This is a genomic window from Algoriphagus sp. UBA3586 (assembly GCF_002376385.1).
Lineage (GTDB): Bacteria > Bacteroidota > Bacteroidia > Cytophagales > Cyclobacteriaceae > Algoriphagus > Algoriphagus ornithinivorans.
In genome coordinates, this window is record NZ_DFMT01000033.1 from 1 (window position 1) to 57,671 (window position 57,671).

A 57,671-nucleotide genomic window follows, 5' to 3' on the forward strand; every position below is an offset into this window, starting at 1 on the left:
GCATTTATGAATTGAACACGGCTAATCAGATAACAGATTATTTTTCTCTTAAATTCAGCAAAATGCCTATTAATACCAATCCCATTCCAACATAGGACATTATTCCGAAGGTTTCTCCAAATAGAACGAACCCAAAGAACAATGCATATAAAATTCCTAAATAACTCAGACTGGAAATTTTTGAGACGTTGGCATTTTGATAAGCAACTGTCATAAAATATTGTGCTGCCTGAGTACAAATACCTATCCAAAGTAAAATCAACCAATCCCAGCCTATCGGTTGAACCCAAGTAAAATAACTAATCAGCGAAGCAACTGGAAGAGTTACCAAAGGAAAATAAAATATGATCACCAGCGGGTGCTCTGTGTTTTTGAGCTTTCGAATCACATTGTAAGCCAAACCAGAAAAAAGTGCGGCGATGATTCCGATTCCGGCATAAAAGAAATCAATTCGAGGATCAAAACCCTGTATCACTAAAACGCCAGCGAAGGATATAAAGAAATAAAGAAACTGTATGGGTTTGACTTTTTCTTTAACTAGAAAAATACCAAGAATGGTTGTAAAGATTGGGGATAGATATTGTATAGTTACGGCACTGGCCAATGGAATTTTTTGAAGCGTATAAAAGAACCCTATCAGGCCCACTGAACCTACAATTCCACGGATAACCAACAGTTTCTTATTATTCCCAAAGACCGGTATTTTTTGATTTTTCAAAAAAACATAGCTGAAAATCAAGGAGAAAATAGACCTAAACAGAATAATCTCTATGGCAGGGATATGAGGAATGAACTTGACTGATACATTCATCAACGCAAAAAATACTCCAGCCAAAAGCATGGATTGAACGCTAGAAATCTTCAATTTTTTATTTCATTTTTAGGGTGTTGTACTTACAAAGCAAAATTATCATTGGAGAGTTCAAAAAAAATCTTCAAAAACAGAATAAACTATCTATACTTAGGAGAGTTAAAAAAGATAAGATGGCATTAAAACTAGGACAAATCGCTCCGGATTTCATTTTGAAAGGGACATCTGGAACAGAACTCAAACCCAGCAGGGATTTAGAAGGCAAATCATTCATCCTTTATTTCTACCCAAAAGATTTTACAAGAGTTTGTACTGCAGAGGCATGTGAATTCAGAGATCAGTTTGCGGCATTTCGGGATCTGGACATTCCTGTTTTTGGCGTTAGCAGAGATGATTTGGCTACGCATGAGAAATTCAAAAAGCAATTCAATCTTCCCTTCGAACTTTTATCTGATACCTCAGGAAAGGTTTGCCAAAAATACGATGCCTTGGTACCGTTGATCAAAATGCCGAAAAGGATTACCTATCTGATAGATGCTGAAATGAAAATAGCCGGAGTTTTTTCAGATATGTTTGAATCCAAAGGACATATAGAAAGCATGCTCAAAAAACTCAATAAATGAGTTAGCTGAGAATATTTCCGTCTTTCATTTCCACTTTTCTATCAGCCATGGCAGCCAATTCCTCATTGTGAGTAACTATCACAAAGGAATGCCCCAACTCTTTTCTCAGGGTAAAAAATAGCTCATGCAAAGCTCTTGCATTGCTGGTATCCAAGTTGCCGCTGGGTTCGTCAGCAAAAACCACTTCCGGACTATTGATCAAGGCTCTTGCCACTGCCACACGTTGCTGTTCCCCACCGGATAACGTGGATGGTTTATGATCCAGTCGATGGGAAATACCCAGAATTTCAGCTAATTCGCCAGCTTTTTTTTCGATTTGCTGAGGATTTTTTCCCTGGATAAAGCTTGGTATCTGAATATTTTCCAAAGCTGTAAACTCAGGAAGTAAATTATGAAATTGAAAAATGAAGCCTATTTGCTGATTTCTAAATTGAGCCAGCCCCTCACCTTTCATGGCTATTAAATCCTTTCCATTCATGGACAAGGTTCCTTGATCTGGCTTATCCAAAGTCCCCAAAATATGCAACAAAGTACTTTTTCCGGCACCCGATGAACCGACTATGGAAACAATCTCTGAAGTGGAAATCTCAAGATCCACCCCTTTTAAAACATGGAGATTTCCATAGGATTTATGGATGTCTCTGGCTATCAACATACTATTAAAATTTACGCTCCTAAAATTAGAACAAATCTTCGAGGCAAAGGGCATTTATGCCATCAAATAAGGTCCTAACAAATAAAAAAGGCAAAATTCAGGTTTGATTTATCCACGGTTAGGGCTTAACTTCGCCCAAAAATTTTGAGAGATGAACATTCACGAATATCAGGCTAAAGAAGTACTAAAAAGTTACGGCGTTAGAATTCAGGAGGGCATCGTAGCAGACAGTCCCGAAGCCGCACAAGAAGCTGCAGAAAAACTCAACGCTCAAACAGGAACTTCCTGGTATGTGATTAAAGCTCAAATCCATGCTGGAGGCCGTGGAAAAGGTAAGGTTCAGGAAACTGGTTCCAATGGCGTAGTACTTGCCAAAAAATTGGAAGAGGTAGCTGAAAAGGCTAAGAACATACTTGGAGGAACTTTGGTAACTCACCAAACTGGTCCGGAAGGTAAAAAAGTAAACAAAGTTTTAATCGCTGAGGACGTATACTACCCAGGTGATTCAGAACCTAAAGAATATTATGTTTCTATCCTTTTGGACAGAGCTACAGGATCCAATGTGATCATGGCCTCTACCGAAGGAGGTATGGATATCGAAGAGGTAGCCGAGAAGCATCCTGAAAAAATTATCAAAGAATGGATTGATCCTAAGGCAGGACTTCAGGGATTCCAAGTAAGAAAGGTAGCTTTCAAATTGGGATTGAGCGGAAATGCTTTCAAGGAGATGACCAAATTCATCACTGCGCTTTATAAGGCGTATGAAGCTACAGATTCTTCTCAGTTTGAAATCAACCCAGTATTGAAAACTTCAGATGATAAAATTTTGGCAGTAGATGCTAAAGTAAATCTGGATGACAATGCACTTTACAGACATAAGGATTTGGCTGAATTGAGAGATTTGGCTGAAGAAGATCCATTGGAAGTTGAAGCTGGAAAATCTGGCCTTAACTATGTGAAGCTGGACGGAAACGTAGGTTGTATGGTGAACGGAGCAGGTTTGGCTATGGCGACTATGGATATGATCAAATTGTCTGGTGGTGAGCCGGCTAACTTCCTGGATGTAGGAGGAGGAGCAAATGCTACTACTGTAGAAGCTGGATTTAGAATTATCCTTCAAGACCCTAATGTAAAGGCGATTTTGATCAACGTATTCGGTGGTATCGTAAGATGCGACAGAATCGCTAACGGTGTGGTTGAAGCTTACAAATCAATCGGAGACATTCGAGTTCCTATCATCGTGAGACTCCAGGGAACCAACGCTGAAGAAGGGGCTAAGATCATTGACGAATCTGGCCTTAAGGTTTTCTCTGCAATCACTTTGAAAGAAGCTGCAGAAAAAGTACAAGGTGTACTAAAAGGCTAAAATATAGCAGCACTCGTAGTTCAACTGGATAGAATATCGGATTTCGGCTCCGAGGGTTGAGGGTTCGAATCCTTCCGAGTGCACTCTTATAAGCTCAGACTCCTAGTCTGGGCTTTTTTTTGTTTAATCAAACTAAATCGATAGATTCATGCTCGATTCAATTTTTCGATTAGATGAAGCGATTGACCTTTCTCAACATCTTGATTTTAATTCTTTCTGTTTATGTTCTTGGAGCCTTATTGATTGACTCTCTTTTTGAGCTACCAGATGAAACAAGCAGACTTTTACAAGTTTTCGACTTTGTAATCTGTCTCGTCTTTTTTGTTGATTTCTGTATTCAATTTTATCAGGCTGAAAACAAATGGAAATTTATGCGCTGGGGATGGATAGATTTAGTAGCAAGTATTCCTATGGTGGATGCCTTCCGAATAGGCAGACTTTTTCGTTTTATTCGGATTCTTAGAATCATCAAAGCCTTCAAAAGTCTCAAAGAATTTATGGACTGTTTCTTTCTGAATAAAGCTCAGGGAACATTAAATTCAGCAATAATTGTCGCAACACTGATGGTCTTATTTGCCTCTATTACGATTTTACAAGTGGAAAATGACCCTGAAAGTAATATCCTCACAGCGGGTGATGCACTTTGGTGGGCATTTGTAACCATCACAACAGTCGGCTATGGAGACTTTTACCCAGTTACACTTGAAGGAAGATTAATTGCCATGGTATTGATGACTACAGGAGTTGGACTATTTGGAACATTCACAGCTTTTGTAGCCAGTTGGTTTGTAAAGGAATAAATTTGAAAAACCCTCTTTGCAGCTATTCTTCATTATAATATTCAACCGTAGCAAGAAGCTCCTTTTCATGTACGTAAATATCATCAATGGACCCGAGTAGTATTTTTGTTTCGTTTTTGTCCTTGTCAATAATTCCCAAGTACTTTTTTGAACCATTGAACCTCAATCTGCATAAAGGCTTCCTATTATTATCATCTAGCAATACACCAAAGTAACTTTGGGTATCTCTGGCAACAATTCGTTCTTTACTTACTTTCCTTCTGAGGATTGCTTGAACGATTCGAAAACCTTCCATTTCCTCTTCAGTAGTTACTACTTTAGATTCTTCCTCCACCTCTGCAGGAGGTGTTTCAGAAGAACTAGTTTCTTTATTGAGTGCATTTGTTAATCTTTCACTGACTTTCTCAGAAATCATCTGTGAAAATGCTCTTTTTACCAACTCAGTAAACTGCTCCAAAACTTGGGCTGTAATTCGACCAGAATAATTAGGACTGGCAAGCAATCGGACAAAATCAGGAGAAGGATTAGCAATTTCAGATTCGATAGTCGATCGTATCCCTTTCAAATGCTTTAACAAGGAAGCATTATTTAAAATTTTATCAACATCGAAATTTGATTTATGAAATTTTGCAACCTCACCAATTATTACATCTCGAATTTTAGTAATGTCAAACTCCAAAAATGGTTTTTCATCCATTTTATTAGTTTCTTCTAAATCTGTATAAAAACGGTATTCAACCCCATTAGTCAAAAGTGAAAAACGAGTTTTCGTCACATGAAAATATCTGAAAAGTTGGGATCCATGAACATCTAACTTTTCCTTCCAGTGTTTACATTCTATAATTAATATTGGATCTCCGCTTTGAAAAATGGCAAAGTCTACTTTCTCGCCCTTCTTCAATCCTAGATCTGCTGTAAATTCAGGAACAACTTCCAAGGGGTTAAAAATATCATACCCTAAAAGATGAATGAATGGGAGAACAAATGCGTTTTTAGTAGCTTCCTCTGTTCCGATTTGTTCTTTCACTGTTGAGACTTTCTCTGCTAGTGCTTTTAGTTGAGGTGTTATATCCATTTTTTAATAAAAGTTGATTGTTAAAAAAGAGTTTTTAATTTGAAAAGGACTAAAAGATATTCTAAAATTGAATTAAGTCAAAATAAAATTGGAGTTTGATTTTTAATTACCATAAAAAAACAATTTAATTCCGATAAATTTGGCATGAGCCAGGTTGAGTGCTTTCATACTATATGGGAAAGATTCATTATTCTCTTGATAATTACTTTCTACTTTTAGGTTTACATTCCAAGTAATAAGACTTATTCCCCTATCAACTAGTTTGGAAGAAGCTTTAGGTTACAAGCTAATCCCAAGGAAAATATTTTTTCCAACAGGGAACTACCTAAGAAATTCGCTTATGAAGGGTAAAGGCAGTAAGAAAGTTCATAAATTCAAAAATTGTACTTATCCAAGATTAAAATAAAAAAGCAGGAGAAAATCTCCTGCCCTTTATTTGAAAACTAAACCAACTATTATTTAACTACCACAATGAATTCAAAAATAATACAATTATTAACAAAACAAAATCCAAAATAAAAATTTGTTTTTATTAATTACTTGGCCGGAAACGTACTTCGCTTGAAGGAAATCCCCAAAGCTAATCCCTGGCTAAATTGGATTTTATCGTCTTGATCAATATCGTAAATACTCAAACTTGTTAAACTCACATTGATCAAATTGGAAACTTTCGCTGTTAAAGCTACATCCAATCTGTGGTCAATCGTATCAAATGCCAAGGTCTCATAGTTCGCATACAATTGATATCGTACCAAGAGAGATACATTCTCTGAGAGTTGCTTATTCCAGTCTGCCATGATATTCATGGCAAGCAATTCTGTTCTGACCTTGTCTCCTATCGGCACTCCATAATTTTGAGGTACATTCAAATATAATTCTGTATCGGTTACAAATGTAAACCTCGGCGCAAAGGGGGATAATCGTAGGCTAAACTCATCATTGGGCTTATACTCAAATCCCAAAGCAAATGTAAGGTAAGCCGGATTGGCAAATTTGGAAATCAATGTGCGGCCAGTATCATCAAAATTATACCCCGGTGCAAACTGCGAAAGGAAGTTGGCTGAGGAGTATAAATTCCAGAACTCACCAATCTTATATCCAACTTTGGAATCCAAGAACAATCTATCATTGGATTTCCTACCTGCCTGATCTTGGTTTTTCACTACTCCATAGATAAAATCCAACGTATTATCCCAAGTCCACTTTTCCTTTTTATAGTTTGCCCTACCCTGAAGATAGGTTCCAACTGCAATGGAGTTCACTCCACCACCAGTCCAATTACCACTGAAAGAGGCCTGATTAAAATTGAGTCCTCCCCCTATTTCTTTTAACCAATAAGTTGTATCCTTTTCAGTTTCTTGAGCTTGCGCAAAAGCTACCCCAAAAACTAAAAAGAAAAGCGTAAATATTCTTTTCATAGGCTGTGTGATTTGTTAAATTACTTTTATCAACTAGTATTAAGGTATGGAAAATGACTTTGAAAACGAATTAATAATCAGGGATTTTTTGGCTAGACAGAGAACTACTTTAGCCAATCAGCGAACCCTCTTATCCTATATCCGTACTGCTTTGTATTTCTTGGTCAGTGGTACTGCATTGTTTGAGGTAAAAAATTTGGACCACATACGGGATTTAGGATATCTGTCGTTTGCATTATCTCTGATATTAATCATTCTTGGTTTTTACAATTATTTCAGAGTTCGGAAAAAACTCAGAAAAGGCACCTATCACCTGATGTAATATGACTTTTGAAATCGGTCTTGTGTTCGCTATCATTGGTTTGGCGATGATTTTATTTTTTACCGAAAGGCTAAGCATTGATACCGTCAGCATTGGCATCATGGGGCTTTTCATTTTTACAGGAATTTTAGACCTAGAAGAGGGCTTTGCCGGTTTTTCTAATCCCGCCACTGTGACAGTTGCAGCAATGTTTGTGATTTCTGCTGCAATCTTTAATACAGGGCTTTTAGACTCCTTCGGTCGTTTACTGACCCTTCAAGCCCAAAAAAGTGAGGTTGGTCTGATATTAAGTTTGATGCTCTCCGCTGGTATTTTATCGGCATTTATCAACGATACTGCAGTTGTCGCTTTATTGATGCCAACAGTCATTCAGCTTGCCAAAAAAAATGGCATCTCCCCATCCAGAGTTTTAATGCCTTTATCTTTCGGAGCTTTAATGGGCGGCATATGTACCCTATTAGGTACAAGCACCAACATTCTAGTAAGTGGAATTGCAGCCAGAGAAGGTTTGGAGGAGTTTGGAGTATTCGAAATGACTAAAGCTGGGGTCATATTTTTTATCGCTGGTATTATATATATGATTTCTATAGGCACTTGGCTTATACCGAAACGAAAGGCTCATTTCAGTGTAAAAGACAGCTCCCATCTCGGAAATTACCTCATAGAGATTGTCATCACCAAAGATTTTGAACAAATCAATGAGCCATTTCACAAACAGAAATTATTCAAGGCTTATCCTGTAGAAGCCCTGCAAATTCTAAGGGCAGATGGAAGAAAAGTGAAAGTTTACCCCAATACACCTATTGAAAAAGATGATTTGATAAGAATAACCTGTGAAAAAGAAACCATACAAAAACTAAAGAAATTTACGGGTCTATCCATTAAATCAGAATTGGAATGGAGTACTGAAAATGTAACAGATGATGAAGTTAGATTGTATGAAGCCCTGGTTACTCCCAATTCTGATTTGGTGAATAAAAAGCTATTAGCCCTTAACTTCCGGCATATTTTTGACCAGATTACAGTGGTTGGGATTCGGCATAGGGCGGGGCTTTTAGAAGGATTACTCAAGCAGACCAAACTTCGCGCAGGGGACATTTTACTTCTTAGAGGGACAGAAGACGCGATCCAACGAATGAGTGAGGGAAATGATCTTCTTTTATTGGCTGAAAATAAGAGTAGAAATATCAATAAAACTCAAGGTATTCTTACTGTTGCCACGCTGGCTGTGGTAATATTACTTTCTGCTTTCAAAGTTTTTCCAATAGCTGTATGCGCTATTGGAGGAGTAGTGGTTCTTGTTTTACTAAAATCCATTAATCCTTTGGAAGCTTACAAAGCTATTGATTGGAAAGTGATTATGATGCTTGCAGGTGTGCTCTCTATGGGTGCCGCTCTGGAGAAAACCGGAGGAGCTCAACTCTTGGGGGATTTGATAACAGAAAACTTGGGGGAATTTGGTCCTAGAGCTGTTTTGGGAGGGATATTTGGACTGACTTTTTTATTGACCAATATCATGTCCAATAATGCTACAGCAGCTCTCTTAGCTCCTATTGCCATTACTGTAGCTGCATCTATTGGAGTAGATTCCAGACCTTTTTTGATGGCTGTTACTTTTGCGGCAAGCTTAAGTTTTATGTCTCCTATGGGGTACCAGACTAATACGATGATCTATAATCCGGGAAATTATAAATTCAGGGATTATTTGGTGGTAGGTATTCCACTGAACCTGATTATGTGGATATTGGCAACTTGGTTAATTCCTTATTTTTATCCTTTTTAATAATTGGATTAATCACCAATAAAACCAACCTTTATACTCGTTATTGTTCCATTCAAACCCTTTTCCAATGAAAATTTTCGGAATTATTTTAATTATTGCAGGCGTTTTTATGCTTTTCAGTGGCAGTATCAGTTTTACTACCAAAGAAAAAGTCATAGATGCAGGGCCCTTGGAAGTTACGGCTGACAAAGAAAATAAGCTAGCTTGGCCTCAGTATGCCGGTGGAATTGTGGTGGCAGCAGGGATTGTAATCCTTGTTGTTTCAAGTAAAAAGAAATAGAAAAAGCGCCTCTCGGCGCTTTTTTTTAATCTATCAATCTGACCTGCATCACCTTATCAGGATCCAGGTTGAAAAATTCTTTGTGAACATTGAAAACCTCTTCCCCATTTTCAGGCTCCTTTGCCAAATAGGTACCATCCTCTTGCATCACATAAGAATTGAAATTGTCTCGGAGATTAAAAGCTAAAATATTCATCAACTGCTTTTCCAATAACGGAGATTCTACCTTAAACAAAGATTCCAGTCTTTTGTCAAAACTTCTCACCATCATATCAGCACTACCTGCATAGGTACGGGTTTGACCATTATTATGGAAATGATAAATTCTGGAATGCTCCAAGAAATCACCGACAATAGAAATCACTTCTATATTTTCACTCAGTCCAGGTCTTCCTGGTCTTAAGCAACAAATTCCCCGAATCACTAATTTGATGATCACACCAGCTTGGGAAGCACGGTATAAAGCATAAATGATTTCGGAATCTTCCAAAGAATTGACTTTGATAAAAATCCCACTTGGAAGACCGTTTCTGGCATTTTCTGCTTCTTGCTCAATATATTCAATTAGCTGATTTCTCATGTCACGAGGAGCAGTAATCAAATTTTGATATTGAGAAGGCATGCTATGCCCAGTAATTACATTAAAGAATTCTGATACATCATTTGCCAAAACCTCATTGGTAGTCAGAAGGCCAATATCAGTGTACAATCTCGCTGTATCCTCATTGTAATTACCTGAGCCTAAGTGAACAAAACGCGTAATCTCATTTCTGTCTTTTCTGACAATCAAAAGAAGTTTGGTATGCGTTTTCAAATGAGTGATGCCATAAATCACGAAGCATCCAGCCTTTTGAAGTTTTTTGGCCTCTCTGATATTATTCTCCTCATCAAATCTCGCTTTGACTTCAAAAAGTACTGATACGTGCTTTCCATTTTCTGCCGCCTTCAACAAAGCTTTAGTGATCCTACTTTCCTTGGCCAACCGGTAAATGGTCATTTTGATGGCCATCACATCCGGATCATCGGCTGCTTTCTCAATTAGGTCAAGAATAGAATCTATATTGTTATACGGGTGATGAAGCAGGATATCCTTTTCTTTCAAAATCTCAAAAATATCAGCAGTCCCTTCATCCCGATATGAAAGAGGTTTAACCGGCTCTGGGATCTGCGGTAACCTATCTCTGAATTTTTTATTTCCTACGATTTGCCAGAAACCGGTAAAATCAATCATGCTGGATCGTTTCACCAAAAAGACCGAATCACTTTTCAGATTCCATCTTTCCAATAGCGAGTTTAGCATCCATTTGCTATACCCTTCTTCAATTTCAATCCTAACTACCCTTCCGGTTTTTCTTTCCATCAGCTTCCGCTTCACTTCCTCCAGGAAATTAGCATCCATATCCTCACTCTCTTCGAGAGTAAAATCACCATTTCTGGTAATTCTAAAGAGACTGACTGCTTCTATTTCTACATTTCTGAAAAGCGAAACGATGTTTTCACGAATTACCTCTTCAATAGGAATCAAGAGCAACATGTTATCCCGCTCGATTTCAAAAAAACGAGGGATATTTGCTGGAATCTGCACGAAGCTGAGTTTGCGCATATCCTTCTTCTCTCCTGGGCTAGTTGTCACCACACCGAAGATCAAAAGCTTATTCATCAAAATCGGGAAGGTTCTGTACCCGTCATACACCATGGGCGTAAGCATTGGATAAATAGCCTTCTGAAAATACTGACGAACCTTTTCCTGCTCATCGGCTGTCAGTCTGGAAGTATTGACCAAAGAAATCCCCTCTTCACCCAATCTAGGAAGTACATTTTCAATAAAATGATGATGCTGCTCTGCATGAAACTGCTGGCAATCTTTCATCAATTTAGCTTTAAAAGGCTCTTCTCTCAGGCCGGAGTAATCAATCCGCTCTTTATCATAATCCAGGTAATTATACAATGAACCTACCCGGATCATAAAAAACTCATCCAGATTAGATGCAGTGATTGCCAGAAATTTAAGTTTTTCAAAAATTGAACGATGCTCTTTTTTGGACTGATCCAGCACGCGTTCATTAAATTTCAGCCAGCTTAAATCTCTACTGACTAAATCACTTTTTTGGATGATTGACTCATATTTATCTCCAACTGCCAGTTTCATACCTGATAATTTTGTTCCTGAATAGCTTATCTTATTTATTGGCCAAAAAAAGGGGCTCGAAAGCCCCTTTGGGAAGTATTAGGTATCGATTTTTGCGTATTTAGCATTTTTCTCGATAAACTCTCTTCTTGGGGCGACTTCATCTCCCATCAGCATGCTAAAGAGATGGTCTGCTTCAGCTGCCGAATCGATAGTCACCTGTTTAATGGTTCTGACATTTGGATCCATGGTAGTAGTCCAAAGTTGCTCTGGATTCATCTCACCGAGACCTTTGTATCTCTGAATACCGACACTGTCCTCTTTACCGTCTTTGGCCATCTCGGAGATCAACCTTTTTCTCTCTTCTTCAGTCCAGCAATAGCGCTCGTCTTTACCTCTCTTCAATAAATAAAGAGGTGGTAAAGCAATGTAGATATACCCTCTTTCAATCAAGGTTCTCATATATCTGAAGAATAAAGTCAAGATCAAAGTTCGGATGTGGGAACCATCAATATCAGCATCCGTCATGATGATGATTTTGTGATATCTCAAACCGGTCAAATCAAGTTCCTTATCGTCATCAGCAGTTCCAAACTTAACCCCTAAGGCAGTCAGGATGTTTTTGATTTCATCATTATCGTAGATTTTGTGCTCATGCGCTTTTTCTACGTTCAGGATTTTTCCTTTCAAAGGAAGAATAGCTTGAAAATCTCTGTCTCTCCCTTGCTTGGCTGAACCACCCGCAGAGTCACCCTCCACTAAGTATAATTCACAAACAGTAGGATCAGAATTTGCACAATCCGCAAGCTTTCCAGGTAGACCACCGCCTCCAAGGACATTCTTACGCTGCACCATTTCACGCGCTTTTCTAGCTGCATGTCTTGCCTGAGCTGCTAGGATTACTTTTCCTACGATAGTTTTCGCTTCTTTTGGGTGCTCTTCCAGCCAAGACTGTAATGTCTCAGAAACAGCAGAATCTACTGCACCTACTACATCGGAGTTACCCAATTTAGTTTTGGTCTGACCTTCAAACTGAGGCTCTGCAACTTTCACGGAGATAACCGCAGTAAGACCTTCTCTAAAGTCATCACCAGAAACTTCAATCTTCAACTTATCCAACATGCCGGATTTATCAGCATAGGACTTGAGTGTTCTGGTAAGAGCTCTTCTGAATCCAGTTACATGGGAACCACCTTCATAAGTATTGATGGTGTTCACATAGGAAACCACATTTTCAGTGTAGGAATTGTTATAGCTCATTGCTACTTGGACAGGGACTTCCTGATCAAGAGCTTCTATGTAAATAGGTGCATCGATGATTTTCTCTCTAGTCTCATCCAGGTATTCTACGAATTCAACCAGACCTCCTTCAGAGAAAAATTCATCAGACTTTGGATTTCCATCATCTTCAATTTCTCTAAGATCCTTGAGATAAATTCGAATTCCCGCATTCAAAAAGGCCATTTCTCTAAGCCTGTTGGCAATGGTCTCATATTTGAATTCGGTAATAGCAAAAATGCTGGCATCCGGCTTAAAGTGGATGATAGTGCCTCTTTTATCTGTTTTTCCTATCTCTCTCGCAGGATATTGAGGAACACCAATTTTAAACTCCTGCTCGGTGATAACCCCATTTCTAAAAACAGTAGCTTTTAGGTCTGTCGATAAAGCATTCACACAGGAAACACCCACACCGTGCAAACCTCCGGAAACCTTGTAAGTATCCTTATCAAATTTACCTCCTGCGTGAAGCACAGTAAGGACGACCTCCAAGGCCGAACGTTTTTCCTTTGGGTGCATATCGGTTGGGATACCCCTACCATTATCCTCCACAGTGATGGAATTGTCTTCATTGACAGTAACGTGAATTGCATCACAATGACCAGCCAAGGCTTCGTCAATGGAATTATCCACTACTTCCCAAATTAGGTGGTGAAGACCCTTTACTCCTACATCTCCGATGTACATGGCAGGTCTTTTTCTAACTGCTTCCAGACCTTCCAAAATCTGAATATTGCCGGCTCCGTACTCTGCCGGATTCTTCGCTTTTTCTTCGCTCATATTAACTGGAAAAAAACCCTTAAAACGGGCTTAAACGGTGATTTTCTGAAATTCAATTGATTCGGCAAGATAAGCAAAAAAAGTGACTCAAACGAGAATAATTACAGCATTATCTAAGTGAATACAATAGTATGCCTTAGCTCTAATAACCCAAATATTATTCTAAATTCTATATTTTTTGTAAAATTTTTTTCACCTATTCCTACCTGATTATAGCACATATAAACTTGTTTTTTAACGCTTTATACCATTTTGTTTAATTATGGGGTCTTTTTGTTAAACAAATTTAATTCTGAATCTATTTAAGTAAGCAAATCAAACAGTTAACACTTTCCCCATTAAAAAATTATGAACCTAACCTTAGCAGCCGATCTAGTAGGACTAGATCGAATCATTAACTCAGACCCGGTAGCCATTACCTTCTTCATTGGGTATATGGCTATGTTCGCTTCTGCCGTCTTCTTTTTCGTAGAAAGAGGATCTGTAGATGGAAAATGGAAAACCTCTCTTTTAGTATCTGGACTGATCACAGGTATTGCCGCAGTTCACTATTACTACATGAGAGATTTCTATTTACAAACTGGTTCCAGTCCAACAGCTTTCCGTTATGTTGACTGGACTTTGACTGTACCTTTGATGTGTGTGGAGTTCTATTTGTTAACCAAACCATTTGGTGCAAAAGGTTCCATTCTTTTCAAATTGATCGTAGCATCTCTTTTCATGCTAATTACCGGTTACATCGGTGAAACTTCAGGTATCGATAGCAACATCATGTGGGGTATCCTATCTACCCTAGGTTATTTGTATATCGTATATGAAGTATTCGCAGGAGATGTAGCGAAATTGGCTAAAGATTCCAACAGCCCTGCTTTAGGAAGAGCTATGTTCCTATTGAAAATCTTCATCACCCTAGGATGGTCAATCTATCCAATCGGTTATATGGTATTGCCAGGAAACTTGTTATCAGGTGCATTTGAGGTAAGCTCAATCGACTTGTTCTACAACTTGGCTGATGCTATCAACAAAATCGGTTTTGGTTTGGTAATCTACTCTGTAGCAATTTCCGAATCATCCAAAAACAAAACTGCAGCAGCATAAACCTAATTAAGAGTCGCCCTTTCGGGCGGCTCTTTTCTTCCCATGAAGCACTACGATTACATATTTGCAGGTGCGGGTTGTGCCGGACTTAGTATGGTATATCACCTACTCAATAGTCCTTTGAGAAATTCAAAAATATTACTTCTAGACCCAAACATGGGTCAAATACCGGATAAAACTTGGTGCTATTGGGCTGAAAAGCCTTTACCAATTCACCCAAGAAACGCAATTCATTCCTGGAATCAACTTAGCTTGAGTTCCAATTATGAAAAGGCAACCCACCAAATGGAAAACCTTCAGTATTTCCATATAAATTCTAGAGATTTTTTTGAACACATTTATTCTTTTTTAAAATCTCACCCCAATGTGACTCATGAACAAAATGCTATCACTCAAATCATTGAAAAAGAAAATTCAGTAGAAGTATTCACCTCAAATGATACTATCTATCAAGGAAATTATATTTTCGATTCCAGACTAACAGATTCGGATCACCTAGGTTCCAAAGCTCTAAAACAGATCTTTGCTGGATGGAAAATCGAAACTGATCAAAACATTTTTGATAAATCAACCTTCACGATGATGGAGTGGACCCAAAGTGAAAAGGGTCTATTTGATTTCTTTTACATTCTACCCTATCATTCCAAATCAGCCTTGATAGAGTATACTGCTTACAGTCGACAGGATATAAGTCAAGAAATCTTAAACGCAAAAATCAAAGAGTATCTGGAGGAAAAATTTGGTGGAATAGCTTATGAAATCACTTTTCAGGAAAAAGGAGTTATTCCAATGACAACTCAAATAAAAGCCCCCGATTTTTCAAAACGTATCATTCCTATCGGTACCAAAGCGGGATGGACTAAGGCTTCTACAGGTTATACATTCCACACCATTCAAAAGAGAGCTCAATCACTTGTCAATCAGCTAGTGAGTGGTGAAAACAACATTAAAACCGAAAAGTCTCCTGCCAGATTTCGCTTTTATGATAACATCCTACTCAATATCGCCCATAAATGGCCTCATGAACTCAAAGGAATTTTCGAGGATTTGTTTAAAAGGAATGAAACTGATTTGGTCATGAAATTCTTGGGAGAAGAAACTAGTCTTTTTCAAGAAATTAAATTGCTTAGCCGACTACGGTTTCCTATTTTCATCAAAAGCCTCCTGAATTATGAGAAGCATTGAAGGCATTTTCAAAGCATTGGGCTTGGGGATAGGCTGTGTATATGCACTTTTCTCGTTTGATTTTCCTATTCTGGATTATGGGATTTTTCTACTTATACTACTTACAGCCGGAATCCCCCATGGAGCAATAGACCATTTAACATCCAATCCTCATACCAACCAAAAAAGCCTTATCAGATTTTTAATCAACTACTTATCATTGATTGCAGCTTATCTTTTGATTTGGTATGTAGTACCCAAAATCGCACTGGCCGCATTTCTTCTTATGTCCGCCTATCACTTCGGACAAACTCACTTTATCAAGCGGGAAGTTGCTAATAATAGACTTTTAAATTCTTTGTTATACTGCAGCAGGGGATTGTTAATGCTGTCTGTGATTCTCTTTGGAGATTTTGAAATGACCCAATCAATCTTAGCTCCTATTTTAGATATTAAGGGATTCTATGATTCTCAAATTCTCATTATAAGCGTATTTTTGATCAGCAGTTTATCAATTCAATTATATCTGAAAATTGGATTCAGTAAAGCTGATTTGATTGATCTGACTGTCCTTCCTCTACTTTTATACTTTAGCCCATTGCTAGTTTCCTTTATTATTTACTTTGGATTCTGGCATGCTGTTCCAAGTATGATGGTCGAATACCGATTTCTGGAAAAATTCCCCAAATTCCGAGGCTTTAAAAAATTTCTAATTCAACTCCTCCCCTTCTCAATTTTGAGTTTCATAGGAATTGGCCTTATCCTATTTTTGGGTCTTAGTTTTTTAGAATCTCAGGAATTACTGCTTTTATTTTTCGTATTAATCTCCCTAATTTCCTTTCCACATATTTTGTATATGGATAATTTCTTCAAAAAAATCTCTAATACTGACCAGTACTAAGCATAACTAAAGTACATGCTGGGGTCACCTCCACACCTTGCTTTTTTGCTGCCTGAAAAAACTCAGGGTTTTCGGTTCCTGGATTAAAAATGATTCTCTTAGGATTGAGTGAAAGCAAATAATCAATCCACTCTTCTTGATGATCCGGTCCGATATATAAAGTGATCGTATCAATATCTTCTAAAGCTGGCTTTTGTCTCAAATCCAGAATTTCCTTTCCAAAAAGTTCCCCTTTTTTGATTCCAATGGGGATAAATTCCATATCCCTGTCATCAAACATTCCTGCCGCTACAAATGCATATCGGGAAGGATTCGGAGTAGCACCTACGATTAATGTTTTTTTAGCTTTGCCCATTTCTACTTCCTAAAACTCTGTCTCTTTCAAAGGTATCCATGTGTCTATGTTTTTTGGTATCATAGATATCTTTTAATGTGATTAGAATTCCTGTTTCCTCTACCTCTCCAAACTCATCATTCAGAGCCGTACCAAAAGTCATCATGGTAGGAGACAAATTCATGTAAGTATTGATCAAAGGAGGAATATTTTCTCCGTAATTTCTAATCCTGGAATTGAGAAGTTTATAGCCCTCTTTGTAATCCAGCCCTTCAAAAATATTTGGACCTGTTCCTAATTCGGTTTCATAAGTAAGTCTTAACTCAGGCTTGGGACTGACTAGATTTTCATTATCTGGGAAATAATGATTCATAAATCTCAGCAAAAGATCTCTTCCTTCTCTATTGTAATGTGGATACATAGTCACTTTGCCAAACAGATATTTGACGTCAGGATTCAATAAGACCACTGCTCCAAGCCCATCCCAAAGATTATCCAAGCTGAAAATTCCTTTTCTATTATCAATGCTTGGCTGATATTTAGGCTGAACAAAAGAGCGTCCCAACTCAATAGTGTAAGGCAAATAATCAGAAATAAATTTCTCTGAAAAATCGAATAAGTGAGTAGTGGATAAATTGATTTTTCCAGATGAGTCTATAGCTTTTTTACAATGGATCAAACGATATCCAGCCACAATTTCTTCATCTTCGGGGCTCCAGGTAATTAATTGATCATAGCAGTTTTCACAAGTGTCATTTTCATCCAGATCCAATGCTAGGCCTGTCCCTCCTCCTGCTGCTCTGAAGGTCAATTCTCTCAAACGGCCGATTTCTCGGACCACATTAGGTGCATTGTGGTAATTAACCAAATAAACCAGATTGTTTCCATTGTTTGCGTAACGAATGAATCTTTCAGGCCTTAATTCAGCCTTAATCAACTCCGTGCTCACTGCAGGAATAATTTCAGCCTCTTTATGCATTTTTCGATCCGAGTTCATACACTTTTTCTTTCATTTGATCAGCCCATTGAGCATCAGATTTCTCATCGGTAAAGGTTTGATATTTGATTCTTTCACCAATTCGAATCTTAACTTTTTGACCCCTTTGCTTATACATTTCATCTGCAAGATAAAACATCTCCAGATTTGCCTTTATCCCAAGTTTCTTTCGCCAGTTAGCTAAATTGTAAAAGAATTTTGAATTTCCCCCCTCAATAAAGCTTAGAAGTATATCTTTTTTATATTTTTTTGACTTGGCGATGAAACTCTTTTTCCATTGTAAGTCCTTTATTTCTCCGTCTATTTTTCTGGAAACCAATCCTGCCGGAAATATTAGCACAGCAAAATCTTTGGAATATACCTCTTCAATTTTATCCAAAGTTTCTTGAGAATTCCTTCCATGCTTATTGACAGGGACAAAAATTGGATTAAAATTATCGAAGGTCATTAATAGATCATTCACCAAAAAACGGATATCAGTTCGGATTCTACCCAAGGCATACATCAGGGCAATTCCATCCATTCCACCCAAAGGATGATTCGCAGCGATGATCACGCCTCCTTCTCTGGGTACTTTTTCCTCTCCTATTAATTCTACTTCCATCTCAAACTCCTCAATCAATGCATTGACAAAATCAAGACCTTTCAAATGTCCAATGCGGTCCATGATCCCATTCATCCAAGACTCATGCGTGACGCGCTTGATGTAGGAGAGCACAAAACCAGGCATCCATTTCAATAAAGATGGGTTTTTGGAGGCAATTGCCTTTTCTATATCAATAAATTTCTTCGACATAGCCAAATGCTATTCAATAGGGTTAGGATTTATTCGCTTAGATTGGGAAAATAAGGCTAAAATTACAAAAATTCTGCATGCATAACATTTTTGTATGTTGTCAACGCTACAGTAAACTGAAAACCAAGAGAGTACTTTTTGAGTAGTCTTAGAAAAATACTATATGAATTTACTTTTGACAGGCAGCACTTCCGGAATTGGACTAGAAACTCTAAAAGCACTTTATCCCCATTTTGACCGATTTATTTTACCAGTAAGAAATTTGGAAAAAGCCATAAGAATAGCCAGCCAATTCCCAAAAACCGAAAAGCTAGACTGGGTAGAAATGGATCTTTCTTCCATGAAATCCGTCCAAAATGCCGGATCTTATATTCAGGAAAATTATTCTGAAATCCAAGTTATGATCAATAATGCAGGCGGCATGTTTCCTGCTGGAAAAAAGACAGAGGATGGCTTCGATATGACTTTTGCAGTCAACCATCTGGGACATTTTTTCCTATTTAAATTAGTAGAAAATGCCCTGTTCAAAGGCAAAGCAAAAATTATCAATGTGAGTTCAGAGGCTCATAGAATCGCTAGTTTTAATACTGAAGACCCAAGTCTCAAAAAATCCGGAAATCCCTTCTCAGCATACTGTCAGGCAAAACTTTATAATATTCTATTCACCAAAGAATTAAAAAAAAGATTTAGTGAGCAAGGCATCTCTTCTTTCTCATTGCATCCTGGAGCAGTCAAAACAGCATTCGGATCCGAAACAGACCCAATCAGCAAGATGATCATTCGGGCAACTCAATTATTTTTTATTTCAGCCAAGAAAGGAGCCCAAACCAATATTTTTTTAGCAAAAACACCTTCAGAAGAACTCAAAAGCGGAGCTTATTATGTCAGAAAGAAGCCTAAATCATCTAATTCCGCTTCCTTAGATCCTGAAAATGCCCGAGCTCTTTGGGAATATAGTGAGGAATGCCTGGCGAATTTGGGTCTGCTATAATTTCCCTATTTTTGCTCGCTCAAATAACTAGCTATGCAAGACAGAATTTTATCCCTTAGTCCCGGAGTTTGGAAAGATTACGAGTTGATTGATACAGGAGGCTTTGAGAAATTGGAACGCTTCGGAGAGTTTATTGTCAGCAGACCCGAACCGCAGGCTATTTGGGATAAAAGCATGCAAGACTCCGAATGGAAAAAGTTGGCCCATGCCCACTTTGCAAAAGAAAAAAACAACCCTGAAAAAGGCCATTGGGAGCAATTAAAAAGAATGCCTCACAATTGGCAAATCGGCTATCAAAATGAGGAAGGTTTGGACATGAAGCTAAATCTTGCCCAAACGTCCTTTAAACACATTGGCCTTTTCCCAGAGCAAGCTGTCAATTGGGATTATATTTTCTCCACTATCAAACGCTCTCCTGTAAAAAACCCAAAAGTTCTCAATCTCTTTGCCTACACCGGAGCAGCTTCTGTGGCAGCCAAAGCAGCTGGAGCAGATATCACCCATTTAGACTCAGTCAAGCAAGTAGTGACCTGGTCTAGACACAATATGGAGGCTTCTAAGCTGGATGGAATCCGCTGGATTGTGGATGATGCGATGAAGTTTATCAAACGGGAAGCCCGAAGAGGAAATAAATACCAGGGAATTATTTTGGATCCTCCAGCCTATGGAAGAGGACCAGACGGAGAAAAATGGGTTTTGGAAGAGCAAATCAATGAAATGCTAAAAACCTGCGCAGAAATCTTAGACCCAAAAGATCATTTCTTGCTCTTAAATATGTATTCACTCAGCTTTTCTTCTTTAATCGCTGTCAACCTGATTAAATCCAATTTCGGAGAAGTGAAAAACCCAGAGCACGGAGAATTATATCTGCAGGATAAATTTGAGAAAAAGCTTCCTTTGGGAATTTTCTTCAGATTCTCGAGTTTCTGATAAGTAAATCATGAATAACCGACAATTATTTTTATCTCATCTCGCCCAAACCACAGATTTTCCACTGATGATAGAAGTGGAAAAGGCGGAGGGAGTATACCTATATGGGCCTAATCAAGAAAAATACATTGATCTGATTTCAGGAATCGGAGTCAGTAATGTGGGGCATAGACACCCAAAAGTGCTGGAAGCCATCCAGAATCAATTGGACAAATACCTCCACCTGATGGTTTATGGAGAATATGTTCAAACTCCCCAAACCCTACTTGCCAAGGCACTTTGTGATACTTTACCGAATCAGCTTGACAATGTCTATTTTGTAAACAGTGGTTCGGAGGCAATTGAAGGAGCGCTTAAGTTGGCTAAGAGATACACTGGCAAAAAAAAGCTTTTCTCCTGCATCAATGCCTATCATGGGAGTTCTCATGGTTCGCTGAGTATAGGAGGAAATGAAATTTTCAAAAGAGCGTATAGACCTCTTTTACCTGGAGTTACCAATATAGTGTATGGTGGCTATGCAGATCTGGTGAAAATTGATTCGGATACTGCTGCTGTAGTCGTAGAAACCATCCAAGGAGAAGCCGGAATTCGAGTAGCCTGTACAAATTATTTTCAGGCTTTACGGAAAAAGTGTGATGAAGTAGGAGCATTATTAATCTTGGATGAGATTCAGGCTGGCTTTGGCAGAACCGGCAAATTCTGGGCTTTTGAGCATTTTGATATAGTCCCTGATATAGTTGTTTGTGCCAAAGGTATGGGAGGTGGAATGCCGATCGGAGCATTTATAGCCAACAAAGAGGTGATGGGAGTTTTCAAGAATAATCCTTTGCTGGGTCATATCACTACTTTTGGTGGGCACCCAGTAAGCGCAGCTGCATCCTTAGCCACTATTCAGATTTTACAAAAAGAAAATTTGATCGCTCAGGTAGAGGAAAAAGCAGCACTTTTCAAAAAACTACTCATTCACCCCAAAATCAAAGGTATCCGAAACAAAGGTTTGATGATGGCCGTTGAGTTTGAATCTTTTGAAGTTCTAAAACCAATTATTGACCGAGCAATCGAATTGGGTGTGATTACAGATTGGTTTCTGTTTTGCGATGATTCCATGAGAATTGCCCCACCATTGGTAATAACCGAAGAAGAAATAAAAGGTGCCTGTAGCATCATTTTGCAGGCGATTGAAGATGTAGCTTAATTTTAAACTTTATTTTTTATGGGACAGAAGAAATGCCCCCATTGTGGGCAATGGTCTGATTGGAATCAGAATCTTACAGATACTTGCCAGCATTGCGGCAAACCACTGGGAGGCAAAGACCTCGAAAATCAACAAAAACGAGAGGCTGATAAGAAATCCAATGAAGAAAACTGGATGTTTTACATCAAGGAAGATGATTCTGATTTGGTCAAAACTTTCAAAAAGATCGGCAACTTCTTTTACACCATCTATATGGCTATCATTACTTTCATCCTTTGGTTAATTGCAGCGCTCCCCGGATAATGAAAGTGATCAAAAATCCATTCTTTTTTATTCCGGTAATATTATTTTGGACGAACCAGTTTTTTGAAAGAGTCATGGGTTGGCATTCAAGCGGTTTCCTTTCCTCTTATGCTGATGATTTGTTAGCAATGCCTGTTATACTCGGAATAACCCTTCAAATATATCAGTGGATTCATCCTAAAAAGGAGCTTTTCAGCTTTTCTAAGCCTCAGGTTTTGGTTGCATTTGTGTATGTCTCCATAGTATTTGAGTTTTTGTTACCAAGATATTCATCTACCTATACCTCTGATTATTGGGATATCCTCTGCTATGGATTAGGGAGTATCTATTTTTATAAATTTATCAACCATACCAAAAGCCAGAAGGTCTTTAATTAGGTCAAAAGTTTAATTTTTTAGCCGTGGATATATTTCGATGCTTTTTTTGGCTATTTGCCGAAGGCATATTTTGATAATTTCTTGAAGAGTGCCCCTCAGATCAACGACAAGAATCGGGAGTAATTCCGAGGCTTTATCGTTGGATTTTCTATCCGATAAAAATAAAATCTCGTTCTGTCTTGCTGGCACAAAGCCCCATTTCCAAAAGAAGAAATAGGGCCAGCGCTGGGTAAAGGCGTTGCATAATGAAACCAGGGGTTAAAACCCCTGGCTACTACATAGTACGCTCCTATGGAGCTTACGATCCGAGTACGATCGGAGGTTTTTCTCGCCGAAGGCATATCTTGAAAAATATCTTCTAAATATTTCGCCGAAGGCATATTTCAAATTATTTCTACGGTATTTTCCTTGAATAAAGCTTTACTTCTAAATCCCCCTTTCCCCCTTTACATATAGCTATCATCCTGAATTGAATTTACACTTCCAAAGGGGGAATTGATCCGTATTTCGCCGAAGGCATATCTTAAAATTATCTTAAAAGGTATCTTTTCTATTATTTCGCCGAAGGCGTATTTCTAATTATTTCCATTGTATTTCTTTATCTATTTCGCCGAAGGCGTATTTCTAATTATTTCTACTGTATTTCTTTATCTCTTTTACCTGAGGCAGATTTCAATTTTTATTTCAATTATCTTTTCTAAAATTTTGACACATGAGAAAAACAGGAATCGTATTAGGCATTTTGCTTCTTATTTTAGCAATTGGTGCATTGGTTTTTACAGCATTGCATACTCCTCAATATGAAGGGGAGATTACAATCCAAGGGTTAAATGAAGAAACCACTGTTTACTTCGACCAATACGGAATCCCTCATATTTATGCCTCAAACCAAGCTGATGCATACACGGCTCTTGGATACCTCCATGCTCAAGATCGGCTATTTCAGTTAGAGATGATGAGAAGAGTCGGAACTGGAACCTTAGCCGAATTTTTAGGACCGGATTTATTGGAAATAGACCAGTTTTTCAGAACGCTGGGAATTCCTGAGCATGCTCAAAGCTCCACTGACTTTTGGAACTCTCAACCTGATTCTCCTTGGAAAAAAGCCACTGAAGCCTATATAGCTGGAATAAATCAATTTATTCAGGAAGGTACTTTACCTGTAGAATATACCCTTTTGGGAGAAAAGCCCCGGGAATTCACTATCAATGATGTTCACTCTATTTTAGGTTATATGTCATTTACTTTTGCCATGGCAGTCAAGACTGATCCATTGATTACTGAAATGAGCAGAAAACTCGGTGAAAATTACCTTCAAGCATTATCCGTTCATACACTTCCGGAACACCATGTAATCCCAAATCATTATCCTGATTCTCTTAAGTCTACTTCGGGCAGCGGGCTTATATCCATGCTAGAAAAACTTCCTGTTCCTCTTTTGGAAGGTTCCAATGGTTGGGTCATTTCTGGATCTAAAACGAAAAGCGGAAAAGTCATTTTTGCTAATGACACCCATATTGGCTTCTCATCTCCATCTGTTTGGTATGAAGCGCATTTGGAATATCCTGGTTTTAATTTTTATGGAAATCACCTGGCCGGTGTTCCTTTTGGTCTGGTTGGACATTCCTTGTTTCACAGCGTGGGCTTGACCATGTTTGAAAACGATGATCAGGACTTTTTTGAAGTAGAATTGAATCCCAATAATCCCAATGAATACAGATATGGAGATGAATTTCTTCCCTTTACTATACTCAAAGATCAAATCCCGGTAAAAGGGCAAGACCCGGTAGATTTTGAAATACGTCAAACAATTCATGGTCCCATCATGAATGGGGTAGTTTCTGAAATCGCCTCTTTGACACAAAATCCTGTTAGTTCTTGGTGGGTATATACTTCAGAACCCACAAGAGCATTAGAGTCACTTTACAAGATAAATCATGCCAAATCTATGCAGGATGTAGCTCATGCCGCAGAGCTCATTCATGCGCCTGGTTTGAATATCATGTATGGTGACAGTTTGGGCAATATCGCTTGGTGGGCTGCTGCCAAATTGCCTATCCGATCTGAAAAAGTAGATTCCAAGATTTTTGCAAATGGCTCAGATCCCGAAATCATGCCTCAGGGCTGGTACCCTTTCAGCATGAACCCAATGAGTATCAATCCTCCTTCGGGATTTGTTGCCTCAGCTAATAATCAACCTGACACCCTAAGAAATGGCGTATTTTTTCCTGGCTATTATTATCCCGGTGAAAGATGGCTAAGAATCGCTGAGGCTATTCAATCCAAAAATGATTGGACCTTGGATGATGTAAAAGCGGTCCAGCTTGAAGTGATCAATACAGACCACTCTCAAATCGCCCAATTCATGCTGGATCAAATCCCGGACTTTGATTTTCAAGGAAGAGAAAAAGCTCGAGAGCTTCTAAACCAATGGGACGGAAATCATGAGTTAAACTCCCCGACTCCAACTATTTATTACAAATGGTTATACCATACACTTCGCCTTTCAATGGAAGATGAGCTGGGGAAAGTTGGCTTTGAAAATTATCTGGGCACATTTATGATGATTCGATCCAACCTTCCCTTTATCAAAAACATAGGAAGCCCTTGGTGGGATGATATACAAACCCCCGAAAAAGAAAATGCAAAAGACATATTTGCCAATAGCTTGCAGATTACGCTGGATGAGCTTAGCGATCAATTAGGAAAAGATATAGATGACTGGGACTGGAAGAAGGTAATAATCGCAGAGCATCCCCACCCTTTAGGAAGTAAAAAACCGCTGGACAAGATATTCAATGTTAAAACTGATCCGATTCCAGCCAATGATGAAGCAGTCAATAAACTGGCCTTCAAATTAAATGGAGAAGGAATTTACAGGGTTACCTCTGGACCGGCTATGCGGATTTTGATAGATTTTCAAAATATTCAAAAATCGCTTTCTGTACTTCCCACAGGTCAAAGTGGGAATCGTTTTAGCAAACACTATAAAGATCAGGCGAATCTTTACGCCAAAGGGAAATACCGATATCAGTTGATGGATAAAAAGGACATCATCAAAAGCACAGAGGAGCCTCTCATATTAAAGCCCAGATAAACTTCTTTGGTATTAGATGGGTTAGAATTCTAAATAGAAATCTATGAGCAAGAAAAATAAAAAAGAATATCCGGTTCAATTCTCTGAAGAGGAACTTAAAAATAAACTAGATCCTGAGTCCTATCATGTGCTTAGAGAAAAGGGAACAGAAAGGCCATTTACGGGACAATATTACCTAAACAAGGACACTGGCATTTACGAGTGTAAGGTCTGCAATAATGAGATTTTTCACTCTTCGAAAAAGTATGACAGCGGCTGTGGTTGGCCTAGCTTCACAGAACCTATCCGCCCAGAGGCAATAGATGTTCAGATGGACTATTCACATTTTATGATTCGAGAAGAAATTCTCTGTGGAAATTGTGGATCACATTTAGGTCACCGTTTCCCGGATGGCCCAAAAGATCAAGGAGGAATTCGCTATTGTATCAATTCGGTCAGTATGGATTTCAAGAAAGGAGAGTAAAACCGGGTTATATCAATATCCAGAATCTTGCTAGTAGCCAAATCTCCTTTGCTCATCGATTATGGAGACCGAAGACAGTTGACCGAAGCTTGGTTGAATTGATCTGCTGTGCTTCTTTTATGCACCTCAGTTTTCTTACAGACAGAAAATCGGATATATTTTTCAATAAAATGTCAGTTCGAGCGAAGTCGAGAACCCATCGACCTTGCCCGAATTGACATGAGCTTTTTTCGTCAATACAATTATTTCCTTTTCCCTGGATTATACCGCTCTTCTGCTCTAGCTTCAACATCTTCTTGGTAATACGCCACATCTTTCCAATTTGCATCAGCATAACGCTGCGCCTGATCGGTAAAATGAGGCGAATTAGGATCCCCACTTTGACCTCCTGCTAAAATACTTTTAGCTTTTACCTTTTTACCAAATTCAACTACAGCTACAAAGCTATTCCCTCTATATCCATATAATCGCTTTGTATCTTCTGTACTTCTTGCTCCATAAGCTGCCAAAGCTCCCCAGGTTCCTGAAGCCATTCCTACAGGAATGTATGGTTTATCATCATCAAACTTCAAATCAATAGCGCCTGAAAGTCTTTGAAATCTATTGATCTCGCCCCAAGGGGTATTCCAAGATCCGAAATCTGCATTCATTTCCTCAATAGTTTGATCAAAAGCCTCCACGACTTGATTGTCGCTAGGCTTAGAATATTCCCCACTAATTGATGGATCGTCGATGAAGCGATTCAATGAACCTACATTTCGCGCATAATTCATCCCATAAAAATGAGCCAGAGACATAGCCACTGATTCCTTACTCGTACGGAAATCCCATGCTTTAAGCACTTGAATCGCCTCTTTATTCTTAGAACCTACTTTTTCATAGGCCGCAACCAATTCAGGAATCAAAGCCTCAAAGGCAGGTAAATAAGGATCATGTGCCAATTCTATAAATGAATCCAATGTCAAATTTTTAGCCTCTTTCAAAACTTTAACTGCATGAATGCCTCGGAAATTTTCCTGATCAGGAGCCATGTAAATAGGATAATTTTCCCTTTTCGGAGAATATTCACCTGCGGCTGTGTAAGGTGTGGAGTTACAATTTTGAATCCAGCCCGTTTCAGGATTGAGGATCACAATGCTTTCATCCACCGTGTGCAAACCTTGCCAGTCTGTAGCTGGATTAGAGCCATCTACGGGTTCAGAAAAGTCAAATTCAGGATTCCTTTTAGGAATAAAATTCCCGTGGAAATAGCCAATATTCCCTTCTGCATCAGCAAAAACAGTGTTATTGGATGAGTTGGTACGGATATTCATCATATCCTTAAACTCTGCAAAATTATTCAGCTTGGTTCGGGTAAAACTTTGAATCAATGCCTGAACAGGATCCCAATTAATTTTAGTCGCTACCCATTTTCCATCCATTTCGTGAGTGATCGGGCCATGATGGGTTCTATAGAAGTCAAAGGTTTTCTCTTTAATCCCCTCGGCTGTTTTATACTTAATTGTCGCTTGCTTTACTTCTACAGGTCTTTCCTCATCTCCATATTGATAAACCAGTGAGCCATCCTCTTTTTGGAATACTTCTTCTACAAATTCATCGATAAAGTCAACTCTAGTGGAAGTATGAATCCACCCGGTTTTTTCATTAAATCCCTGATAAACAAAAAGCTGACCCCAGGTCACAGCTCCATAGGCGTTCAAACCCTCATTGGAAACAACATGAACCTCTGGTCTGAAATAAAATGAAGTATGGGGATTGATAAGCAACATGGCATTTCCTGACTCTGTGAGTTCCCCGGCAACTGCAATTCCATTAGATCCGGCAGGTTCTTCCAATGCCTCAGGGCTTTTCCATTCAGCAACTGCCTCCATGGCAGGAACGCTGATTTCTTTTCCGTAGAATTCCCGAATTCCTTTTAGAGGTATCTGCTCGATGTCTCCACCTATTGAACCTTCAAAAAAGAATAAATGCATCCATGGTTCATAATGAGTAATTACCTGAGCCTCAACTTCTGGATGTGTATGTAGGTAGTAATTTATGCCATCTGCGAAAGCCACACATAATTCCTTCAACCAATCCGGAGCTGTTTCATAAGCAGTCTTAGCTTCCTCTTCTGTCATGTACAAATTGGCTCTCAAATCAGAGAAAATTGCCTCCTCTCCTTCCAGTTCAGCTAATCTTCCTGTTGCCCATACATAATTTCGCTCAACCCTTCTAAAATCATCTTCGCATTGAGCATAAAGCAGTCCAAACACTGCATCAGCATCGGTTTCTCCGTAAATATGAGGAACTCCAAAGTCATCCCGAATTATTTCCACTTGGGCAGCTCGGGCTTCCCAGCGATCAACTTCTGTTTCAACTTTGGGACTGCAAGCAATAAAGGCTATCAGAAGTAGCAAGAAAATATTTTTAATCATAGGTATCTTAGGGTGGTTGCTTTTTCAATCTTGAAATTAAGGGAAATAAAAATCCTGTATAGAAGAAATTGATCAGCGGTGATCTTGGTAATGATTTGCGGGTAATTTCCTTCGAATTGCCTGGATGAAGTCTTCCTCTATCTGCATCCCTTCTTCGTAGGCTCTCAACATTTTTTCAACCTGGGCTACTGAACTAGCACCAATGACCAAAGATGCAACTGCCTTTTGGCTTAAGCCAAAGCGAATCAACAAGGACTCGGCTGAGTAGATGAATGAATTTAAAAAGTCCTTCATAGCCTTTACTTTATCAGCATGATAACTCAAGAAATCAGAGGATTGCTTATCTATCAATAAGCCTTTTGCGAATGCCCCTCTTACTAGAACCCGGGTTTCACTTTGTTCCAAAACAGGAAAAACCACCTCCTCAGGTCTCCTATCCAAAGGGCTATATTGCATCATAATACTTGCCGGAGGATTTAACTCCATCACTTTTCGGATAACATTGGGCCGAATGGAGGAAATCCCAAAAGCTCGGATTTTCCCTTCTTTCTTTAAAATTTCAAAGGCCTCTAAGGTATCATCCCAAGGATCCTCAATAGTGCCTCCATGAAGCTGATATAAGTCTATGTAATCTGTTTTCAAACGGGACAAACTTGCATCTACAGCTCGTAGAATGTATTCTTTTTTAGGATTCCAATCCCATCCAGAGCCATCCTTTCTCCATTCATTCCCGACCTTACTTGCTAAAATCACCTGATCTCTTCGGTCTTGAATGGCTTCTCCAACCATTTCCTCATTAAAGCCTCTTTGATACAAATCAGCTGTATCCAATAAATTGATTCCTGAAGAAATCGCAGCCTGAATGATTTTTTTACCTTCATTCTTCTTTTCAGGAAGAGACATACAGCCTAAAGAAATTTCGGGTATTTGGAAATCCACAAGGGGAAGAGTTCGTCTATTCATTTTGATTTTGGGTTTACTATTCAAAAATATGATTTCATTCCATAGATAAAATTTTACACTTAAATCATCCCAGAAACTACGGCTTTCCTCCTTTAATCCCTATTTTTGCGGGGCTTAAAAACCTATTTTATTAAAACCAGCCGATCTGAAATTCTCCTTTATGGAAATTCTGTGGAAGGATTGGTTTTACTGACCTTTTAGATAATACAGAAAACATGAAAAAAATTGCCGTTTTTACTTCAGGAGGTGATAGTCCAGGTATGAATGCCTGTGTGAGAGCTGTTGTCAGGACAGCTATTTTTAAAGGACTGGAAGTTTACGGAGTTTATCGCGGATATGAAGGAATGATTGAAGGCGATATCAAACGCATGCATTCCTACTCTGTGAGTAATATTGTTCAGCGTGGGGGAACAATCCTAAAATCCGCCAGATCAGAAGAATTTAGAACTCCGGAAGGCAGAAAAAAAGCCTACAATAACCTGATGAAACACGGAATCGAAGGCATTGTCGCAATCGGAGGAGACGGGACATTTACAGGTGCAAAGATTTTCTTCGAAGAATTTGGAATCCCAACTATCGGCTGCCCAGGAACCATAGACAACGATCTATACGGGACAGATTATACAATAGGGTTTGATACGGCTGTTAATACCGCTTTGGAAGCAATCGATAAAATTCGGGACACTGCTGCAGCTCATGACAGAATCTTTTTCATAGAAGTGATGGGACGAGATGCTGGCTTTATTGCAGTGGAATCAGGAATTGGAGGAGGAGCAGAATTCGTAATGGTTCCTGAGACTGCTACGGATATAGAAGGGGTGGTAAAGTCCTTAAAAAACCTCAGGAAGACTAAATCTTCCAGCATTATCGTAGTAGCAGAAGGAGATGATGCCGGGAATGCTGAGGAGGTGATGCAGAAAGTTAAAAGTAAAATCAAGGACACTTCCAAGGAATTTAAGGTGACTACTTTAGGACATATTCAAAGAGGTGGAAACCCTACAGCCCGAGATAGAGTTTTAGCAAGTAGATGTGGAATGGCAGCTGTAGAAGGTCTGTTGAAAGGAGAAGTGAACTGCATGGCTGGAGTGATGAATCAGCAGGTTGTTTACACTCCATTTGGAGACTGCATTGGCAAAACCAAACCACTGATTGAAGATCATTTGAAACTGATAGAAATCTTAAGTATCTAAAATGGGCTATATCCCTTTATTTCTGACTGTAGGAGGCGCTTGTCTCCTTTTTTTCTTAACCGTAAAAACTTCCTTACAAAGGAAGCTCAACCTTCAAAAAGAGTTGCTTACTCAATTAAGCTTGGCCTTTCCTGAGCTTCAACTAACTGCAGGTAGTTTGGTAGATCCGGATGTGATTTTGGAGAAACTGAAAGAATCAGACGAAAAAAAATCCAAAATAAAAGATGCCTTAAAGGTAGTCAGAGAGCTAAAGTATAATCGACTTCAATACAATCAACTGATCAAAAAAGCACCTTACAATTGGGTGGCAAAAATCAGTGGTTTTCAGCCAATCTAGTTTGAACCCACTGAATGATTTCTGATTCTTGATCAGGATGAAACCAGTGAATAGCTGAATCCCGTCGAAACCAAGTCAATTGACGCTTGGCATATCGGCGGGAGTTTCTTTTTAATAAGCGGATAGCTTCTTCCCTATCATATTCACCTTCCATGTGGGAGAATATCTCCTGGTAACCTACGGTCTGCAAGGCATTCAAGTGTCTTTTTTTGAAAAGGCTTTCTGCCTCTTGAAATAAGCCTGTCCGAATCATCTCATCCATGCGTTGGTCAATCCTTTGGTACAATTCCTCCCTATCCCGATTCAGTCCGATTTTAATGGTTTGAAAGGGTCTCTCTACCTTTTGCTTTACCCTAAAAGAAGAAAACTTCTTGCCGGTGCCCCTCCAGATTTCCAAGGCTCGCATAAGTCTTTGGGGGTTTTGCCTGTCGACAGTTTCAAAATATTCAGGATCTGCTTTTTTGACCTCTTCCTGCAAAAATTCTATGCCTCTTTCTTCATACTCTTGGATTATTTGAGCTCTGATTTCGGATTCAACTTCCGGCATTTCATCCAAGCCTTCTGTGATGGCATCTGCAAATAAGCCTGAACCACCGGTCATAATGACCACTTTTTTTTCTTTGAAGAGCTGAGTTAAAATATTCATAGCATCCTGCTCGAATTTCTTCACATCATATGCATCTTCAATAGACAGCGAATCTATTAAGTGATGCTTAACCTGAGCCAGTTCATCCGGGGTAGGTTTTGCAGTACCCAAGTTCATTTCTTTATAAAATTGCCTACTATCGCAAGAAATGATTTCGGTATTGAAAAATTTAGCTAGCTTTAAACAAAGGTTAGTTTTCCCAACTGCAGTGGGGCCAACAACCAAAATTAATGTAGGTATTTCAGACAAGTCCTAGAGATTTGATTTGATGTAAAATTCTAAAGTAAAGGAATGAAAAGCAAAAGCATCCTGATCGTTGATGATAATGACCTCAACAGAAAGCTTTTCGAAAATCTCATCAGTCAATCCTGGTATTGTGAAACTGCAAGGAATGGTCTGGAAGCATTGGAGAAATTAAAATATCAGAGTTTCGACCTGATTTTAATGGATATTCAGATGCCTGAATTGGATGGTATTTCAGCCATGAAGCTAATCAGGTCGCACGAATTAGCTGATTGTCCGATTATTGCAATCACGGCCTATGCAGATGAATCAGATCGGGAAACCTTCCTTTCCCAAGGTTTTGATGAGTTTATGGTCAAGCCGATAAGGCCAAGAGAATTTCTCAATTTGATTCAAAACACCTTGGACTCAAAAAATTTACCGGAGGAAGAAAGTGAAGAAAAAACCCTCCAAAAAAATATTTTAGACCGGGAAGTTTTTGAGCAATTGACAAAATACAATAACCCGGAAATGATCAAACAGGTATATCTGGACTTTTTGCAAGAGTGCGATCAACTGATAAAAAAATCAAAGATTGCATATGAAAGCAAAAATTTAGAGGATTTGAGCAATTCTATTCATATTTTGAAAGGCAACTCGGGCACCCTTGGAGCCAATAGAATATTTCTTGCGGCACAGACTCTTGAGCTATCCGGTAGAAAAGGATCTTTAGAAGAAATCCCCAAACAACTGAATCAATTAGAAGAAGAAATACAATCTTTCAAACAATATTTAAATCAAGCAACTATTTTTGAGCTATGAATGCAGACAAGAAAATTTTGGTAGGTGAAGACAGTTCAGTCATTATCAACCTGACGAAAAATGTATTGGCATTTGAAAATTACCAAATGACAGCAGCCCGAAATGGACAGCAAGTTTTGGATCTTTTAGCCAAGGAGGATTTCGACCTTATTTTGATGGATATCAGCATGCCTGTCTTGGATGGAATCGCTTGCACCAAAGCAATCCGCGAATTGGCAGATGAGAAAAAATCCAAACTTCCTATCATCGCTATTTCTGGAAATATCCACAACATGACTCATGATGATTTCAGAAAGGCCGGTTTTGATGACTTTATTCAAAAACCTCTTGATTACGATCAGGTTTTGGCTACAGTGAAAAAATTCCTAAGCTAAATGGCAGTCAAATACACAAAGCATTTTTTAGATAAACTCGAAAACCTATTCGCAGCATCAGATTACGTTTTACGCTACGAAAAAGGGAGTTTTAAATCAGGCTATTGTGTATTAAAAGACACCAAAATCGTCATTGTCAACAAATATTTCCCTCTAGAAGGGAAAATTAATGCACTGATCGACATTTTAGGGGAACTTCAATTCAATCCTCAGGATTTTAAAGAGAAGTCCGTTCAGGATTTCTTAAAAGAATTGCAACAAACCCAATTAAAATTTTGAAAGTACGATTTTTAGGAACAGGAACCTCACAGGGAGTGCCAGTCATTGGCTGCTCATGTCCGGTCTGTAAATCTTTGGACTTTAGAGATAAAAGATATAGGTCCTCTATTCACATACAGGTGGGCGAACTGAGTTTGGTAATTGACACGGGTCCAGACTTTCGATCTCAGATCCTTCAAAGTGGCATAAGTACGTTAGATGCCGTACTATTTACCCATGAGCATAAGGATCACACCGCTGGTCTGGATGATATCAGACCATTTAATTTTGCCCAGCAAAAAGATATGCCAGTGTTTGCAAGAGCTCAAGTGCTGGATCAAATTCGTAGGGAGTTTTCTTATATCTTTTCCAGTCAAAAATATCCGGGAGTCCCTCAGGTTGAAACCATAGAAATTGATGAACAAAGCTTTACCATAGAAGGCATTACCATCACTCCTATTCCGGTTTTACATTACAAATTACCTGTTTTAGGGTTTAGAATCGGCGATTTCACCTATATAACAGATGCCAATCACATTCCCGATTCATCTATTGATTTGATCCGAGGCTCTGAGACCATCGTCCTCAATGCCCTTCAAAAAAAGCCTCATATTTCCCACTTTACTTTGGACGAAGCATTGGAAATGGCTGAAAGTTTAGGAGCAAAAAACACTTATTTCACCCATATCTCCCACAAACTGGGACTTCATGCTGAAGTTGAAAAGGAGCTTCCTGAAGGCATTCATTTAGCCTACGATGGATTAGAGTTAACTTTAGACTAATGCATCTCAATTATCATTTTCTGAAATACCTCTGCCCTGAACTTGAGCAGGAATTGAAAGGAATGTCCATTATCTCCTGCTTTTCACAAAGCAAAGATGAATTGGTGATAGAAACTGAATTAGGTGAAAATCATCGGTACATCCGGGCGCACTTTTTACCACCTCAGATTTATTTTGCTTTTCCTGAAGATTATAAAAGAGCTAAAAGGAATTCGGTAGACCTTTTTCCAGAGTTAATAGGAGAAAAGATCAGTTCCTGTAAAGTATTAAGCTATGAAAGGGCTTTTAGATTGGAATTGGAGTCTGGAGGCACTTTGTTGTTTAAACTGCATGGAAATCGAAGTAATGTGCTTCATTATCAATCTGGAAATAAGCTACCCATTCGGGTTTTCAGAAATGAATTTGTAGAAGATAAAAGTCTATACTGGCCCGATTTAGAAAAACCCTTGGATTTAAGTCAAGAACAATTTTTCAGGCTTGAAGGCAATGCTTCCCAGTTTTTGCCAACTCTCGGGAAGATTCCTCGGGAATGGTTGAAAGAGCGGGGATACATACAGGCAACGATAAATCAAAAGTGGGCACTCATGCAGGAGTTGTTGGACATGATCGACAGCCCGCTTTTTTCCTTGGCTCAAAAAGAGGAGGAAGTTTATTTGACCTTGCTTCCTGATTCCAATATCCAAAAAACCTTCGCCAACCCCGTAGATGCATTGAATGAGCTTTTTTATAAAGCCATGGTCGTGGGCTCTTTTGAAAAAGAAAAGAGGGCTTTGCTGAAGAAATATGGGGACGAACTCAAGAAAACTGAAAGCTATATCAAAAAATCTCAAGAGAAGCTGGAGGCATTGATTCAAGCCGCCCCTCCTTCTCAATTAGCTGATGTAATAATGGCTCATATTCATGAGTTTAAGTCAGGTCAATTAACCTATCACTTTACCAATTTTTATTCAGGAGAAGAAGTCGAAGTAAAGCTAAAACCCAATCAGAAACTTCAAGATTATGCTGAAAACCTTTACAGAAAAAGTAAAAATAGGCAGCTTGAATTAGACCAGATTGAACAGGCTATCGCTTCTAAAAAAGTAAAAAAGGAGGAATTGGAAACCAAGCTCTTTGAGTTGGAAAGCCTGGATGGTTATAGAGATTTAAAGGATTTTAAAAAATCACATAAAGAAGATAAGTCGCTCCAAAAGGATAGTGTCAGTCTTCCTTTTAGGCAATTCGAATATGCCGGTTTCCCTATCTGGGTGGGTAAATCTGCCAAGGATAATGATGAGATGCTGAGAAACTATATTCACAAAGATGATTTATGGTTGCATGCAAGGCAGGTTCCGGGATCTCACGTTGTCATCAGAACAAAGGGCAAGGAGAAAGTCCCCAATCAAGTGCTTGAAAAAGCGGCTTCTTTGGCAGCTTATTATTCAAAATACAAAACTGAAAGCTTGGCTCCAGTGATTTACACTGAAGCAAAGTTTGTAAGAAAGGTGAAAGGTCTTGCTCCAGGTGCAGTCATGGTAGATAGAGAATCGGTGATAATGGTAGCACCTGAAGGCCCTTCAGAGGAGCTCTCTACCTAATACCCAAAGGAGGATCAGGAGCTCTTAGAGAGAGCTTTTTAAATCCTTTGACTAGAACAAAAGTTCCGGCGATACCTGTGGCTCCTCCCACATATAGGAGTGACTTTCCCAAATCAGGATTAGACCCTAATAATTGACCACCAATAATGGTGATTGTATATCCCATGGTGGCTACAAAAATCCCGGTTTTCAGTTGGCTTTGAGCTTGATGTAAATTTAGTTTCACTTCATAGACTTCTTGATCCAAAGCAAGAATAGTTCTTTTCAAAGAATCATAGGCTGGATGTTCTATTACCTGACTATGGGCTAGATTCGAAATCAAAAGAGTTGCGATAAATAGAAAAAATATTTTTGTCAACATGTTATTGATTGATCCAATTTTTAAACTCACTCACCCTTTCTCTTGCCACAACTATAGCAGCCTCACTTCGGGCATTTAAAGATAAAACAAGCCTACCATTCAGATAAGGTTTGATCTCCATCAGGCCATCGAGATTGATTATAATGGATCGATTGACTCTATAAAATTGCTGAGGATCCAATAAATCATCCTGAAGTTCTTGCAAGCTGTGATCTATCATATATCGGGAAGAAGAGCCTATTTCTACGACATAGGTAATCCCTTCTTCCGAATAGAAATAAGCTATTTTGTCGCTGGAAATAAAACTGAATTTATTCCCAACTTTTATCAAAAATCTTTTTTTGTAAGATTTTGAATTATAGTGACTTATTAATCTATCTATCAATCTTGAGTTTAAGTTTAAACCCGAATTTGAAATACAGAGTTTTTCAGCTTTTTGACAAGCTTGAACCAACCTGTTTTCGTCAATAGGCTTAAGTACATAGTCTATACAATTATGGTCAAAAGACTGCAGTGCATATTGATCATAGGCTGTGATAAACACGACCGGATGAGCAATTTCTCTCCCTTCGAAAGCTTTAAAACTCAAGCCATCAGCAAGGTGGATATCGCAAAGAATAATATCAAAAGCATCAGGACTTTTTAACTCTTCCCGAAGTTCCTTGATACTTTGTACAGCAGAATAAATAGTCCAGGATGGAAAATGATGCTCAATGATCGATTTGATTCTGTCTTGAGCTAAAGGTTCGTCTTCGACTAAAAGTATCCTCATGGGTCTCTAACAATGGTAAAACTACTTCAAACCAGTCTTTCTGATCGGTAATCCTAATGGACTGATTTAAAAACCTATATCTATCGGAAATGTTTTTGAGGCCAATTCCCGTAGAATCCTCCACGGCTTCTTTCAATTGCTTCATATTTCCAACACTGATACTTTGATCATCCGCAGAAATCTGAACAATCAATGGCTCCTTTTTCGTGAAATAATTATGCTTAACCACATTTTCTACCAGCAATTGGAGTACGGCTGGTGGAATCAATTTGTTTTTTGCTTTTTCAGAAATTGAAAAATTAAAGCTGAGTGAATCCTGAAATCGAATTTGCAAAAGCTCTATATAGTCCTCCAGAAAGACTAATTCATCTTTTAAATTAACTAGTTCTGATACCTTGTTTTGAAGAATGTATCGATAGGTAGCACTCAATTTTTGAAGGTATTGATCTGCTTTCCCCACGTCCTGATGGATCAAAACTGAAAGGGCACTGAGATTATTAAAGAAAAAATGAGGATTTAACTGTGAATTGAGGGATTCTAATTTGGCTTCAGTAGACAGCAATCTTAACTTATCTGCTTCTAACTTTTTCTCTGTAAATTTTTTAAAGAAAAAATAAATTGCATTGACACAATTTAGGAAGAGGTTAATTCTAAATAAAAAACCGAGAGTCAACAGAAAATTCGGTAGCGAGTTTACAAAAGGCCCTCCAAATAAAAAAGAGGTAGTTTGTACTGAAAGTGCCGCTAATCCAGCTACCAAAACAAAACTTCCCAAAAATTGAGCTAATAACGGATGAAAATTTTTGAATGAATAAGAAAAAAAGCTCTCTAAACTCCAATTAATCAACCAAACAGCGTAACAAAGTACCAGGATAAGTGAAAATAATTGGGCCTCTGGCAATGCAGCCTGATACAATCTATCACCATCAAGAATAAGGATATTCAAGAAAGAATAAACCCCTAATAATCCTGGAAAGATAAATTTAAATCGATGGCTGAACATATCGGTTTTTGACTTTCATCACGGTTGGTAAATGTACAGAAACCTACGATGGAAAAACAAGGGGCAGATGTACCTGCCCCTTAATTGTGGTATTTAGTTGATTGTCAGATTAAAGGGTTGGCAATAATACCCCGTCGATTACGTGAACAACACCGTTTTCTATTGCCACATCAGCTGCTACAACATTGTAAGTTTGTCCATTGGTATCAGTGACGGTTACTTGATTTCCAGATCGAGTTACCATTAGATCTTCTCCGGCTAGAGTTGTTACCATTTGAGTTCCCTCAGCTAGATCAAATGAGAAAGCCGTTGTTGGTACAACATGAAATCCTAATACTTTTTGAACAGCTTCAAGCCCTAGATTGGAGATCATTTCTTGAAGAGAAGAAAAACCCAAAGCATTCAATAGATTCACAAAGGCCTGATTGGTAGGGGCAAAAACTGTAATTTCATCCGCATCCAATAATGTCTGTCCCAAATTAGCGGCTGTAACAGCGTCCAACAAAACAGAAAGGTTAGCGGCTGTTGCTGCTTCCACAACATTTGGAAGATTATATTCCGGCAACAAAACCCCGTCAATGACATGCACCACTCCATTAGAAATAGCGACGTCAGCAGTCACTACATTAGCTGTATTACCTAATGCATCCGTCACAGTCACTCCAGAGCCTCCAGCGGTAACCGTGAGCTCCTGCCCTGCTAGAGTGGTAAAAGTATTACTTGCGTTCAAATCAGTGGAAAAAGCTACCGCAGGCACAACATGAAAACCAAGCACAGTTTGAAGGTTTTCTACGCCTCCTATTTTTGTCACCAACTGAGAAAGATTAGCAGCGCCGAATGCTTGTAAAGCTGCCCCAAAAGCATCATTGGTAGGCGCAAATACTGTAATTGCATCAGCTCCAAGCAATGCTCCTCCCAGATCTGCTGCAGTCACTGCATCAATCAAGGTAGTCAATCCTGCAGCAGTTGCAGCCTCTACTACATTTGGAAGCATCAAATCTGGTAGTAGTACTCCGTCTACAACATGAACTACTCCATTAGCAATTTCTATATCAGCAGCAACCACGTTTACTGTTCTGCCCAATCTATCGGTTACAGTAACTGAACCTCCAGAAACTTCAACCAATAAGTCCTGTCCAGCAACTGTCGTGAATGTATTGCTTGCTTGCAAATCTCCTGAGAAAGCAACTGCTGGGACAACATGGAATCCTAAAACCTTTTCAAGATTGGCCACTCCCCCTAGTTTGATCACTAGTGCATTCAAATCTGCTGCGCCAAAAACTTCCAACGCTGCGGCAAAAGCCTCATTTGTTGGTGCGAAAACAGTTATTTCTCCAGCTGAAAGCAAAGTATTACCTAACCCATCCACGGCATTTACAGCGCTTAAAAGGGTATTTAATCCAAATTCATTAGCTACCTCAACCAAGTTTGGCTTTGGTAATTCAATGGATGGAAGCAACACTCTATCAATGATGTGCATAACACCATTTTGAAACTGCAAGTCAGTTTCTAATACATTGGCAGTATTTCCTTGGGCATCCACTACAGTTATTCCGCCTATACTTCTGGTGACAGTTAATTGCTGCCCTGCCAAAGTGGTCACAGTACTTGTCCCAGAAAGAGAAGATGATAAAATTCTGGATGGCACAACATGGAAGCCTAAAACAGTCTGGAGATTTGTAGCTCCTCCTAATTTAGCAACCAAGTCATTTAAATCACTTGCGCCGAAGGCATCCAAAGCAGCTGCAAAAGCTTCGTTGGTCGGAGCAAAAACAGTAATAGAAGACTGGCTTTGTAAAGTTGACTCCAAGCCTGGTACAGCCTGAACAGCAGCGACCAGCGTAGTCAGACCCTCATTTTGGGCCACAGACACAACAGTTCTTCCTTCTATTGGATCTGCGTCGACAATTTCCTGACAGGAAAACATCGAAAAAAGCGCAGTCCCGATGAACAGGTACTTAAATAATTTTGTCATAGCATTAAATTGGTTAGTTTGCTATCAAAACTTTTAAGTAGAAATTAGGATACGAGTTTTACTCTGACCTGTATCAAAAGAAGCTTGAACTGTTCTACTTTTTCTTTGAACTGTAATCCTAAAAACAAAAAATCCCCAACAGAATAACTATTGAGGATTTTAAAGTTTTAAACCTTAGAAGAATCAGGTTACCTGATGAATCTTAAGCATGTTTGTTCTGCCTTTCGCTTTCAAAGGCATACTTGCCGTGTTGATAATAATATCACCTGCACTGACATGATCATCCCTTTTCAGGGTTTTCTCAATATCCTCAAAAGTAGCATCTGTTGAAACCTGGTTTTGATATAAATATGCTCTCACTCCCCATACCAAAGACATTTGAGTAATTAATTGCTTATTTCTAGTGAAAATAAAAATATTGGCCAAAGGTCTGTGGGAAGCAATTCTAAATCCTGTAAATCCTGAAGAGGTAATTCCTACAATTGCTTTAGCCTTGACGTTTCTAGAAAGTCTGGCAGCCATCAATAACAGGTTATTACTTAAGAAAGTGGTATCGTCTTCAGGAATCTTGTAAAGATTATGATAGATCTCTGCATTCTGCTCTAAGTAGCTGATAATACTACTCATCGCTTTTACTGCATTTACAGGATATTTTCCAGAAGCTGTTTCAGCAGAAAGCATTACTGCATCTGCACCATCTAAGACAGCATTGGCTACATCATTGGTTTCAGCCCGGGTTGGTCTCGGATTCTGAATCATGCTTTCCATCATCTGGGTTGCAATAATTACAGGCTTACAAGCGAGCTTACATTTCTCCACCATTCTTTTTTGCCAGAGAGGAACTATCTCCATTGGAACTTCCACACCCAAGTCACCTCTTGCAACCATAATCGCATCAGTAGCATCAATGATGGCATCTATATTTTCAAGAGCCTCAGGCTTTTCAATCTTTGCAACGATTTTGCAAACCTTTCCTGCTTTTTGGATTCTTTCTCTCAAATCATAAATATCCTCTGGAGATCTTACAAAAGACAAAGCAATCCAGTCAACATCCTGAGAAAGACCGAATTCAAGATCCTCAATATCTTTTTCAGTCAAAGAAGGAGCAGAAACTTTGGTATTAGGAAGATTGATTCCTTTTCTGGATTTCAAAATCCCTCCGTGAATAACGGTACAGTTGACATTTTTGCCATCTGTATCGTTTACTACAACTTCTAGATTTCCGTCATCGATTAGAATTCTGTCCCCTGCAACCACATCATTAGGGAGGTTTTGATAAACTGTGCTCACCAATCGACTGGTACCCACTACTGGATCATTGGTGATGGTGATTGGCTCCCCAGGTTTGATTTCTACCCCATTGTTTTCCACTTCACCTACCCGGATTTTAGGACCTTGAAGATCCTGAAGGATACCCAAATTCAGATTTTGCTCTTCATTGACCCTTCGGATGATTTGAATGACTTCCTCGTGGATGTCATGAGTACCATGAGAAAAATTTAATCGAAACACATTTGCCCCCGCAGCAGCCAAGCTTTTGATTGTTTCATAATTATTGGAGGCTGGGCCTATAGTTGCGAGGATTTTGGTTTTGTTAATATGACTCATTGATTTTTAATAAGTTAATAGGTTTTCTCTAGATTTTAGCTTGGTAATATCCAGTTTCATTACGTTTTGAATGAAGGGAATTTCAGCAAGTTTATTCGCAAATGTATTAATACTTATTTGAAAGGTCTGATCTTGGACCAAAAGGAAATAGTCCATGGTTTTTAGTTCAGGTATCAGGTAAGAGACCTGATTTTGTGAATTGATCGCTTTATTTTTCAAAAGTTGAACAAATCCATGGGGTAAAGAAAGGAAATATTGACTAATTTTCAGTTGTGGATCTGAAAGAAACTCAATCTCAAGATCCTCCCATTTGATGAGGTCTAAATCCAGTTGACGATTGATAAGCCAAGCCATCTTGTAGTCCTTTACAGGGGATACAAGGCCCAAAACCTCAAAGTCGTACGTATGTTCAATCTGTAATTTTACCTTCTTCATTTGGGAAGAAAATGGAGCAAAACAAAGGTAGAAATAAAAATTCAACTCAACGAAAAGCCCCAAAGCTTAAAAATTTACTTGAATCATTTCTTTGCCAATTAGCTTTTAAATATATTTCTTTGCGGAGTGTTATTAACTAAACTGATCACAAAATGTCTGAAATTGCACAAAAAGTAAAAGCCATCATCGTTGACAAACTGGGCGTAGAAGAGTCTGAAGTGACTATGGAAGCAAGCTTTACCAATGACTTGGGAGCTGACTCTCTAGACACTGTAGAATTGATTATGGAATTCGAGAAAGAATTCAACATCTCTATCCCAGATGATCAGGCTGAGCAAATCGGCACGGTGGGACAGGCTGTTTCCTACCTTGAGGCTAACGTAAAATAATAACCAATAAATTCAGTCCATGAATTTAAAAAGAGTTGTTGTAACTGGTATTGGTGCCCTTACACCCATAGGCAATACTTCCGAAGAATTTTGGAAGGCTTTGTCTACGGGCGTAAGTGGTGCTGCACCAATCACCAAGTTTGACGCTTCACTTTTCAAAACCCAGTTTGCCTGCGAAATCAAAAACCTCGATCTAGATCAATTTATTGACAGAAAGGAAGCCAGAAAAATGGATCCCTTTACTCAATATGCAATGATCACTGCAGATGAGGCAATGGCAGATTCGGGATTAGATCTTGAAAAAATTGACAAATCCAGAGCGGGAGTCATTTGGGGCTCAGGAATAGGTGGATTAAAAACCTTCCAGGATGAAGTGACCGATTTTGCAAAAGGTGACGGAACTCCAAGGTTCAATCCTTTCTTTATCCCTAAAATGATCGCTGATATAAGTGCAGGTTTTATTTCCATTAAATATGGATTTAGAGGACCAAACTTTGTAACTGTTTCGGCTTGTGCTTCTGCAACCAACGCCCTAATCGATGCTTTTAACTACATCAGATTAGGAAAAGCAGATATCTTCATCTCTGGTGGATCTGAAGCAGCAGTTACCGAAGCCGGTATCGGTGGATTCAATGCTATGAAAGCCCTGTCTCAGAGAAATGATTCTCCTGAAACAGCCTCCAGACCTTTCGACAAAGACAGAGATGGCTTTGTATTAGGTGAAGGAGCTGGCGCATTGATTCTGGAAGAATACGAACATGCCAAAGCTAGAGGTGCTAAAATCTATGCTGAAATTGTAGGCGGAGGAATGTCCGCAGACGCTAATCACATTACCGCTCCACATCCAGAAGGCTTGGGAGCTCGTTCAGTGATGGAATCAGCCTTGGATGACGCCAACTTAAAGCCTGAGGATATTGATTATATCAATGTACATGGAACATCTACTCCGTTGGGAGATGTAAGTGAGACTAAAGCCATCCAAAAAGTTTTTGGAGAGCATGCTTACAAACTCAATATCAGTAGTACAAAGTCCATGACAGGTCACCTTTTAGGTGCAGCTGGTGCTATCGAAGCTATCGCATCTATCTTTGCTATCAAGCATAGTTTGATCCCTCCTACCATCAACCATTTCACGGATGATGAAACATTTGACCCGGGATTGAATTTAACTTTCAATAAGGCGCAGCAAAGAGAAGTAAATTATGCGCTGAGTAATACATTTGGATTTGGTGGACACAACTGTTCTGTCATTTTCAAAAAATATAACTGATCAGGGTTTGAAACTCTTTCAGAAACTCGGAGTACATCTTCTCTTTCTCAACAATAAAGACAAAAGGCTTGCTGCCTCGGTCAAATTAATGACCGGGAGCAAGCCTTTTAATATTTCTCTCTACCGACTCGCATTAACTCCTGCCGGATTAGGAGAGGAAACTTCCAAAGGATTCAGGATTTCCAATGAAAGACTGGAGTTTTTGGGAGATGCAGTGCTAGGTGCTGTCATCGCTGAGCATCTTTTTCAAAAATATCCCTACAGAGATGAGGGCTTTTTGACGGAAACCCGTTCAAAACTGGTAAACCGGGAAAGTCTGAATGAAACGGGAATTAAAATTGGGCTCAGAAATGTCCTGGATCAGGAAATAGGAGAAAGAAACTTTACAGGAAATAAATCTCTTTATGGAGATATGCTGGAAGCTTTCATCGGAGCCACCTATTTGGATCGGGGCTATCATTTTACCAAGTGCTTTATTCTTAAAAGAATTCTCCTCCACTTTGACTTGGAGGGAATGATCGCCACGACCACCAATTACAAGAGTAAAATCATCGAGTGGTCCCAAAAAGAAAACAAACAGCTGGAGTTTAAAGTATTGCAAGTACACGGCAATCAGCGATTCAAAGAATTTATTGTGGGACTGGAAGTAGAAGGCAAAAGTGTAGCTCAAGGAAAAGGAAGCACTAAGAAGAAAGCCGAGCAAGATGCCTCCAAAAATGCCTGTGAAGAACTGAATATCGCCACCTGATTCAAATCAATTACACATGTCTGCAATCAAAATCGGAGCAGCTCCCTTAAATCAAACACCTTTGGATTGGTCTGGCAATCTCCAAAGAATTGTTTCTGCAATCAATGAAGCTAGAGAAAAGAAGGTAGAACTTCTTTGTTTCCCTGAGCTGGCCATCACAGGCTATGGCTCTGAGGATTTATTTTTGAGCTATTGGTTTCCTATCAAAGCTCTGGATCAACTCAAAACCTTATTGCCCCATTGCAAGGGAATCACTGTTGCCATTGGGCTTCCTGTGAGAATTGAAAATAAGGTTTATAATACGATGGCTATTGTGGAGGACGGGAAACTGAAAGGTTTTGTAGCAAAGCAGTATATGGCCATAGACGGAGTTCATTACGAATTTCGCTGGTTTACCCCTTGGAAAGCTCATGAGATTATCGACCTGGATTTCTTCGGTGAAAAAATCCCTTTTGGAGATATTACTTTCCATCACAAAAACATCCACTATGGCTTTGAAATTTGTGAAGATGCCTGGAGAGGACCTATTCGACCTGGCTATAGACTTTGCGAACGAAAAGTAGATTTAATATTCAATCCAAGTGCTAGTCATTTCGCCATGGGAAAAACCCTAGAGCGGAAAGAATTGATTGAATTTAGCTCCAAGGAATTTGACTGCTATTACTGCTATGTCAACTTACTTGGAAATGAAGCTGGTCGAATGATCTTCGACGGCGAGACCATGCTGGCTAAATCCGGCAAGGTTTTGTATAGAAATCAACTCCTATCCTACCAAGATTTTCAAGTTTTGACTTTTGAAGTCAAAGAAGAAGTTCAAGAAATTGCTAGAATCCTAAGCAAGGAGGAAGAGTTTGTTCAAGCCGCCAGTTTAGGCCTCTTCGATTATTTAAGAAAAAGCAAAAGCAGGGGATTTGTACTTTCCCTATCCGGAGGCGCTGATTCCTCCACCGTTGCGGTTTTGGTTGCAGAAATGGTCAGAAGAGGAATTCAAGAATTAGGACTAGAAAACTTCTGCAAAAAAATCTCTTTTCCAATCCCTCAAAATTCAGCTTCTGCTGAAAAAGAGTTGGTAAATCAACTTCTCACTACGGCTTATCAGGGCACTAAAAATTCATCGGTTGACACGTTTAAAAGTGCTAAAGAATTGGCTGAAAGCCTAGGAGCAACCTTTTATCATTGGACCATTGATGAAGAGGTCAGCACTTACACCCAGAAAATTGAAGATGCTATTGGCAGAAAATTGACTTGGGCCGAGGATGATATCACCTTGCAGAATATTCAGGCTAGAACTCGATCTCCAATTATTTGGATGCTGGCAAATATCAATAATGCTTTGCTGCTCGCTACATCCAATAGAAGTGAAGGAGACGTAGGTTATACTACCATGGATGGTGATACCAGCGGAAGTATCTCCCCTATTGCAGCGGTAGATAAATATTTTATACTTCATTGGTTGCGCTGGGCAGAAAAAAATCTCGACAGGCCAGGATTAGCTTTAGTGAATTCTCTGCAGCCTTCAGCTGAATTAAGGCCGGCTGAAAGGACTCAAACTGATGAAAAAGATTTGATGCCTTACTCGCTGATTGTAGAAATAGAAAAACTCGCAATAAGAGACCGAAGATCACCTATGGATGTATTTCTGATTTTAAAAGAAGAGATGCAGATAGAAGATCAGATTTTGAAGGGATATATTAAAAAATTCTTTCAACTTTGGTCCAGAAACCAATGGAAAAGAGAGCGATTGGCTCCCTCCTTTCATTTGGATCAATTCAATGTAGACCCCAAAACCTGGTACAGATTTCCAATTTTATCAGGGGGATACAAAGAAGAATTAGAACAATTAGATCAACTTTGACCAAACCTAATTTATGCTCTCTTTTATCTTAAATTATGTAGTGTGGGACCCTAATCCAGCTGTTTTTGCAGGATTTGAAAGACTTCGGTGGTACAGCCTTTTGTTTGCCTTGGGCTTTATTATCTCCCAACAGTTCATGGTTTATTTCTTCAAAAAAGAAGGACATAATGAAGCTTTGGTAGATAAATTGACCATTTACATGGTGCTGGCAACAATCATTGGCGCTCGATTGGGGCATGTGCTGTTTTATGAACCCGAAAAATATTTAAGCAATCCCATAGACATCCTCAAAGTCTGGGAAGGCGGACTTGCTTCCCATGGAGCCGCTATTGCAATCCTTTTTGCACTTTGGCTTTATGCCAAAAAGACTCCTGGACAAAGTTACCTATGGGTGGTTGATCGAATTGTCATCGTAACCGCCATGACGGGTGCTTTGATTCGCTTTGGAAATTTAATGAACTCTGAAATCGGGGGTAAAGACACAGGAACGGACACCGGCATAGTGTATATGAGAGATACCGAAGAGGTTTTGGAAAGCTTGCGGGTTCCTATAGAGTCTATTGATGCCTACAAACCAGAGGATAGGCAAAATGAGCTAACTGGAAATGGTATTGTTCCTGTGAATATTGACATTGTCATCAACAAGGGGAACTTCACTAAGGAAACCTTGGAGTCTACTTTAAGAAGCGATATCAAATACGCATTGACCCAGTTTAATTCCTCCAAAAAGTATTTGGCAGAAGAAGTGGAAACTCCACTAAATCTGACTTTGACTGAGGAGTCTAACCAATATGTCGCCACAGTCAAAACATTTGGCCGAGCCAAGCACCCAACCCAGATTTATGAATCCATTTCTTATTTTATCATTTTCTTAATTTTATTAAGCATTTGGATTAAATATAAAGAGCGGGTTCCTGAAGGTTTGCTTCTTGGTTTATTCTTGATTTCTGTTTTTGGAATGCGATTCGTCTGGGAGTTTTTCAAAGAGAACCAAGTTGAATTTGAAGAGACCATGCAATTCAACATGGGGCAAATCTTGAGTATTCCACTGGTGATTGCAGGAGTACTCCTCGTTTTGAGAGCCTTGAAAAAAGGTATTCCTGCGAAAGAAAATTAAGGTACGGGATCATGTCCATGTCCTCCCCAAGGATGGCATCTGGATATGCGCTTGATCCCCATCCATCCTCCTTTGAGTGGACCATGTTTTAAAATGGCCTCTTTGGTATATTGACTGCAAGTCGGGGTAAATCTACAGCTTGTAGGAAATAAAGGAGAAATGGTGTATTGATATACCAAAACAGGGAAAATGGCAATCTTTCTGATGGCGTCTTTGAGCATGGTTCAAGCGTTTGGAGAGCTCGCTTGTTTAAACCAAAAGTATTGATTCTGAATTCCTTTTGAAACTTAAAATTTCACATATTCTTTTTCTTAGCCTTTCATGGCTAATGCTCAAGCCGGATAAAATCTTTGCTCAGGATACCTCTTTGGCACCTATGGTAGAGTATATCAACGGTTATCCCGACTCAGTGAAGGTCAATAATATTTTCATTATTGGAAATGAAAAAACTCAGAAGAATATCATTTTAAGGGAGTTGGACTTTACTACCGACTATTATTATGACTGGAATACTTTTTTGGAAATTATCCAGGCTGACCAAAAGAAAATCTACAATCTCAGACTTTTTACCTCAGTTGAAATTACGCCTTTAATGAGCGGGAATAACGAAGTGGAAGTACTCATAGCCGTCAAAGAAAGGTGGTATATCCTACCCTCTTTGATTTTTGAGTTGGCGGATAGAAACTTCTCAGAATGGTGGACCAACCAAAATCGGGACTTCTCAAGAGTTAATTTTGGGCTACGTTTATCTCATGCCAATGTAGGAGGAAGAAATGAAAAGCTTCGATTTGCCGGCCAGCTGGGTTTTACCAGAGCATTGGATGTGCTTTACAGCAAACCATATATTGATAAAAAACAAAAGCACGGGATTGCAGCTCAAGTAACATTTTTTGAGCAGAAAACTATTCCACTCAGATCCAGCAACAATAAACAAGTCTTCTTCTCCAATGAGCAAGAAGATGTTTTGAGAAAAAACTTTGGATTAGCCCTTAGATACACATACAGAAGGACTTTTTATAATTTTCACTTCTTCAATTTGGGTTATAATAATACCAGAATAGATCCCGAGGTTCTTTTACAAAACCCGAATTATTTCCAGCATAACTCTAATTCTCTTAAGTATTTATACGCCACGTACACCTTTAGACATGATAAAAGGGATAATGTAGCTTACGCCACGGATGGGGAATTATTGCAGGTTTCGGCAACCAAATACGGGATTTTTAGAACAGAAAATCTGGACGAGATTGAGGTGAATTGGACCATGAATCGATATTGGAAGCTAAATGAGAAATTTCATTTTGCGAGTGGGTTAACGGCCAACTGGTTTCTCAGTCAATCTCAGCCCTATACTCTGGTTAGGGGTATCGGTTACAACCCTAACTTCATTCGTGGATATGAACTCAATGTAATTGAGGGTCAGCAACTCTACGTGCATAAGAATAGCTTTAGATGGAAATTTATCGATTGGGAATATGATATCTCTAGCGTTGTACCTCTTGAACAATTCAGTACTATTCCTTTTACATTTTATCTCAGTGCCAATTTTGACCATGGATATGTGAAGGATAGAAACAATATCCCTGAAAATGCCTTGTTGACCAATCGATACCTGTTTGGTTACGGATTAGGTATAGACATGGTAGGGTTTTATGATGCAGTTTTGAGGTTTGAATACTCATTTAACAACAATGGAGGCGCCAATTTCTTTTTAAACTTTAAGGCTCCTTTTTAAAAAATATGGATATCCGCTTTCTTACCAGTATTGACAAAAATACGGATTATTGTCTGCTGAAAGGAACAGAATCCGGAAGCTTCGGTCTTCGGTCATCGGTCTTCCAATCTGTCAAGCAAGGAAAATAAAGCAACTGGCATGATTACGGATAATCAGATTAAAAAAAAGAATTTCCTGATTCAAACGTAAAAGTTAGAATTTTTATAACTAACTTATCATTAGATTTTCTTTCTGTACCACAGCAGTTTGGGTAAACCATTTTTAAACCCTAGCCTGAAAGAACAAGGTTTAGCTCAAAGTTTAAGGAAAAGAAAATATCTGTCTGAATTCTGTCAGAACTTTTAAAAAATAATTTCAATCCTATGAGAAAGGGATTTTTTTTCTTCTTCTTTTTCAGTTCCATACAGCTGACTTTAGCTCAAATGGATCCCTTGACCCAAGTGCATGGAGCCAGCAATCAAGCTTTGGGAAACATTCGAGTTCATCATTCTAACGTTTGGTCCATTTTCAACAATGTGGGCGCTTTGGACAGAATTTTAAGTTCAGAAATCCTTGGAGTAGGCTTTGATCACAGATATGGTTTAAAGGAACTCACGACCTTAAACCTCGCCGGAGCATTTAGATCCCAAAAGGGCACTTTCGGAATTGGGATTAGCCGGTTTGGAGGTAAATTATTTAATCAGCAAACATTTAACCTGGGGTATTCCAACACCTTGGGAATTGCCAGTATTGGAATCAAAGCCGAATGGTTTCAAACCCAAATTGAGAATTTTGGCTCGGCAGGTAGCTTATTGATTAGTTTGGGCGGGGTAGCAGAACTATCCCCCAACCTATTTCTAGGGGCTCATATCAGCAATATCAATCGAGGAAAAATCAGTCAGGATAGCGAAAGTCGCCTTCCCACAGCCGTTCAGATGGGATTGGAATACAGGCCCTTGGAAAGCTTAAGTTTATTTTTTGAAGTGGAAAAGGACATTCAAATTCAGCCAATTACTAAGCTTGGAATTGCCTACTCGCTTCAAGATTTTCTGGTCCTTCGGTCCGGAGTAAACACCAACCCCTCACGCTTATTTTTTGGTTTGGGAGTTTTACCCGGCAAAATTCAATTCGATTATTCTTATGGGCAAAATTCCGCCTTAGGAAGTACGCATCACCTTAGTTTGGGATATAAACTGAGAGACTAATGCGGGCATTTGGATTTTCTATAGTGCTGTTGTCTTTCATTTTGACTAATCCAGTTTATGGACAGGCTCCTCCACGAGCTAATTTTAACTTAGATGAATTAATCGAACGATTATTCCCGGTCCAAGATGATGATTTAGATTATGAGAGTATTTACGAGGTTCTTTTTCAGCTTTACCAAAACCCCATTGATATCAACAAAGCAGATATGGAAACCTTACAGTCCACATTTCTGCTTAACCCTCTTCAAATCAATGAATTTCTCCAATACCGAGCTGAGATGGGTCCTTTTTTATCACTTTATGAATTGCAAGCGATTCCGGGATTTGATCAGGCAAACATAGAATCATTGCTTCCTTTTCTGACCTTGAATCCTTCTATCAAACGGGAAAAATCCTTTTGGAAAAGAGTCTCTGAAGAAGAACAAGCCTATCTGATTTTCAGAACTCGCAGAGTTTGGGAAACCAGGAGAGGATTTACAGCCCCTGATACCAGCTCAACAGGAAGAATAAGCACTCGCTATTTGGGCGACCCTAATGATATTTATTTACGATGGAGAATTCAGCATGCCAAAGATTTCAGCATGGGAATGACATTGGATAAAGACCCTGGCGAAAAATTCACCTGGGATCCCAAAACCGCCCGATATGGATTCAATTTTCTTTCTTTTCACTTAACCAGATATCAAGTGGGAAAATGGAAAACCATTTCTCTGGGAGATTTTCAGGCTTCATTTGGACAGGGATTAGTATTTGGAGCCGGATATTCCCTGGGAAAGGGAGCGGAGACGGTGCCCACTGTAAGAAGAAGTTCAGTAGGCATAATCCCTTACACTGCAGCACTTGAGTTTGGATTTTTCAGGGGAATTGGATCTACCTATACTCATAAGAACTGGGAATTCAGCTTCATTGGATCCTTTGCTCCCAAAGACGGAAGATTGGCAGAATCACTTGATAGTTTAAATCGGGAGGAATTCAGGATCAGTTCTTTCAATCAAAGTGGCCTACATCGCACCCCAAGCGAGCTTTCTACAAAAAATCAATTTAAAGAGCTCAGTTTAGGAGGAAATATCCAATTGAAAGTCCCTAATAAAAGACTGAACTCCGGAGTCAACTTCTTACATACCTCCTTCGATAATGAATGGATAAGAGATCCAAAACCCTACAATCAATTTGAGTTTGCCGGAAAAAGCAATCAAGTTGGAAGCGTCTATCTCAATTACAATTGGAGAAATTTTTTCCTTTTTGGAGAGACTGCCTATTCCAGTTCAGGTGGAAACGGTACGGTCTTAGGGTTTATCAGCAGCCTGAGCAATCGTTTGGACTTTTCTTTTTTATGGAGAAATTACGATCGAAACTTCCACAGCTTTTATGGCAATGCATTTTCCGAAAATACCAGGCCTATCAATGAGCGTGGAACCTATTTAGGTTTAGAATTCCGTCCCAACAAAGTATGGAAGATCAATGCTTATTATGATTTATTCAAATTTCCTTGGCTGAAATACAGAGTGTATGCACCTTCAGCAGGTCATGAGTGGCTTGCAAGAATTACTTATAGACCCACTAGGACACTCACGACATTAATTCAATTCAGGGAGGAACAAAAAGATAGAAATGCATCTGACTCCGGAGAGCCTAATCTCCCTTATCTTGTGCTGCCTATCAAAAGATCGAATGGCATCCTAAGCTTGGAGTATCAACTGAGCAAGGAGGTTTTTATTCGTTCTCGCATACTTTGGTCACAAGTACAGATGGATCGTCTCAGAAGTAATGGCTTTCTTATTCTTCAGGATTTTAAATGGGATAAAAACAGATGGAAATTTACTGCCCGCTATTCGCTTTTTGACACTGATGATTATGATAGCAGGTTGTTTGCGTTTGAAAATAATGTGCTTTGGACTTTTTCAATTCCAGCTTTTTTTGGACAAGGACAGCGAAGTTATTTAGTAAGCGAGTATACCGTAAACTCTCAAATTAGACTGTATTTAAGGATAGCACGAACAAGCTATACTGACCGTGAAAGAATAGGCTCTGGACTCCAAACTATTGAAGGATCCACACTTACCGAAAGTAGTTTTTTGATCCGGTATTTATTTCACAGGTAATTTTCCATCAATGGCTGAAAGAAGCCATCCTTTTTTGATAATTTGAGGGCTAAGTTTGAATCTGTTATAGCCACTTCATTTGGAAGTTTTTAACAATTGGAATCCACTATTGAATCGGTTATCACAGCAGATAATTCAAAGAAAAAAATAAACTCTAATCACGTGAAAAGATTACTGACCACCACCCTAATTCTATTACTCCTTGTTTTTCAAATTCAGGCACAAAATCTTGATTTGGGAAAACTCTCCAAAAAAGACGGCTTTGTCACCTTCTATCTAGATGAAGAAAAAGGAAAAATTTACCTGGAAATAGACAAACTTGATCACGAATTTCTTTATGTAAGTTCTCTCACAGCAGGTGTAGGATCAAACGACCTGGGATTGGATCGCGGTCAGTTGGGAGACACCAGAATCGTAGAATTCAGAAGATCAGGAAATAAGGTTCTCTTGGTTCATAAAAACTATGATTACCGAGCTTATTCAGATAATCCTTATGAGGTCAAATCCATTCAGGATGCATTTGCCGAATCCGTTTTATGGGGATTTGAAATCAGCCAAAAAAATGGAGATAAGCTAATTGTAGATGCTACCTCCTTTTACATGCAGGATACCCATGGAGTGGCAGACAGGCTTAATCAAAGAAGACAGGGAAGTTATAAAGCAGACGCTTCCCGATCTGCATTGTACTTTCCTATGACCAAAAACTTCCCGAAAAACACGGAAGTTGAAGCCATAATAACCCTCACAGGAAATGCTACTGGAGCCTTGATAAGATCAGTTACTCCTAGTCCAGATGCAGTTACCGTTAGACAAAGACACTCATTCATTGAGTTGCCTGATGATCAATACGAGCCAAGAGAATTTGATCCAAGAGCCGGATTCTTTTCCATCAGCTACATGGATTTCACGACTCCAATTTCAGAGCCTATCGTTAAGCGTTTTATATCCAGACATAGATTAGAAAAGAAAGACCCGAAAGCAGCGGTTTCAGAGGCAGTTGAGCCGATTGTGTATTATTTGGATCGTGGTACACCTGAGCCTGTGGCATCTGCCTTGATCGAAGGCGGAAATTGGTGGAATCAAGCCTTTGAAGCAGCGGGATTTAAAAATGCCTTTAGAGTTGAATTGGCGCCTGAAGGAATGGACTTGATGGATGTAAGGTACAATGTGATTCAGTGGGTGCATAGATCTACCCGTGGCTGGTCATATGGTAGTAGCGTCAGAGATCCTAGAACAGGCGAAATCATCAAAGGTCATGTTTCTTTGGGTTCACTTCGTGTAAGACAGGATTATTTGATTGCTCAAGGTTTACTTCAGCCCTTTGAAGATGGAAAACCTGCCGATCCAAAAATGCTGGAAATGGCACTTGCAAGATTAAGACAATTATCTGCCCATGAAATTGGACATACTATTGGTTTGGCTCACAGCTACGCGACCTCCGCAGTAGGTAGGGTTTCAGTAATGGATTACCCCTATCCTTTAATTACTCAAAACGCTCAGGGTGAATTGGACCTGAGCAATGCTTATGATGATAAAATAGGGGCATGGGACAAGTGGGCAATAACCTATGGGTATGGATATCCTTCTCAAGGTCAGACTGAAGAGACATTTTTGAAAAACACCTTGGAAAAAACTTATGCTGAGGGGTACGAATTTATTACTGACTCTGATTCTAGGGACCCAAGTGGAGCCCATCCACGGTCGCATTTATGGGATAATGGCGAGTCTGCTCCCAAAGAATTGATGCGAATGCTAGGCATCCGATCCAATAAACTCAAAACCTTTGGTTTAAATGCCATTCCTGATGGTACGCCGGAAGCTTTACTTGAAGAAGTTTTGGTACCTCTTTATCTCATGCACAGATATCAAGTTGAAGCCACCAGCAAGTTGATTGGAGGTTTGGATTACACATACAAAGTCAAAGGCGATAATCAAAAAAGACATCAGTGGATTACAAAAGATGCTCAGATGGAAGCATTAAATGCATTGCTATATACCATTTCCCCAGATCAGTTGGAAATCCCAGGTGATATCCTTTCTCTAATTCCACCAAGACCCTATGGTTATGGGAAAACTAGAGAAACATTTGTTTCAAGAACTGGACCTGTTTTCGATCCGATAGCTCCAGCTGAAAGCGTTGTAGATTTAACTTTCAGCTTCCTTTTCGAATCCGGCAGAGCTAACCGCATTTACCTACAGGGCTTACAAAGCACTAATCTTCCCGGGTTTTCACAGGTTTTGGATCAAATCTCAGATCAGGTATTTACAGCAAATTTACCGGCAGGTTTGAAAGGCGAAATCAAACTGATGACAGAGTCCAAATTGGTAGATCAGCTTATCTCCTTGGCTAAAAACAAAGAAGTTTCCAACACAGTAAGAGCATTAGTGAGATCAAAATTAGGCACGCTTTCCAGTGGGAATGCTAAGCTTACTGCTAGAAGCGGCAGTCCATTATTGGCAGCTCACTCTAAATATCTGGAAGATAAAATTTCAGCATTTCTAGAATTGCCTGAAGAACTCACAGTTCAGGAAAGTCTTAAAGTTCCAGACGGAGCACCAATCGGCTCAGATATCATGAGCTGTGATATGGATTATTAAATCTTCCCTTGGGGCTGTCTCGAAAGTGATTTTGTCACATTGAGCGAAGTCGAAATGTTGGCCATTATGGTAGAAACGGCCTTCGACTCAGATCAGACTGACATTAGAACGAATATGAGACAGCCCCTTTTCTTTTTCATTTTTTCTTCTTTCGTTTATCGATCCGGCACAATTAAGTAACTTAGAGTTTGCTTTTAAAAACCTGAGTTTGGAGGAACCAAAGAATCAGGAGACTGTTATTTACCCGAATAAAAATCTAAAAAATGAGTAACCCACTTTTGAGAGAGTTCAATACTCCATTTGATACAGCACCCTTTGATAAAATTAAAACTGAACACTTTATGCCGGCGATCCAGGAAGGAATCCGTCTGGCTAAAGAAGAAATCGAGTCCATTAAGTCTCAAGCCTTGCCAACTTTTGAAAATACTATTGAAGCACTCGACCTAGCAGGCAAAAAATTGGGGATTATTTCGGGAATTTTCTTTAATCTCAACTCAGCTGAGACCTCGGATGAAATCCAAAAATTGGCAAGAGAAATATCTCCTCTCCTAACTCAGCACAGCAATGATATTCTTTTAGACAAGGATTTATTTCTGAGAGTTCAGCAAATTTTCAAGCAACAGGATGAACTCAAACTTAGCCCTGAACAAAAAACTTTACTGGAGAAAACATATAAGGCATTTGTACGAAACGGTGCCAATCTATCTGATGAAGATGCAGATAAACTGAGAAAAATTGACCAGGAATTGGCCCAATTATCTCTGCAGTTTGGAGAAAATGTATTGGCAGAAACCAACAAGTTTGTACACTTTGTATCTGAAGAATCTGAAGTAGAGGGACTTCCAGAAAGTATCAAAGAGGCTGCAGCACAGACAGCTGAAGAAAAAGGGAAAGCTGGACAATGGGCATTTACTTTGGACTACCCTTCCTACATCCCTGCCATGACCTATCTGAAAAACAGGGAGTTGAGAAAAAAACTTTTCATCGCATATAATACCAAGTCTTCTAAGGGCGATGAACTTGACAATCAGGAGACGATCAAAAAAATCCTAAATCTCCGTCATCAAAGAGCTCATTTGCTGGGTTATTCTTCACATTCTCATTTTGTATTGGAGGAGCGTATGGCCAAAAGTCCAAAGGCAGTGATGGATTTTTTGGAGAACTTACTGGTTCAGGCGAAGCCAAAGGCTGAAGAGGAACTAGAGGAGCTCAGCAAGTTTGCAAATGATCTGGATGGTTTGGAAAGATTGGAAAAATGGGACTTCGCCTATTATTCCGAACTTTTGAAAAAGGAAAAATATGAATTGGACGATGAGCTCCTTCGCCCATATTTCCAGTTGGAAAATGTCATTGATGGAGTTTTTCAAACTGCCGGAAAACTATACGGTCTTAAATTCAAAGCCAATCAAGAAATTCCAGTTTACCATAAAGACGTCACAGCCTACGAGGTCCAGGATCTTCAAGGCAATCATATTTCCGTTTTTTATGCGGATTTCTTCCCAAGACCTGGAAAGAGAAACGGGGCATGGATGACCAGCTACAAGGGGCAATTCAAGTTAGAAGGGAAAGACCAAAGACCTCATGTGTCCATAGTCTGCAATTTCACCAAACCTACTAAGAGTAAGCCAAGCCTTTTAACTTTCAATGAGGTCACTACCCTTTTCCATGAATTTGGACATGCTTTGCATGGAATGCTTGCAAATAGTAAGTATGAGTCCTTATCGGGAACTAGTGTGTTTTGGGATTTTGTTGAGCTTCCATCTCAGATTTTCGAAAACTGGTGCTATGAAAAAGAGTGTTTGGATTTGTTTGCCAAGCATTATGAAACCGGAGAAAAAATCCCTGAAGATTTGATCGAAAGAATCAAAAAAGCTTCAAACTACTTACAAGGCTATCAAACGGTAAGACAGATCAGTTTTGGGCTTTTGGACATGGCCTATCATAGCCAGGATCCTTCTCAGATTGAGGATATTTTTGATTTTGAGAAAGAGGTAATGAAAAAAACAGAATTGCTTCCATCTGTTCCGAATACTTTGATGAGCACTGCATTTTCACACATATTCCAGGGAGGCTATTCATCTGGCTATTACAGTTATAAATGGGCCGAAGTATTGGATGCCGATGCATTTGAGCTATTTCAGGAAAAAGGAGTTTTTGATGAGGAAACGGCCAAATCATTCCAAAAGAATATTTTAGCAGCTGGAGGAACCGAGCATCCTTCAATTTTATACAAAAGATTCAGAGGAAGAGACCCACAGCCGGATGCTTTGATGCGGAGAGCTGGGTTAGTGAAAAAGCAGTAGTTCTTAATTTTATTAAACAGAGAAATACGATTTAAATGAGCATCAAGAAGCTTGAAATTCCGACTTATCTGAGTGCTTTATCCGTGATGGTCTTCATCATCGTATTGACCTTCTTTTTGATTGTCGGAAAAAGCCTTTTGATCCCTCTTTTTCTAGGTGGGTTCTTCGCAATCCTTTTTACTCCTTTCAGCAATTGGATGGAGAGTAAGAAAGTACCGAAAATTCTATCTTCGGTCATCTCTCTATTATGCATGACCTTAATTGTGGGAGGTCTTTTATCATTTATTGTTGGGAATGTGGCCTCATTTACCAGTGACTTCGATGATGTCACGAGTAAAATAAATACCTATGCCCAGCGAATAGACGAGTGGACCCAATCCACTTTTCAAATGGACTATGAGATAAGAAATAAAGCCAATACGGATTATCTCAAAGGAGTACTTAAAGAAAATAGCTCTAGCATTTCAGATTTCGCCATGAAAACTGTGGGATCTCTTTCGGGATTGGTTCTTATACCAGTTTTCATGTTCTTTTTTCTGCTGTATAGGCATCATTTGACTCAAATGATGATCATGATCTATAGAGATAGGGATCCCAACTTGGTTAAAATGCGAATTACCAGTCTAAGAAAGGTCATTCTACACTATATCGTCGGCGTGGGAAAAG

General features: G+C 39.1%; 53 protein-coding genes and 1 tRNA gene (1 of these 54 running past the window's edge). 35 read left to right on the plus strand and 19 right to left on the minus strand.

Annotated features, from left to right (window positions below; translation table 11 throughout):
- Nucleotides 1–37: 37 nt before the first annotated feature.
- Nucleotides 38–841, minus strand: a complete 804-nt coding sequence (locus B2906_RS12285; RefSeq protein WP_144603230.1) for a DMT family transporter — start codon at nt 839–841, stop codon at nt 38–40.
- 143 nt (nt 842–984) lie between these two features.
- Here B2906_RS12285 and B2906_RS12290 point away from each other — a divergent pair, with 143 nt between their 5' ends.
- A complete protein-coding gene (locus B2906_RS12290) occupies nt 985–1,434 on the plus strand; it encodes a peroxiredoxin (protein ID WP_286939864.1) in 450 nt (149 codons plus the stop codon).
- A gap of 1 nt (nt 1,435) precedes the next feature.
- Here B2906_RS12290 and B2906_RS12295 read toward each other — a convergent pair whose 3' ends face one another.
- Nucleotides 1,436–2,089 carry an ABC transporter ATP-binding protein gene (locus B2906_RS12295; RefSeq protein ID WP_144603191.1) on the minus strand — a complete coding sequence of 218 codons (654 nt, stop codon included), beginning with the start codon at nt 2,087–2,089 and terminating at the stop codon, nt 1,436–1,438.
- A gap of 151 nt (nt 2,090–2,240) precedes the next feature.
- Here B2906_RS12295 and sucC point away from each other — a divergent pair, with 151 nt between their 5' ends.
- The 3 genes from sucC (at nt 2,241) to B2906_RS12310 (ending at nt 4,255) form a co-directional block, all read left to right on the plus strand.
- Complete coding sequence (gene sucC / locus B2906_RS12300; RefSeq protein WP_091649907.1) at nt 2,241–3,455, plus strand: ADP-forming succinate--CoA ligase subunit beta; 1,215 nt, start codon at nt 2,241–2,243, stop codon at nt 3,453–3,455.
- A gap of 9 nt (nt 3,456–3,464) precedes the next feature.
- Nucleotides 3,465–3,538, plus strand: a tRNA-Arg gene (locus B2906_RS12305).
- 90 nt (nt 3,539–3,628) lie between these two features.
- The gene (locus B2906_RS12310) at nt 3,629–4,255 is read left to right on the plus strand and encodes an ion transporter (RefSeq protein WP_286939866.1); all 627 of its coding nucleotides are present in this window, start codon (nt 3,629–3,631) and stop codon (nt 4,253–4,255) included.
- Nucleotides 4,256–4,277: 22 nt separating this feature from the next.
- Here B2906_RS12310 and B2906_RS12315 read toward each other — a convergent pair whose 3' ends face one another.
- Both B2906_RS12315 and B2906_RS12320 read right to left on the minus strand, forming a co-directional pair.
- Nucleotides 4,278–5,330 carry a type I restriction endonuclease gene (locus B2906_RS12315; RefSeq protein WP_286939868.1) on the minus strand — a complete coding sequence of 351 codons (1,053 nt, stop codon included), beginning with the start codon at nt 5,328–5,330 and terminating at the stop codon, nt 4,278–4,280.
- 536 nt (nt 5,331–5,866) lie between these two features.
- Complete coding sequence (locus B2906_RS12320) at nt 5,867–6,748, minus strand: DUF3078 domain-containing protein (RefSeq protein WP_286939870.1); 882 nt, start codon at nt 6,746–6,748, stop codon at nt 5,867–5,869.
- 46 nt (nt 6,749–6,794) lie between these two features.
- Here B2906_RS12320 and B2906_RS12325 point away from each other — a divergent pair, with 46 nt between their 5' ends.
- The 3 genes from B2906_RS12325 to B2906_RS12335 all read left to right on the plus strand — a co-directional run bounded on the left by B2906_RS12325 (nt 6,795) and on the right by B2906_RS12335 (nt 9,133).
- Nucleotides 6,795–7,070: a YidH family protein gene (locus B2906_RS12325; RefSeq protein ID WP_286939872.1), complete on the plus strand. Its 276-nt coding sequence runs from the start codon at nt 6,795–6,797 to the stop codon at nt 7,068–7,070.
- A 1-nt stretch (nt 7,071) separates the two neighbouring features.
- Complete coding sequence (locus tag B2906_RS12330; RefSeq protein ID WP_286939874.1) at nt 7,072–8,853, plus strand: SLC13 family permease; 1,782 nt, start codon at nt 7,072–7,074, stop codon at nt 8,851–8,853.
- A 67-nt stretch (nt 8,854–8,920) separates the two neighbouring features.
- Complete coding sequence (locus B2906_RS12335) at nt 8,921–9,133, plus strand: hypothetical protein (RefSeq protein WP_219959129.1); 213 nt, start codon at nt 8,921–8,923, stop codon at nt 9,131–9,133.
- A 25-nt stretch (nt 9,134–9,158) separates the two neighbouring features.
- On the opposite strand, the gene ppk1 is transcribed toward B2906_RS12335, so the two are convergent.
- Both ppk1 and gyrB read right to left on the minus strand, forming a co-directional pair.
- On the minus strand, nt 9,159–11,282 hold the full coding sequence (ppk1, locus tag B2906_RS12340) for a polyphosphate kinase 1 (protein WP_286939876.1): 2,124 nt from the start codon (nt 11,280–11,282) through the stop codon (nt 9,159–9,161).
- Nucleotides 11,283–11,360: 78 nt separating this feature from the next.
- The gene (gene gyrB, locus B2906_RS12345; protein ID WP_219959131.1) at nt 11,361–13,319 is read right to left on the minus strand and encodes a DNA topoisomerase (ATP-hydrolyzing) subunit B; all 1,959 of its coding nucleotides are present in this window, start codon (nt 13,317–13,319) and stop codon (nt 11,361–11,363) included.
- Between the two features lie 348 nt (nt 13,320–13,667).
- Here gyrB and B2906_RS12350 point away from each other — a divergent pair, with 348 nt between their 5' ends.
- Genes B2906_RS12350 through B2906_RS12360 form a run of 3 tightly spaced genes read left to right on the plus strand, consistent with a single transcriptional unit; the run spans nt 13,668 to nt 16,482 of the window.
- Nucleotides 13,668–14,417 carry a bacteriorhodopsin gene (locus B2906_RS12350; protein ID WP_286939879.1) on the plus strand — a complete coding sequence of 250 codons (750 nt, stop codon included), beginning with the start codon at nt 13,668–13,670 and terminating at the stop codon, nt 14,415–14,417.
- 42 nt (nt 14,418–14,459) lie between these two features.
- On the plus strand, nt 14,460–15,602 hold the full coding sequence (locus B2906_RS12355; RefSeq protein ID WP_286939880.1) for a lycopene cyclase family protein: 1,143 nt from the start codon (nt 14,460–14,462) through the stop codon (nt 15,600–15,602).
- A complete protein-coding gene (locus tag B2906_RS12360; protein ID WP_286939882.1) occupies nt 15,589–16,482 on the plus strand; it encodes a Brp/Blh family beta-carotene 15,15'-dioxygenase in 894 nt (297 codons plus the stop codon). Before B2906_RS12355 ends, B2906_RS12360 begins: the two co-directional genes overlap by 14 nt.
- On the opposite strand, the gene B2906_RS12365 is transcribed toward B2906_RS12360, so the two are convergent.
- From B2906_RS12365 to B2906_RS12375, 3 genes are read right to left on the minus strand one after another with little or no spacing between them, the layout of a single operon-like run.
- On the minus strand, nt 16,463–16,837 hold the full coding sequence (locus B2906_RS12365; protein ID WP_144603163.1) for a CoA-binding protein: 375 nt from the start codon (nt 16,835–16,837) through the stop codon (nt 16,463–16,465). The two genes, B2906_RS12360 and B2906_RS12365, sit on opposite strands and share 20 nt — an antisense overlap.
- Nucleotides 16,824–17,795: a GNAT family N-acetyltransferase gene (locus B2906_RS12370; protein ID WP_414631667.1), complete on the minus strand. Its 972-nt coding sequence runs from the start codon at nt 17,793–17,795 to the stop codon at nt 16,824–16,826. Before B2906_RS12370 ends, B2906_RS12365 begins: the two co-directional genes overlap by 14 nt.
- Nucleotides 17,788–18,609 carry a 1-acyl-sn-glycerol-3-phosphate acyltransferase gene (locus B2906_RS12375; RefSeq protein WP_144603158.1) on the minus strand — a complete coding sequence of 274 codons (822 nt, stop codon included), beginning with the start codon at nt 18,607–18,609 and terminating at the stop codon, nt 17,788–17,790. The genes B2906_RS12370 and B2906_RS12375 overlap by 8 nt, the downstream gene beginning before the upstream one ends.
- Before the next feature lie 163 nt (nt 18,610–18,772).
- Here B2906_RS12375 and B2906_RS12380 point away from each other — a divergent pair, with 163 nt between their 5' ends.
- The 7 genes from B2906_RS12380 to msrB all read left to right on the plus strand — a co-directional run bounded on the left by B2906_RS12380 (nt 18,773) and on the right by msrB (nt 25,965).
- Entirely contained in the window at nt 18,773–19,600 is an 828-nt protein-coding gene (locus tag B2906_RS12380) for an SDR family NAD(P)-dependent oxidoreductase (protein ID WP_286939887.1), read from the plus strand.
- 33 nt (nt 19,601–19,633) lie between these two features.
- On the plus strand, nt 19,634–20,530 hold the full coding sequence (locus B2906_RS12385; RefSeq protein WP_286939889.1) for a class I SAM-dependent methyltransferase: 897 nt from the start codon (nt 19,634–19,636) through the stop codon (nt 20,528–20,530).
- Between the two features lie 10 nt (nt 20,531–20,540).
- Complete coding sequence (locus tag B2906_RS12390) at nt 20,541–21,725, plus strand: aspartate aminotransferase family protein (protein ID WP_286939891.1); 1,185 nt, start codon at nt 20,541–20,543, stop codon at nt 21,723–21,725.
- 18 nt (nt 21,726–21,743) lie between these two features.
- Nucleotides 21,744–22,028 carry a hypothetical protein gene (locus B2906_RS12395; RefSeq protein ID WP_091649860.1) on the plus strand — a complete coding sequence of 95 codons (285 nt, stop codon included), beginning with the start codon at nt 21,744–21,746 and terminating at the stop codon, nt 22,026–22,028.
- Nucleotides 22,028–22,405, plus strand: coding sequence for a magnesium citrate secondary transporter (locus B2906_RS12400; RefSeq protein ID WP_144603137.1), 378 nt, complete (start codon nt 22,028–22,030; stop codon nt 22,403–22,405). Before B2906_RS12395 ends, B2906_RS12400 begins: the two co-directional genes overlap by 1 nt.
- Before the next feature lie 712 nt (nt 22,406–23,117).
- Nucleotides 23,118–25,502, plus strand: a complete 2,385-nt coding sequence (locus B2906_RS12405; protein ID WP_144603134.1) for a penicillin acylase family protein — start codon at nt 23,118–23,120, stop codon at nt 25,500–25,502.
- A gap of 43 nt (nt 25,503–25,545) precedes the next feature.
- Nucleotides 25,546–25,965 (plus strand): peptide-methionine (R)-S-oxide reductase MsrB, encoded by a 420-nt coding sequence (gene msrB / locus B2906_RS12410; RefSeq protein ID WP_144603131.1) that lies wholly within the window; start codon nt 25,546–25,548, stop codon nt 25,963–25,965.
- A 242-nt stretch (nt 25,966–26,207) separates the two neighbouring features.
- On the opposite strand, the gene B2906_RS12415 is transcribed toward msrB, so the two are convergent.
- The gene (locus B2906_RS12415) at nt 26,208–28,382 is read right to left on the minus strand and encodes an acylase (protein WP_286939894.1); all 2,175 of its coding nucleotides are present in this window, start codon (nt 28,380–28,382) and stop codon (nt 26,208–26,210) included.
- Between the two features lie 72 nt (nt 28,383–28,454).
- Nucleotides 28,455–29,345, minus strand: a complete 891-nt coding sequence (locus B2906_RS12420) for an aldo/keto reductase (RefSeq protein ID WP_286939897.1) — start codon at nt 29,343–29,345, stop codon at nt 28,455–28,457.
- A 215-nt stretch (nt 29,346–29,560) separates the two neighbouring features.
- Here B2906_RS12420 and pfkA point away from each other — a divergent pair, with 215 nt between their 5' ends.
- Both pfkA and B2906_RS12430 read left to right on the plus strand, forming a co-directional pair.
- Nucleotides 29,561–30,535, plus strand: a complete 975-nt coding sequence (pfkA, locus tag B2906_RS12425) for a 6-phosphofructokinase (protein ID WP_286939898.1) — start codon at nt 29,561–29,563, stop codon at nt 30,533–30,535.
- Between the two features lies 1 nt (nt 30,536).
- Complete coding sequence (locus B2906_RS12430) at nt 30,537–30,872, plus strand: hypothetical protein (RefSeq protein WP_286939900.1); 336 nt, start codon at nt 30,537–30,539, stop codon at nt 30,870–30,872.
- On the opposite strand, the gene miaA is transcribed toward B2906_RS12430, so the two are convergent.
- Nucleotides 30,850–31,767, minus strand: a complete 918-nt coding sequence (gene miaA, locus B2906_RS12435) for a tRNA (adenosine(37)-N6)-dimethylallyltransferase MiaA (RefSeq protein WP_286939901.1) — start codon at nt 31,765–31,767, stop codon at nt 30,850–30,852. The genes B2906_RS12430 and miaA overlap by 23 nt on opposite strands.
- A 42-nt stretch (nt 31,768–31,809) precedes the next feature.
- Between miaA and B2906_RS12440 the strand changes: the two genes are divergently transcribed.
- From B2906_RS12440 to B2906_RS12460, 5 genes are read left to right on the plus strand one after another with little or no spacing between them, the layout of a single operon-like run.
- Nucleotides 31,810–32,562 (plus strand): response regulator, encoded by a 753-nt coding sequence (locus tag B2906_RS12440; protein ID WP_286939902.1) that lies wholly within the window; start codon nt 31,810–31,812, stop codon nt 32,560–32,562.
- Nucleotides 32,559–32,936 carry a response regulator gene (locus tag B2906_RS12445; RefSeq protein ID WP_091649836.1) on the plus strand — a complete coding sequence of 126 codons (378 nt, stop codon included), beginning with the start codon at nt 32,559–32,561 and terminating at the stop codon, nt 32,934–32,936. The genes B2906_RS12440 and B2906_RS12445 overlap by 4 nt, the downstream gene beginning before the upstream one ends.
- A complete protein-coding gene (locus B2906_RS12450) occupies nt 32,937–33,215 on the plus strand; it encodes a hypothetical protein (protein ID WP_091649833.1) in 279 nt (92 codons plus the stop codon).
- Nucleotides 33,212–33,976 (plus strand): MBL fold metallo-hydrolase, encoded by a 765-nt coding sequence (locus tag B2906_RS12455; RefSeq protein WP_286939904.1) that lies wholly within the window; start codon nt 33,212–33,214, stop codon nt 33,974–33,976. The genes B2906_RS12450 and B2906_RS12455 overlap by 4 nt, the downstream gene beginning before the upstream one ends.
- Entirely contained in the window at nt 33,976–35,550 is a 1,575-nt protein-coding gene (locus B2906_RS12460) for an NFACT RNA binding domain-containing protein (protein WP_286939905.1), read from the plus strand. The genes B2906_RS12455 and B2906_RS12460 overlap by 1 nt, the downstream gene beginning before the upstream one ends.
- Here B2906_RS12460 and B2906_RS12465 read toward each other — a convergent pair.
- The 6 genes from B2906_RS12465 to B2906_RS12490 form a co-directional block, all read right to left on the minus strand.
- Nucleotides 35,543–35,911 (minus strand): hypothetical protein, encoded by a 369-nt coding sequence (locus B2906_RS12465; protein ID WP_245756355.1) that lies wholly within the window; start codon nt 35,909–35,911, stop codon nt 35,543–35,545. The genes B2906_RS12460 and B2906_RS12465 overlap by 8 nt on opposite strands.
- Before the next feature lies 1 nt (nt 35,912).
- A complete protein-coding gene (locus B2906_RS12470; protein ID WP_286939908.1) occupies nt 35,913–36,683 on the minus strand; it encodes a LytR/AlgR family response regulator transcription factor in 771 nt (256 codons plus the stop codon).
- A complete protein-coding gene (locus B2906_RS12475) occupies nt 36,622–37,686 on the minus strand; it encodes a sensor histidine kinase (RefSeq protein WP_286939909.1) in 1,065 nt (354 codons plus the stop codon). The genes B2906_RS12470 and B2906_RS12475 overlap by 62 nt, the downstream gene beginning before the upstream one ends.
- A 109-nt stretch (nt 37,687–37,795) precedes the next feature.
- Nucleotides 37,796–39,661 carry a fasciclin domain-containing protein gene (locus tag B2906_RS12480; RefSeq protein ID WP_286939911.1) on the minus strand — a complete coding sequence of 622 codons (1,866 nt, stop codon included), beginning with the start codon at nt 39,659–39,661 and terminating at the stop codon, nt 37,796–37,798.
- A gap of 183 nt (nt 39,662–39,844) precedes the next feature.
- Complete coding sequence (gene pyk, locus B2906_RS12485; RefSeq protein WP_144603095.1) at nt 39,845–41,269, minus strand: pyruvate kinase; 1,425 nt, start codon at nt 41,267–41,269, stop codon at nt 39,845–39,847.
- Nucleotides 41,270–41,275: 6 nt separating this feature from the next.
- Entirely contained in the window at nt 41,276–41,704 is a 429-nt protein-coding gene (locus B2906_RS12490; protein ID WP_219959146.1) for an IPExxxVDY family protein, read from the minus strand.
- A 152-nt stretch (nt 41,705–41,856) separates the two neighbouring features.
- Between B2906_RS12490 and B2906_RS12495 the strand changes: the two genes are divergently transcribed.
- Genes B2906_RS12495 through B2906_RS12515 form a run of 5 tightly spaced genes read left to right on the plus strand, consistent with a single transcriptional unit; the run spans nt 41,857 to nt 47,083 of the window.
- The gene (locus B2906_RS12495; RefSeq protein WP_024282156.1) at nt 41,857–42,093 is read left to right on the plus strand and encodes an acyl carrier protein; all 237 of its coding nucleotides are present in this window, start codon (nt 41,857–41,859) and stop codon (nt 42,091–42,093) included.
- A 19-nt stretch (nt 42,094–42,112) separates the two neighbouring features.
- Nucleotides 42,113–43,363, plus strand: coding sequence for a beta-ketoacyl-ACP synthase II (gene fabF, locus B2906_RS12500; protein ID WP_219959147.1), 1,251 nt, complete (start codon nt 42,113–42,115; stop codon nt 43,361–43,363).
- Between the two features lie 7 nt (nt 43,364–43,370).
- Nucleotides 43,371–44,111 carry a ribonuclease III gene (gene rnc, locus B2906_RS12505; RefSeq protein ID WP_286939916.1) on the plus strand — a complete coding sequence of 247 codons (741 nt, stop codon included), beginning with the start codon at nt 43,371–43,373 and terminating at the stop codon, nt 44,109–44,111.
- A gap of 16 nt (nt 44,112–44,127) precedes the next feature.
- Complete coding sequence (nadE, locus tag B2906_RS12510; protein WP_286939917.1) at nt 44,128–45,966, plus strand: NAD(+) synthase; 1,839 nt, start codon at nt 44,128–44,130, stop codon at nt 45,964–45,966.
- 13 nt (nt 45,967–45,979) lie between these two features.
- Nucleotides 45,980–47,083 carry a prolipoprotein diacylglyceryl transferase gene (locus tag B2906_RS12515; protein ID WP_091649806.1) on the plus strand — a complete coding sequence of 368 codons (1,104 nt, stop codon included), beginning with the start codon at nt 45,980–45,982 and terminating at the stop codon, nt 47,081–47,083.
- Here B2906_RS12515 and yidD read toward each other — a convergent pair.
- Nucleotides 47,080–47,304 (minus strand): membrane protein insertion efficiency factor YidD, encoded by a 225-nt coding sequence (gene yidD / locus B2906_RS12520; RefSeq protein WP_144603079.1) that lies wholly within the window; start codon nt 47,302–47,304, stop codon nt 47,080–47,082. The two genes, B2906_RS12515 and yidD, sit on opposite strands and share 4 nt — an antisense overlap.
- Before the next feature lie 107 nt (nt 47,305–47,411).
- Between yidD and B2906_RS12525 the strand changes: the two genes are divergently transcribed.
- The 6 genes from B2906_RS12525 to B2906_RS12550 form a co-directional block, all read left to right on the plus strand.
- A complete protein-coding gene (locus B2906_RS12525; RefSeq protein ID WP_286939918.1) occupies nt 47,412–48,818 on the plus strand; it encodes a POTRA domain-containing protein in 1,407 nt (468 codons plus the stop codon).
- A gap of 362 nt (nt 48,819–49,180) precedes the next feature.
- A complete protein-coding gene (locus B2906_RS12530; protein ID WP_286939919.1) occupies nt 49,181–50,002 on the plus strand; it encodes a hypothetical protein in 822 nt (273 codons plus the stop codon).
- Nucleotides 50,002–52,104, plus strand: coding sequence for a ComEA family DNA-binding protein (locus B2906_RS12535; protein ID WP_286939920.1), 2,103 nt, complete (start codon nt 50,002–50,004; stop codon nt 52,102–52,104). The genes B2906_RS12530 and B2906_RS12535 overlap by 1 nt, the downstream gene beginning before the upstream one ends.
- A 162-nt stretch (nt 52,105–52,266) precedes the next feature.
- Nucleotides 52,267–54,702, plus strand: coding sequence for a zinc-dependent metalloprotease (locus B2906_RS12540; protein WP_286939921.1), 2,436 nt, complete (start codon nt 52,267–52,269; stop codon nt 54,700–54,702).
- 263 nt (nt 54,703–54,965) lie between these two features.
- Nucleotides 54,966–57,005, plus strand: a complete 2,040-nt coding sequence (locus tag B2906_RS12545; protein ID WP_286939922.1) for a M3 family metallopeptidase — start codon at nt 54,966–54,968, stop codon at nt 57,003–57,005.
- 35 nt (nt 57,006–57,040) lie between these two features.
- Nucleotides 57,041–57,671, plus strand: partial view of an AI-2E family transporter gene (locus B2906_RS12550; protein WP_286939923.1) — the 5' portion only. Its footprint extends 476 nt past the window's final position; only the first 631 of its 1,107 coding nucleotides appear in the window; it begins with the start codon at nt 57,041–57,043; the stop codon falls past the right edge of the window.

Bases quoted from the DNA above. Each gene is read 5' to 3' on its own strand.
- B2906_RS12310 (WP_286939866.1), top strand. From the start codon at position 3,629: ATGAAGCGATTGACCTTTCTCAACATCTTGATTTTAATTCTTTCTGTT.
- B2906_RS12390 (WP_286939891.1), top strand. From the start codon at position 20,541: ATGAATAACCGACAATTATTTTTATCTCATCTCGCCCAAACCACAGAT.
- B2906_RS12445 (WP_091649836.1), top strand. From the start codon at position 32,559: ATGAATGCAGACAAGAAAATTTTGGTAGGTGAAGACAGTTCAGTCATT.
- B2906_RS12315 (WP_286939868.1), bottom strand. From the start codon at position 5,330: ATGGATATAACACCTCAACTAAAAGCACTAGCAGAGAAAGTCTCAACA.
- B2906_RS12530 (WP_286939919.1), top strand. From the start codon at position 49,181: ATGAGAAAGGGATTTTTTTTCTTCTTCTTTTTCAGTTCCATACAGCTG.
- B2906_RS12350 (WP_286939879.1), top strand. From the start codon at position 13,668: ATGAACCTAACCTTAGCAGCCGATCTAGTAGGACTAGATCGAATCATT.
- B2906_RS12525 (WP_286939918.1), top strand. From the start codon at position 47,412: ATGCTCAAGCCGGATAAAATCTTTGCTCAGGATACCTCTTTGGCACCT.
- B2906_RS12330 (WP_286939874.1), top strand. From the start codon at position 7,072: ATGACTTTTGAAATCGGTCTTGTGTTCGCTATCATTGGTTTGGCGATG.
- B2906_RS12400 (WP_144603137.1), top strand. From the start codon at position 22,028: ATGAAAGTGATCAAAAATCCATTCTTTTTTATTCCGGTAATATTATTT.
- gyrB (WP_219959131.1), bottom strand. From the start codon at position 13,319: ATGAGCGAAGAAAAAGCGAAGAATCCGGCAGAGTACGGAGCCGGCAAT.
- B2906_RS12365 (WP_144603163.1), bottom strand. From the start codon at position 16,837: ATGGGCAAAGCTAAAAAAACATTAATCGTAGGTGCTACTCCGAATCCT.
- B2906_RS12415 (WP_286939894.1), bottom strand. From the start codon at position 28,382: ATGATTAAAAATATTTTCTTGCTACTTCTGATAGCCTTTATTGCTTGC.
- sucC (WP_091649907.1), top strand. From the start codon at position 2,241: ATGAACATTCACGAATATCAGGCTAAAGAAGTACTAAAAAGTTACGGC.
- B2906_RS12440 (WP_286939902.1), top strand. From the start codon at position 31,810: ATGAAAAGCAAAAGCATCCTGATCGTTGATGATAATGACCTCAACAGA.
- B2906_RS12515 (WP_091649806.1), top strand. From the start codon at position 45,980: ATGCTCTCTTTTATCTTAAATTATGTAGTGTGGGACCCTAATCCAGCT.
- B2906_RS12335 (WP_219959129.1), top strand. From the start codon at position 8,921: ATGAAAATTTTCGGAATTATTTTAATTATTGCAGGCGTTTTTATGCTT.
- B2906_RS12375 (WP_144603158.1), bottom strand. From the start codon at position 18,609: ATGTCGAAGAAATTTATTGATATAGAAAAGGCAATTGCCTCCAAAAAC.
- B2906_RS12465 (WP_245756355.1), bottom strand. From the start codon at position 35,911: ATGTTGACAAAAATATTTTTTCTATTTATCGCAACTCTTTTGATTTCG.
- B2906_RS12385 (WP_286939889.1), top strand. From the start codon at position 19,634: ATGCAAGACAGAATTTTATCCCTTAGTCCCGGAGTTTGGAAAGATTAC.
- B2906_RS12395 (WP_091649860.1), top strand. From the start codon at position 21,744: ATGGGACAGAAGAAATGCCCCCATTGTGGGCAATGGTCTGATTGGAAT.
- B2906_RS12495 (WP_024282156.1), top strand. From the start codon at position 41,857: ATGTCTGAAATTGCACAAAAAGTAAAAGCCATCATCGTTGACAAACTG.
- fabF (WP_219959147.1), top strand. From the start codon at position 42,113: ATGAATTTAAAAAGAGTTGTTGTAACTGGTATTGGTGCCCTTACACCC.
- B2906_RS12420 (WP_286939897.1), bottom strand. From the start codon at position 29,345: ATGAATAGACGAACTCTTCCCCTTGTGGATTTCCAAATACCCGAAATT.
- pfkA (WP_286939898.1), top strand. From the start codon at position 29,561: ATGAAAAAAATTGCCGTTTTTACTTCAGGAGGTGATAGTCCAGGTATG.
- B2906_RS12295 (WP_144603191.1), bottom strand. From the start codon at position 2,089: ATGTTGATAGCCAGAGACATCCATAAATCCTATGGAAATCTCCATGTT.
- pyk (WP_144603095.1), bottom strand. From the start codon at position 41,269: ATGAGTCATATTAACAAAACCAAAATCCTCGCAACTATAGGCCCAGCC.
- B2906_RS12475 (WP_286939909.1), bottom strand. From the start codon at position 37,686: ATGTTCAGCCATCGATTTAAATTTATCTTTCCAGGATTATTAGGGGTT.
- B2906_RS12470 (WP_286939908.1), bottom strand. From the start codon at position 36,683: ATGAGGATACTTTTAGTCGAAGACGAACCTTTAGCTCAAGACAGAATC.
- B2906_RS12490 (WP_219959146.1), bottom strand. From the start codon at position 41,704: ATGAAGAAGGTAAAATTACAGATTGAACATACGTACGACTTTGAGGTT.
- B2906_RS12480 (WP_286939911.1), bottom strand. From the start codon at position 39,661: ATGACAAAATTATTTAAGTACCTGTTCATCGGGACTGCGCTTTTTTCG.
- B2906_RS12370 (WP_414631667.1), bottom strand. From the start codon at position 17,795: ATGCATAAAGAGGCTGAAATTATTCCTGCAGTGAGCACGGAGTTGATT.
- B2906_RS12535 (WP_286939920.1), top strand. From the start codon at position 50,002: ATGCGGGCATTTGGATTTTCTATAGTGCTGTTGTCTTTCATTTTGACT.
- B2906_RS12380 (WP_286939887.1), top strand. From the start codon at position 18,773: ATGAATTTACTTTTGACAGGCAGCACTTCCGGAATTGGACTAGAAACT.
- B2906_RS12460 (WP_286939905.1), top strand. From the start codon at position 33,976: ATGCATCTCAATTATCATTTTCTGAAATACCTCTGCCCTGAACTTGAG.
- ppk1 (WP_286939876.1), bottom strand. From the start codon at position 11,282: ATGAAACTGGCAGTTGGAGATAAATATGAGTCAATCATCCAAAAAAGT.
- B2906_RS12290 (WP_286939864.1), top strand. From the start codon at position 985: ATGGCATTAAAACTAGGACAAATCGCTCCGGATTTCATTTTGAAAGGG.
- nadE (WP_286939917.1), top strand. From the start codon at position 44,128: ATGTCTGCAATCAAAATCGGAGCAGCTCCCTTAAATCAAACACCTTTG.
- msrB (WP_144603131.1), top strand. From the start codon at position 25,546: ATGAGCAAGAAAAATAAAAAAGAATATCCGGTTCAATTCTCTGAAGAG.
- B2906_RS12320 (WP_286939870.1), bottom strand. From the start codon at position 6,748: ATGAAAAGAATATTTACGCTTTTCTTTTTAGTTTTTGGGGTAGCTTTT.
- B2906_RS12285 (WP_144603230.1), bottom strand. From the start codon at position 841: ATGCTTTTGGCTGGAGTATTTTTTGCGTTGATGAATGTATCAGTCAAG.
- B2906_RS12360 (WP_286939882.1), top strand. From the start codon at position 15,589: ATGAGAAGCATTGAAGGCATTTTCAAAGCATTGGGCTTGGGGATAGGC.
- B2906_RS12405 (WP_144603134.1), top strand. From the start codon at position 23,118: ATGAGAAAAACAGGAATCGTATTAGGCATTTTGCTTCTTATTTTAGCA.
- yidD (WP_144603079.1), bottom strand. From the start codon at position 47,304: ATGCTCAAAGACGCCATCAGAAAGATTGCCATTTTCCCTGTTTTGGTA.
- B2906_RS12430 (WP_286939900.1), top strand. From the start codon at position 30,537: ATGGGCTATATCCCTTTATTTCTGACTGTAGGAGGCGCTTGTCTCCTT.
- B2906_RS12355 (WP_286939880.1), top strand. From the start codon at position 14,460: ATGAAGCACTACGATTACATATTTGCAGGTGCGGGTTGTGCCGGACTT.
- B2906_RS12325 (WP_286939872.1), top strand. From the start codon at position 6,795: ATGGAAAATGACTTTGAAAACGAATTAATAATCAGGGATTTTTTGGCT.
- B2906_RS12450 (WP_091649833.1), top strand. From the start codon at position 32,937: ATGGCAGTCAAATACACAAAGCATTTTTTAGATAAACTCGAAAACCTA.
- B2906_RS12545 (WP_286939922.1), top strand. From the start codon at position 54,966: ATGAGTAACCCACTTTTGAGAGAGTTCAATACTCCATTTGATACAGCA.